Below are 46,041 nucleotides of genomic sequence, written 5' to 3'. Positions count from 1 at the left end.
CGGCGCGCTCCCTGCCGGCGCGCTCCCTGATTGACGGACGCCGGGTTTGTCCGGAAAGTCGCCGTTGAGCGGAAGCAGGCCGAGCGCGGACAGGGCTCGGGGCCAGGATGAAGGCCGCGGTTGAACCGCAGGACGGGAAGGACGAACCGGCATGCTCCATCATGCGGCGGCGGCCGGGCAACGGCCCCTCGGGCCCGAACGGGCGGAGGGCGCGCCCGCGCATCCGCGAACCTTCCGCCGATGCACCGCGCCCTGCGGCGCTGCGCCGAACCCGGGCTCGCCGCGCCGCGCCGGCCCGCGGCCGGGAGCCTGATCGCCAGCAACGCCGTGCGGAAGAGGAGAGCGCCGCCATGGCCGTGAGCCAGACCGAGGGTGAATACCTGACGCTGCACGAATACGTCAGGGCCGCGCGCGAGAAGCTCGACGGCAACATGTGGGACTACGTGGTCGGCGGCACCGCCACGGAAACCACGCTGCTGCGCAACCGCCTCGGCCTCGACAAGCTGGCGCTGCGGCCGCGCGTGCTGCGCGACATGTCCTCCATCGATCCCTCGCACCACCTGCTCGGCAGGCCGGCGCGCCTGCCGCTGCTGCTCGCCCCGGTGGGCGGGCTGGAATCGCTCCGCCCCGGCGGTGGCCAGATGGTGGCCCGCGCGGCCGGCGAGTTCGGGGTGCCGTTCATGCTCAGCTCGGTCGCCGACAGCGACATGCGCGCGGTCGCCGACGCGGCCTCCGGCACCAGGATCTTCCAGCTCTACGCGCGCGGCGACGCGGACTGGGTGGACGAACAGGTCCGCCGGGCCATGGATTGCGGCTACGACGCCTTCTGCGTCACCGTGGACAGCGCGGTCTACAGCCGCCGCGAGCGCGACATCGCCAAGCGCTTCGCCAAGCCCTGGCGCGCCAAGGGCGGCCTGGACACGATGCGCTACCAGGCCGCCTTCAACTGGAACGACGTCCGCCGCATCCGCGACCGCTTCGACGTGCCGCTGATCCTGAAGGGCATCGGCACGGCCGAGGATGCGGCGCTCTGCGTCGAGGAAGGCGTGCAGGTGGTCTATGTGTCCAACCACGGCGGGCGGCAGCTCGACCATGGGCTGGGCGCCATCGAGGTGCTGCCGGAGGTGGTGGAAGCGGTGCGCGGCCGGGCCACCGTCGTCATCGACGGCGGCTTCAGCCGCGGCACCGACATCGTCAAGGCGCTGGCCCTCGGGGCGGACATGGTGGGCATCGGCCGGGCCTATTGCTATGGCCTGGCGGCCGCCGGCGCGGCCGGCATCACCGGTGTGCTGGAGCTGCTGGAGGCCGAGATCACCGAGTGCCTGGGCCTGCTGGGCGCGCGGACGGTGAAGGAGCTCAACCGCAGCCATGTCTGCAGGGCCGATCCGGTCTATCCGGCGCGCACGCACAGTGCCTTCCCGCTGATGAGCCCCTTTGTTGACGAATACTGATCCACAGCCTTCCGCTTGGCGGGGAGTCGCTCCATGAACTGCACCGGCCGCCGCGCCGCCTTCCGCGCCATCCTGTCGGGCGGCCGCTGCGTGCATCCCGCCTCGGTCTATGATCCGCTTTCCGCCCGCATGGCGGAGGAGCTGGGCTGCGAGCTCGGCATGTTCGCGGGCTCGGTGGCCGCCCTCGTGGTGCTCGGCGCGCCGGACATCGTGCTGCTGACGCTTTCCGAGTTCGCCCAGCAGGCGCACCGCATCTGCCGCGCCGGCACCCTGCCGCTGCTGGTGGATGCCGACCACGGCTACGGCAACGCCTTGAACGTGCGGCGCACGGTGGAGGAGCTGGAGACCGCCGGCATCGCCGCGCTGACCATCGAGGACACGCTGCTGCCGCAGCCCTTCGGCGCGGCGGAAACCCGGCTGATCCCCGTCGAGGAAGGCGTGGGCAAGCTGCGCGCCGCGCTGGATGCGCGCCAGGACCCCGGGCTGGCGGTGATCGGCCGCACCAGCGCGGTTTCCGTCACCGGGCTGGACGACGCCATCGCGCGCCTCGATGCCTACCAGCGGACCGGCATCGACGCGATGTTCCTCACCGGCATCGGCACGCGGGCGCAGCTCGATGCCGTCAGTGCCGCGGCCCGGGTTCCGCTGGTTCTCGGCGGCCTGCCGGCGGAGCTGGCGGATGCCGGATACCTCGCCGCGCGCGGCGTGCGCATCGCGCTGCGCGGCCACCAGCCCGTGATGGCGGCGATCCAGGCGGCCTGGGAGACGATGCGGCGGCTCCAGGAAGGCGCCACGCCGCAGTCGCTGGCCGGAACGCTCGCGCCGGAGGACCTGCTGGACCGGCTGACGGGGAAGCCGCGCATCCGGCAGATGCAGCAGGCCTTCCTGGGCCTGCCGCGCTAGAGCATCTTTCNCAGGCCTTCCTGGGCCTGCCGCGCTAGAGCATCTTTCCCCGTCCCGATGATGCCATCGGAACGGGATCTGCTCCGGCGCGGCAGGGGGACGCCCTCGCCTCAGGCCGCCGGGCGGGAGAAGCGGGCCTCCAGGAAGTCGAGAAACACGCGCACGCGCTGGCTGACATGCCGCTTGCTCTGGTGCACGGCGTAGATGCTTTCCTCCATCCCGCTCTCATGCTCGGGAAAGAGGCGGACCAGCCGCCCGGCGGCCAGGTCGCCGGCGATCTGGAACTCCGCCAGCCGGGCGATGCCGACGCCGGCGAGCGCCAGGGCCATCAGCATCTGCCCCTGGTTCGCGGTCACGCTGCCGCTGGCGCGGATGCGGTGCACCGAATGCTCGCTGTCGCGAAAGGTCCAGGTGCTCCAGGGCATGCGCTTGTTGAAGTTGAGGCACTCGTGCTCGGCAAGCTCCGCCGGGGTGGACGGCAGGCCGCGCTCGGCGAGATAGGCGGGCGCGGCGCAGATGATCCAGCGCATCACCGTGATGCGGCGCGCGATCAGCGAGGAATCCGGCAGCTCGCCGATGTAGATGGCGACGTCCACGCCGCCCTCCAGCAGGTTGCCGGCCTCGTTGCCCAGAATGAACTCCAGCCGCAGCCCGGGGTGCTGGCGGCGGAAGGCCGGCACCAGCGGCGCCAGCTCGTGGATGGCGAAGGTGGGCATGGAGCGCACCCGCAGCACGTCCCGCAGGGCGACGCCGCCGAAGGCCGCCGCCTCGGCCTCCTCCACCGCCCCGATGGCCTGGCGGGCGGCGGGGTAGAAGGCCTCGCCCTCCGGCGTCATCGTCAGGCTGCGGAGCGAGCGGTTGAACAGCGCCACGCCGAGCCGGTTCTCCAGCCGCGCGATCATCTTGCTCACCGCCGAGGGGCTGAGCGAAAGGCTGCGCCCGGCCGCGGAGAAGCTGCCATCCTCCACGGCGCGCACGAAAACGAGCATTTCCCCCAGCCGGTCCATGCGCGCACCTGTGACATGCGTTCACACCAGCTTGGCATCTTTGGAAATTGAACCGGCCAGGGCAAGCCCATAGCCTTCCCGAAACATCGGCCAACGCCCGGAAAACGGGCCGCGCATGGCGCCCTGCGTCCATGGAAGCGAAACGGGAAGAGGGAGAACGGCCTGCCATGACCGCCAGCACGCGCACGAAGGTCCATGAATCCGCGCCGCCCGAGGGCGCGGAACTCGATGCCCTGGTCATCGGAGCGGGCTTCGCCGGCCTCTACCAGCTCCTGTGCCTGCGCGACCGGCTCGGCCTTTCGGTGCGGGTGCTGGAGGCGGGCGACGATGTCGGCGGCACCTGGTACTGGAACCGCTATCCCGGCGCACGCTGCGATTCGGAGAGCTACTACTACAGCTACTCCTTTTCGGAGGCGCTGCAGCAGGAGTGGAACTGGACCGAGCGCTACCCGCAGCACGGCGAGATCCGGCGCTATCTCGGCCATGTCGCCGACCGGTTCGACCTGCGGCGCGACATCCGGTTCAACACGCGCGTCGCGGCGGCCGAATACGATGAGGCGAACAATCGCTGGCATGTCACGACCGAAGGCGGCGAGCGGCTCTCGGCGCGCTTCCTGATCACGGCGGTGGGCTGCCTCTCGGCGGCCAATTTCCCCAGGATCCCGGGCCTGGAGGCGTTTCGCGGCCGCTGGTACCATACCGGCCGCTGGCCGCAGGAGGATGTGGACTTCACCGGGCAGCGCGTGGGCCTGATCGGCACCGGCTCCACCGGCATCCAGGCCACACCGGTGATCGCCGAGAAGGCAGCGCACCTGACGGTGTTCCAGCGCACCGCCAACTACAGCATCCCCGCGCGCAACGGCCCGATGAGCGCGGAGGAGCTGAAGGCGATCAAGGCCGACTATGCCGCCATCCGCGAGAAGGGGCGGACCTCCATCAACGGCCATCCCTTTGACGTTTCCGAGCATTCCGCCCTCGACGTGACGCCGGAGGAGCGGCTCGCCCGCTACGAGGCCGCATGGGAGCGGGGCGGGCTGCGCTTCCGCGCCGCCTTCCGCGACCTGCTGACCGACAAGGCGGCCAACGACACGGCCTCCGACTTCATCCGCGCCAAGATCCGCAGCATCGTCAAGGACCCGGAAATCGCGGAGCGGCTGACGCCGAAGGACCACCCCTTCGCCACCAAGCGCCCGCCGATCGACACGGAATATTTCGAGACCTTCAACCGCGGCAACGTCACGCTGGTGGACATCAAGGCCTCGCCCATCGTCGGCATCACGCCCGACGGCATCCGCACGAGCGACGCCGACTATCCGCTGGACATCATCGTCTTCGCCACGGGGTTCGACGCGATGACCGGCCCGTTGCTGGCCATGGACATCCGCGGCAGGGAGGGGCAGCGGCTGCAGGAAAGCTGGGCGGCGGGGCCGCGCAGCTATCTCGGCCTGCAGGTGGCGGGCTTCCCCAACCTGTTCACCATCACCGGCCCCGGCAGCCCATCCGTGCTGACCAACATGCCCGTCGCCATCGAGCAGCATGTGGAATGGATCACGGAGTGCATCCGCACCATGCGCGACGAGGGCCTGACGCGGATCGAGGCGGATCCGGCGGCGGCGGAGCGCTGGGTGGCGCATGTGAACGACGCGGCCAACGCCACCCTGCTGCCGCTGGCGAACTCGTCCTGGTACCTGGGCGCCAACGTTCCGGGCAAGCCGCGCGTCTTCATGCCCTATGCCGGCGGCATGGCCAACTACGCGCGGATCTGCCGGGAGGTGGCGGAGAAGGGCTACGAGGGCTTCCGGCGCAGCGCCTGAGGCGCGCCGGCCCTCGGCCCGATCCGGCGCGCCCCATCCCGCGCGTCTCATCCTGCGCGTCTCATCCTGCGCGTCCGGCGCGGCCGCCGGGCGCCTTCCTGCCGACGAGGGGAGGCCCTCCTTGCCCGCGCTTCATCCGCATGTGCTGGCCCTGCTGCGACAGGCGCAGGAGGCCGGCGGCAAGCCTTTTGAGACCATGACCCCCGCGCAGGCCCGCGAGGCCCACGCCGCGCGCGCCCGCGCCCTGCAGACGCCGGGCGACCCGCTGCCCGAGGTCCGGCCGCTGCAGGCGCCCGGGCCGGCCGGCCCCGTGCCGCTGCGCCTCTACCGCGGCGCCGGGGCGCCCGCCGCGGGGCTGCCCTGCCTGCTCTTCCTGCATGGCGGCGGCTGGGTGCTCGGCAGCCTGGAGACGCATGACTGGGTCTGCCGCCGGCTGGCGCGGCTGCTGGGCGCCTGCGTCGTCGCGGTGGATTACCGCCTGGCGCCGGAGCACCGCTTCCCCGCCGCGCTGGAGGACTGCGTGGCGGCGCTGCGCTGGCTGCGGGCGGAAGCCCCGGCGCTCGGCATCGACGCCGCGCGCCTGGCGGTGGGCGGCGACAGCGCCGGCGGCAACCTCGCCGCCGTTCTGGCGCTGATGGCGCGCGACGGCACGGTGCCGCCGCTGGCCTTCCAGATGCTGCTCTATCCCGCCGTGGACCTCGCCATGACCGGGGAAAGCTACGAGCGCATCACCCAGGGCCTGCCGCTGACGGCGGCGACCATGCGCTGGTTCATCGACCACTACCTGCCGGCGCCCATGGACCGCACGGCCTGGCAGGCCTCGCCGCTGCGGGCGCGGAGCCTGGCGGGCAGCGCGCCCGCCTTGGTGCTGACCTGCGGCCATGATCCGCTGTGCAGCGAGGGCCAGCTCTATGCCGCCCGGCTGGAGCGCGAGAACGTCCGTGTCGCGGCGCTGCACCTGGCGGACCAGTTCCACGGCATCCTGACCATGGACAAGGCCATCGGCCCGGTGGCCGGCGTGCTGGCGCTGGCCGCGGAAACGCTGCGCGGCGTCTGGTAGCGGCCACGCCGCCGCGCCCCGAGCCTGCCCGCCCTGTCCGCCGCCGCGCCGGACAGCAGGGGTTTCTATTTGTTCGATCCAAGTAAATCGGCGGGCTTCATTTCTTTTCTCTGCCTGAATTGCTCATTGACTTGCTGTCATGAACTTGCCCAACTCGGAACAATGGCCCTGGGAAACAGGGTTGCGCCGGCGCAGGCGGCACGCCCTCGCGCCCGAAGGGGAGGAAGAACACATGACCAGGCACACACAGGCCGGCCCGGCCGCCACGCTCGGGCGCCGCACCCTGCTTGGCGCCGCCGCGGCGGGGGCGGCCATGCTGGCCCGGCCGCATGTCGCGGGCGCCCAGGCCAAGGTGATCCGCGTCGGCATGCCGACCATCCTGTCGGGCCGCGTCGCCATCCTCGGCACCTCCAGCCGCACCGCCGTGCAATACGCCTTCAGCCGCATCAACGAGGCGGGCGGGCTGGGCGGGCGCAGCCTGGAGCTGGTGGAGCGCGATTCCAAGGGCCGGCCCGACGAGGCCGCCAAGGTCACGCGCGACCTGATCAACAACGATGGCTGCGAGCTCATCATCGACGGCGAGGCCTCCTCCGGCGGCTTCGCCGTGCACGAGGTGATCCGCGACCTGCCGGTGCTCTGCATCCACACGAACTCGGAAACCTCCTCGCTGACGGCGGACCCGAAGCTGCATGTGAAGACCGCCTTCCGCTGCGCCCGGCAGGGCATCCACGACGCGGTGGCCGGCGGCGTCTATGCCTCCGCCATCTCCAAGCAGCGCGGCCTGAAGCGCTGGATGACCTGCTCGCCCGACTATGCCTACGGGCGCGACAACACCGCCGAGTTCCTCGAATTCATCAAGAAGTTCGATCCTTCCATCGAGGTGGTGGACCAGGTCTGGCCGCGCCTCTTCGCGCCCGACTACACCGAGAACATCACCAAGGCGCTGCAGGTGCGGCCGCAGGCCATGTACTCGGCCCTCTGGGGGGGCGACCTCGTCAGCTTCATCGAGCAGAGCAACCTCTACCGCATCTTCGGCAACATCACGCTGTTCTCCTCCTCGCTGGGCGACCCGCCGGTGCTGACGGCGATCAAGCAGCTGCCGCCCGGCCTGCACACCGCCTACCGCTACAACCGCAACTATCCGGACAAGCCCTCCAACACCGCCTTCGCCGACGGCTTCGCCAGCCTGGCGAAGCACGAGCCCACCAACTGGGCCTGGCAGAACTACGTCGCCGCCCAGTTCATCGCCGAGGCGCTGAAGCGCACCAACGGGCGCACCGAGGGCGCGGCGCTGGCGGCCGAGCTGAAGGGCATGGCGCTCGACTCCCCGCTGGCGGTCGGCGACAAGCTGACCCTGCGCGACACCGACCATACGCTGATCGGCTATCCCACCGCCTGGGGCCGCACCGTGCCCAAGGCCCCCTTCGTGGAGGGCTTCGTGCCGGTGGAGTGGAGCCAGGTGCTGGAAATGGAGGCGGAGTGGAAGCAGCGGAAGGGCTACGCCTGAGCCGCGCGCCGCAACGGGAGATCCGCCATGAACCTCGACGTCCTCGCCGGCTGCTTCGCAAGCGCCTCCTGCGCCGTCACCCAGGTTTCCACCGGGCTGATCGTGGGCATGCTGCTGTTTCTCGTCGCCTCCGGGCTGTCGCTCATCTTCGGCGTGCTGGGGGTGGTCAACTTCGCCCATGGCGCCTTCTACATGCTGGGCGCCTATTTCGCCTTCCTGTGCTTCGAGCGGACGGGCAGCTTCGTGGCGGCGCTGGTGGCCGGGGCGGTGGGCGCCGGCATCGTCGGGGTGCTGTTCGAACGCTTCTTCATGAGCAAGGTCTACGGCCGGGACCTGCTGATGCAGCTCCTGGTCTGCTACGCCGCCATCCTGATCTTCGATGACCTTGTGAAGATCCTGTTCGGCGCCGAGTACAAGCTGATGGGCATGCCCGAGAGCTTCGCCACGGCACCGGTGGAGATCGCGGGAGGGTTCATCCCGAGCTACTACATCTTCATGCTCGGCATGTCGCTCGGCATCGGCCTGCTGCTCTGGCTCGGCATCAACCGCACGCGGCTCGGCAAGGTCATCCGCGCGCTCGCCATCAACCCGCAGATGGTCGGCGCGCTCGGCATCAACACACGGCTGCTCTACGCGGGCGTGTTCGGCCTGGGCTGCGCGCTGGCGGGCACCGCCGGCGCGCTGGCCGCGCCGGTGCGCTCGCTGACGCCCGGCATGGGCCTCTCGGTGCTGATCGAGAGCTTCATCGTCACCGTGATCGGCGGCATGGGCTCCATTCCCGGCGCGCTGGCGGCGGCGCTGCTGATCGGGCTGACGCGCGCCTTCGGCGCCATCGGCTTTCCGCTGTTCGTGGACGGGCTGATGTTCGCGCTGATGGGGCTGGTGCTGATCCTGCGGCCCACCGGCCTGTTCGGCGCGAGGGCGGCCTGAGATGCGCAACGGACTGATGCGCACCGGATTGATGCGCGCCGGCCTGATGCGCGACCTGCTGGTCGCCATGCTGGGCCTGCTGGTGCTGCTGGCGCTGCCCCTGGTGTTCCCGCACCCCTCCCTGCGGGACTTCCTGATCTACGTCATCGCCTACGGACTGCTGGCGATGTCGCTGAACCTGCTGGTCGGGCTGACCGGCCTCGTCTCCTTCGGCCACGCCGCCTATTTCGCCTCCGGCGCCTATGTGTTCGGACTGCTGATGCAGTCGGGCGCGGTGTCGGTCCCGCTCGCCATGCTGGCGGCGGTGGGCGGCACGGCGCTGCTGGCGCTGGTGATCGGCGCCATCTGCGTGCGGCTGAAGGAAATCTATTTCTCCTTCATCACGCTGGCCTTCCAGATGTTCATCCACAGCATCATCCTGACCTGGGTGGACCTCACCGGCGGCGACCAGGGCCTGCGCGGCGGCATCCCGCGCCCGCCCTTCCTGGGCATCGACCTCGGCGAGGCGCACACGCTCTATGCCTTCGCGGCCGTGATCTTCGTCCTTTGCCTGCTGGCCATGCGGCAGGTCTGGCAATCGCCCTTCGGCTACACGCTGCGCATGATCCGCGACAACCCCGCGCGCGCCAACTTCCTCGGCGTGGACGTGGTGCGCATGAAGCTCGGCATCTTCGTGCTGGCCGGGGGCGTGGCCAGCATGGCCGGCATCATCATGGCGCTCTTCGTTTCCGGCGCCTTTCCCGAGTTCGGCTTCTGGACCACCTCCGGCGAGGCCATCTTCATGATCATGCTGGGCGGCACGCAGGTGTTCCTGGGCCCCGTCCTCGGCGCCTTCCTGCTGCAACTGCTGAACCACTACGTCACCATCTACACGCACCATCACGGGCTGGTGCTGGGCGTCGTCATCCTGCTCATCGTGCTGGGGCTGCGGCGCGGCGTCGCCGACTTCGCCGCGAACTGGCTGGCCGAGCGCCGCGCCGCCGCGCCGCCGGCGCCGGCCGCGCCGGAACCGGCCAAGACCAAGGCGGCGGGGTGAGCCGATGCTGCAGGTCGAGCATCTCTGCAAGTCCTTCGGCGGCGTGGCGGCCACGCGGGACGTCTCCCTCGCCTTCCCCGCCGGCTCGCTGACGGCGATCATCGGCCCGAACGGCGCGGGCAAGACCACCTTCTTCAACCTGATCTCCGGCCACCTGCGGCCGGATTCGGGCCGCGTCCTCTTCGAGGGGCGGGACCTGGTGGGCCTTTCCAGCCTGGAGATCGCGCGCCGCGGCATGGCGCGCGCCTTCCAGGTCGCATCCCTCTTTCCCACGCTGACGGTGCGGGAGGCGATGACCGCCGCCGTCGCCGCGCATCAGCGCCGCTCCTGGTCGCTGCTGCGGCGCTTCCCGCTGGAGGGCAGCCGCGCCAGGGCCGGGGAGTTGCTCGAACTGCTGGGCCTCGCCGGCAAGGCCGGCGTCGTGTCCAGCAGCCTCTCGCACGGCGACCAGAAGCTGCTCGACATCGGCCTGGCCCTGGCGATGGAGCCGAAGGTGCTGCTGCTGGACGAGCCCACCGCCGGCATGGGGCCGGACGAGCGCTGGCGCATGATCGAGAAGGTGCACCAGCTCTGGCAGGCGAAGCGCCTCACCATGATCTTCATCGAGCACGACATGGACATTGTCTTCAAGTACGCCCAGGTCGTGCAGGTGCTGAAATACGGCGCGGTGCTGGCGCAGGGCCGGCCGGAGGAGATCCGGCGAAACCAGGATGTGATCGACGCCTATCTCGGCACCGACCACCACCTGGCCCTCGCGGGGGAGGCATGAGCATGGCCGCGCCCATCCTGGAGGTCCGCGCCGCGGACGTCTTCTACGGCGCCAGCCAGATCCTGTTCGGCATCGACCTGGCGGTGGAGCGCGGGCAGACCATGGCGCTGCTCGGCCGCAACGGCGCCGGCAAGAGCACCACCTTCAAGGCGATCGCCGGCATCGCCCCGCCACGGCGCGGACAGATCGCGCTGTCCGGCACCACCGTCTCCGGCAAGCCGCCCTATCTCGTCGCCCGCGCCGGGATCGGCTACGTGCCCGAGGACCGGCAGGTCTTTCCCGAGCACACGGTGGAGGACAACCTCATCGTCGGCGCCAAGCCCGGGCCCCGCGGCGACCGCCACTGGACGACCGCGCGCATCTACGAGGTCTTTCCCATCCTCGCGGGCATGCGGCACCGCATCGCCGGCCGCCTCTCGGGCGGCGAGCAGCAGATGCTGACCATCGCCCGCACGCTGATGGGCAATCCCGACATCCTGCTGCTGGACGAGCCCAGCGAGGGGCTGGCACCGATCATCGTGCGCGCCATCGGCGATCTCATCCGCACCCTGCGCGAGATGGGGGTGACCATCCTGCTGGCCGAGCAAAACATGCATTTCTGCATGGGCATCGCCACCCATGCGACGGTGATCGACAAGGGGCAGGTCGTCTACAGCGACACCATCGCGGCGCTGCGCGGCAACGAGGCCGTGATGCAGCGCTACCTGGCCGTCTGAGGGAGAAATCGCAATGGCACGGGACGAAGGGCGCGGCCGCATCGCGCTGGTGACGGGCGGGGCCAGCGGCATCGGGCTCGCCACGGCCGGGGTGCTGGCGGAGCGCGGCTGGCGCGTGGTGATCGCCGACATCAACGAGGCCCCGGCCCGCGCGGCGGCCACCACACTCGGCGCCGAGGCCCTCGCCCTCGATGTCACGGACGAGCAGGCGACCGAGGCGGCCTTCGACGACATCGAGGCCCGGCTCGGCCCGGTGGAGGCGCTGGTGGCGAATGCCGGGCTGATCCAGCCGGGCGCCCCGCCGGAGCGGCTGCCGCTGCAGGAGTTCGACCGCGTGATCGCCGTCAACCTGCGCGGCGCCTACATCTCCTGCGTGGCGGCCGGAAGGCGCATGGCGCCGCGCGGCAGGGGCGGCATCGTCGTCACCGGCTCTGTCACCGCCTCGCGCACGGCGCCGCTGCACGCCTATGCGCCCTCCAAGGCGGCCGTGGTGCACATGGCGGCCTGCCTGGCCGCGGAATGGGGGCGCTCGGGCGTGCGGGTCAACGCGGTCTCGCCGGGCTACGTGGCCACGCCGCCCCTGCGGGCCGCGATGGAACGCGGGCTGCGCGATCCGCGCCTGCTGACCAAGGCGGCGCCGCTCGGCCGGCTGGTGGAGCCGGAGGAGATCGGCGCCGGCGTGGCCTTCCTGCTTTCGGACCACGCCTCCGCCATCACCGGCATCAACCTGCCGATCGACGCGGGATGGCTGGCCGGCGCGCACCTCACCACCTATGGCGGGATGCCGCCGGCGCGCTAATGCGGTTTCCGGTCGCGAAATTCCTACGATCATTCGGGTGTCGAAGGAATTTCGCGATCAGGACACTCGCTGCCCGGCATGGTTCAGGAGGCGGGAACGCCGGCCTCCTGCGCCATCCGCAGCATGTCGTGCCGCGCCTTCTGCATGTCGGCCAGGGTGCCGAAGGCGTTCATGTAGTGCCCCTTGAAGCCCTTGCGCTCCAGCAGGGCGAACATGGCGCCGAAGTCGAAGTTCCCCTGGCCGGGCAGCAGGTGCTGCTCATGCCCGTTGCGGAAGCAGTCGGCCAGCCGCACCTCGGCGACACGCTCCAGCGGGATGGCCTCCACGAAGCCCTCCACGCCATCCGGCATCAGGTGCGCGTGGTTGGCGGTGAAGGAAAGGGCGAAGGCCGGCGAGTGGATGCGCTCGTAGTAATAGCGCCATTCCTCAACCGTATGCGCGAGGTAGTGGACCTCGGCATCGGCCGGCTCCTTGTTCAGGTTCTCCAGCAGCAGCAGCGCGCCGTGCTTCTCCGCATGCTCGACCACGCGCTGCAGCCGCGCCAATCCGGCCTCCATGCGCGGCTTCACGTCGGCCGTGAAGTGGTAGCCCGCATGCACCACGATCCACTCGGCCCCGAGCTTCGGCGCCAACTCGATATAGGCGCGCATATAGGCGTCCACCGCATCCGAAAGGAAGGGCGAGTATTCCGCGACGTTGACGGCGGAAAGCGTGTGCAGGCCGAGCGTCACGCCCCGCCGCTCCGCCTGCGCGCGGATTGCCGCCGCGCGGGCGTCGTCGAAGCTGTCCACCTTGTTCGGTCCGGTGTCGAGCTGGATGTCGATGTAGCGGACACGGTTCTCCGCCGCCCAGTCGATCGCGTCCTCCAGCCGCATGCGCCGGCCGATATCGACGCCGATCCTGTCAATCGTCAGCATGGTGGTCTCCTCCCTCCGGCATTGTTTCGCCTGCCGCCGCCGCGCTGCCGTGCGCGATGGCCGCGAGGTAGCGCGCCCGTCCCGCGCGCGTATGCGCTTCGGCCTGGTGCCGCGCCAACTCGGCCTGCCCGGATAAGATCGCTTCCAGCAGCCGGTGGTGCTCGCTGTTCGCTGCCCGCATGTTGCCCGCCGCGTCGAAGGAGCGGCGGCGCAGCAGCAGCAGCCGGCGCGTGTGCTCAAGATAGACGTCGCGCAGCGGCCGGTTGCCACAGAACTCGACGACCCGCTGGTGGAACAGCACATTGGCGGCGAAGAACGCCTCGCGCCCGCCCGCCGCGGCGGCCTCGTCCATCCGCGCCACGCTGGCCTGCAGCTCCGCGGCCTGGACCGGAGCGATCCTGCGCGCCAGCAGCGCCGCGGCATGCCCGAACAGCACGGCGTTCATCTCGTAGGTCTGCAGGACCTCGTCGATGTCGAGGCTGCGCACAAAGGCGCCGCGGTTGAGGATGACGGTGACAAGCCCGGTGCGCTCCAGCGCGCGCGCCGCCTCCCGCACCGGCCCGCGGCTGACGCCGAGTTGCGCCGCCAGTTCCATCTCGTTCAGCCGCGCGCCGGGCTTCAGCACGCCGCCCTCGATCATCTGCTCCAGCGCCGCCTGCACGCTCCGGCCGAGCGACTCCCGTCCGGCGAGGCGCTGGCGCAGCTCCGCGATGGCGCCCGCCACGGTGGATGCGCCTTCCGGCCGAGAGCTGCTCTGGCGCCGCTGCATGATCCGGCCATCTCCGTATGGCGAGGTGTTTATTGTTTACATTCCCTATCGCGGGTGACAAGGTCATTACGAGGAGAGAAGCGATCCGCTGCGTGAATGGCGCGAAACAGGCGCTCACGCGAAACCCGAGGACGTGCTGCACACCCGGAGTTCCGGGCGGGCGTGATATCTCCTGACGCGTGTCTCCGCCTTTCGCACCGCAGCAGGAAACGGCCCGTCATGGACATTCCCGCTTCTTCCGACGCCGGCACGAAAATCCTGACGCGCAAGCAGGACGGAATCGGCTGGCTGACGATCAACCAGCCGGAAAAGCGCAACGCCATCTCGCTGGCGATGTGGGATGCCATCGCCGCCGCGGCGGAGGATTTCGCCGCCGACGACGCGGTGCGCGTCGTGGTGATGCATGGCGCGGGCGGCAAGGCCTTCGCCTCCGGCGCCGACATCAGCGAGTTCGACCGTGTGCGCGCCGACGCCGCCGCGCAGGAGGCCTATGGCCGGCGCAGCAGCGCGGCGCGGCACAAGCTCGAGACCCTGCGCAAGCCGTTGATCGCGATGATCCAGGGTTTCTGCATCGGCGGCGGCTATGCCGTGGCGTTGATGGCCGACCTGCGCATCGCCTCCGATGACAGCCGCTTCGGCATTCCAGCAGCGCGGCTCGGCATCGCCTATGGCCGGGAAAGCCTGGCGCGCCTGGTGGCGCTGACGGGACCGGCGCTGGCGAAGGAGATCCTGTTCACCGGGCGCCAGTTCGACGCCGCCGAGGCGCTGGCCTGCCGGCTGGTGAACCGCCTGGTGCCGGCCGCGCGGCTTGAGGAGGAGGTCACCGCGCTCGCGCTGCAGATCGCGCGGAACGCCCCGCTTTCGGTGGAGGCTTCCAAGGTCGCCATCGATCAGATCGCCGGCGATCCGGCGGCGCGGGACCCGGCGCTGGTGGAGCGGCTGAACCGAGCCTGTTTCGACAGCGCCGACTATGCCGAGGGCCGCCGCGCCTTCCAGGAGAAGCGGCCCCCGGTTTTCACCGGACGCTGAGGCGGCCGCACGGGGCAAGCGCGGCCGGGAGAGCCGCCACCCTGCATCGCAAAGGGAGAAGACCGACATGCTGGATTTCAACAGGCGCCTGTTCCTCGGGCTCGCCGCCGGCGGGGCCGCCGCCGCGCGCTTCGGCGCCGCCCGCGCGGCCGAGCTGCGGCCGCACGAGAAGGAGCTCTACGAGGCGGCCAAGAAGGAGGGGCAGCTCACCTGGTATACCGGCCAGTACCAGGCGGAGCCCTCGGAGGCGATCGGGCGCGGCTTCACCACGCGCTTCCCCGGCGTCGAGGTGAACGTGGTGCGCAGCACCTCCCAGGTGGCCTTCCAGCGCCTCTCGCAGGACATGCGGGCCGGCGTCGCGCAGTGCGACGTGTTCAGCTCCACCGATCACAGCCACCTCGCCTTCCTCAAGCAGAACGAGCGGCTGATGCCCTACAAGCCGCAGAACGCGGCCGGGCTGATCAAGGCGGCGCAGCAGGCGGCGGACCCGGACGGCTACTTCCAGGTCACCTATCTCGGCCTCTTCCTGATGGGGCGGCGCAGCGACCAGGTCTCGGAGGCCGATGCGCCGAAGAGCTGGAAGGAGCTGCTGGACCCGAAATGGCGCGGCAAGGTCGCCGTCGGCCATCCCGGCTACAGCGGCGCCATCACCTCCTGGTGCCTGGCCATGCGCAAGCTCTACGGCTGGGACTACTTCAAGGCGCTGGAGAAGAACCAGCCGCAGATCGGCCGCTCCAGCGCCGACCCGGTGACCATGCTGAACGCGGGCGAGCGGCAGATCGGCGCCGCCATCCCCTCCGCCACCACCCTGCTCTCGATCTCCCGCGGTAACCCGATCACGATGATCTACCCGACCGACGGCACGCTGATGGTGCCGGCGCCGAGCGGCGCGCTGAAGAACGGGCCGCACCCGAACGCGGCGAAGCTGTTCATGGAGTACATGACCAGCCCGGCCTACTACGAGGCCACGCGGCCCTTCTTCAGCGAGTCCCTGCGCCCCGAGGTGCCGCCGCCGCCCGGCTCCCGCCCGCTCGACGAGGTGACGATGATCACCGCCGACCCGGACGAGCTGGAGCGCGACGGCCAGGAGGTGAAGGAGCTCTGGCGCGACACCTTCGGCGTATGACCGAACCCCTTCGCCGCGAGGGAGCCACGCCCGGATGACCGAATCCGCCGCGATCCTGTCGAAATCCGATACCGAGGCGGCGCGGCGGCCGGGGCTGCTGCGCCGCCTGCGCTATCTCGAACCTTCCAACCTGCTCTGGGTGCTGCTGATCGGCGCGCTGCTCTTCCTCGTCGCCATCCCGATCGGCAAGCTGCTGGTCGTGAGCTTCGAGAAGCAGGGCAGCGGCGCCTTCACCCTGGCCAACTACGCCACGGCCTATGGGCGGGCACGCTACCTGGAGGCGCTCGGCAATTCGCTGATGCTGGGCGCGCTCTCCGCGCTGCTGTCGGTGGTCTTCGCGGTGCCGCTGGCCTGGGCGGTCTCGCGCACCGACATGCCGGGCAAGGGCCTCACCTGGGCCATGGTGATGGGCGCCTTCATCATGCCCCCCTATCTCGGCGCCGTCGGCTGGATCCTGCTGGCGGGGCCGAACTCGGGCTTCGTCAACCAGGCCTGGACCTGGCTGACCGGGCTGCAGGCGCCGCTGGTCAACGTCTACAGCTTCTTCGGCCTGGCGCTGGTCATCTCGCTGCACTCCTTCCCGCTGATCTTCATCTTCGTGAAGTCGGCGCTGGACCTGATCTCGTCCGAGATGGAGGATGCCGCCAACATCCTCGGCGCCGGCACCTGGACCACCACGCGCAAGGTGACGCTGCCGCTGGTCTGGCCCGCCGTGCTGGGCGGCATCATCGTGGTCTTCCTGGAGACGGTCGCGCTGTTCGGCACGCCGGCCATCATCGGCATCCCGGCGCGCATCAACGTCGTCACCACGCAGCTCTGGCAGTTCTTCGAGTATCCGGTGCGGGTCGAGGTGGCGGCGGCCTATGCCATGCCGCTGCTGCTGATCACCATCGGCATGATCGCGGTGCAGAAGCTGCTGCTGGCGCGCAAGGGCTTCGTCTCGCAGACCGGCAAGGGCGGCGAGCGGCGGCCGATCCGGCTCGGCCGCTGGCGCTGGGCGGTGTGGGGCTATTGCGGCTTCGTCGGCCTGCTGGCGGTGCTGATGCCGCTCGCCGTGCTGCTGCAGGCCTCCTTCGCCAAGGCCTGGGGGCGCGGCCTGGCCTGGGACAACCTGACGCTCGGCAACTACGGCTACCTGCTGTTCCGGCACGAGATGGCGCTGCCCTCGATCTGGAACACGCTGTGGTTCTCCGCCGCCTCGGCGACCGCGGCGGTGGTGATCGCCGTGCTGGTGGCCTACATCGTGGCGCGCCGGCTGGTGCCCTTCGGCTCGGTGCTGGCCTTCCTGGCGATGGCGCCCTTCGTCATCCCCGGCATCGTCATGGCCATCGGCTTCTACGCCGCCTACGCGGCGCCGCCGATCGCGCTCTACGGCACGGCGCTGATCATCATCCTCGCCTTCACCGCGCGCTTCCTGCCGATCGCCTTCGCCAATTCCGCCGCCGCCGTGCGCGCCGTGCACCCGGAGATGGAGGAGGCGGCGCGCATCCTGGGCGGCGGGCGGCTGCTGACGGTGCGCCGCATCACCGCGCCGCTGATCATCCGCAGCCTGATCGGCGGCTGGCTGATCGTCTTCATCGTCGCCTCGCGCGAGCTGTCGGCGGCGGTCTTTCTCGTCGGGCCGCGCACGCGCACCATGTCGGTGCTGCTCTACGACCTCAGCGAGGCCGGCAACTTCGAGGTGCTGGCCGCCTTCGGCGGGCTGCTGCTGCTCATCACCCTGGTCCTGGTCGCCATCGGCATGAAGCTGGCCGGCCGCGACTTCATGCTGCGGAGGAGTTGAGACCGATGCCCCGTCTGACGCTGAAGGGCCTCAGCAAGGCCTACGGGACGCTCCGGGTGGTGGACAATGTGGACCTCTCCCTGCAGGAGGGCGAGTTCGTCTGCCTGCTCGGCCCGTCCGGCTGCGGCAAGACCACCACGCTGCGCATGATCGCCGGCTTCATCGAGCCGACCTCCGGCAGCATCACCATGGATGGCGAGGTGCTTTCCGCGCCCGGCGCGGTGCTGCCGCCGGAGCGCCGCCGCATGTCGATGATCTTCCAGAGCTACGCCATCTGGCCGAACATGACGGTGGCCGAGAATGTCGGCTTCGGGCTGAAGCTGCAGAAGCTGCCCTCGGCCGAGGTCCGCGCGCGCACCCGGCAGATCCTGGAGGTGGTGCAGATGGGCCACCTCGCGGACCGCTACCCCGCCGAGCTTTCCGGCGGGCAGCAGCAGCGCGTGGCGCTGGCGCGCGCCATCGTCGTCAAGCCCTCCGTGCTGCTGCTGGACGAGCCGCTCTCCAACCTCGACGCCAACCTGCGCGAGGAGATGCGCTTCGAGATCCGCCGCCTGCATGACGAGTTCCGCATCACCACCGTCTATGTCACGCACGACCAGTCGGAGGCGATGGCGACGGCCGACCGCATCGCGGTGATGAATGCCGGGCGCATCGAGCAGGTGGACGCGCCGCACCTGATCTACACCCAGCCGCGCACCCGCTTCGTCGCCGCCTTCATCGGCCGCACCAACCTGCTGGAGGGCCGGCTCGCCGATGGCGAGATCGGGCTGGACGGCTTCTCGCTGCGCGCCGCCCAGCTCGGCCAGAAGGTGCCCGACGCCGCGCGGCCGATCCTGCTCTCGGTGCGGCCGCAGGCCATGTCGCTCTCCCGCAGCCAGCCGCAGACGCGGGAGGGCCGCCCCGTGCTGGCGGCCATCGTGGCGCAGCGCACCTATCTCGGGGAATCCTGGGACTACGTGGTGCGCCCGCAGGAGGGCGGGCTGCAGCTGCGCGTCACCGCGCCGCCGCTGCAGGTGCACGAGGTGGGCGAGAAGGTCTGGCTGGAGCTGGACCCGCAGCAGATCGCCGTGGTGAGCTGAGGCACGCCGCCTCGCCGCGCATCCCTCAGGGCGCGGCGGCGAGGCGGCAGATGCCGAGGCTGACGCGCAGCGAGTCGATGAAGGCGCTCACCGGCAGGAATTCGAAGCGCGAATGGAAGTTGTGCGCGCCGGTGAAGTAGTTCGGCGTCGGCAGGCCGCGCGCGGAGAGCGCCGAGCCGTCGGTGCCGCCGCGCATCGCGATCTCCCGCGGCGCGATGCCGCGCTCCGCCATGGCGCGGAAGATGAGGTCCACGCAGCGGCGGTCGTTGCCGAGCGCGGCGTCGATGTTGCCGTAGGTGTCCTCGATCCGGCATTCGATGCGCGCGCGCGGATGGCGCGCCTGGAGCTGCTCCGCCGCCTCCGCCAGCAGGCGCTTGCGCTCGGCGAAGCCCCGCGCGTCGAAGTCGCGGATGGAGGCGGTCAGGCGCGCGGCGCTCTGGTCGCCGCTGATGCCGTTGAACCACCAGTAGCCTTCCCGCCCCTCGGTGTGCTCGGGCCGCTGCAAGGGGTCGAGCTGCGCGACCAGCTCCATGGCGAGCAGGATGGGGTTGACCAGCACGCCCTTGGCCGACATCGGGTGCGCCGGCACGCCGGTGATCTCGATCCGCGCGCTGGCGGCGTTGAAGGTCTCGTACACCACCTCGCCGCGCGCGCAGGAATCGATGGTGTAGGCGAAATCGGCCGGGAAGCGGGCGAGGTCGAGCGCCTTGGCGCCGCGCAGGCCGATCTCCTCGTCCGGCACGAAGGCGACGGCGATGTCGCCATGCGGCACCTCGCCCGCGCGCAGCGCCTCCAGCATCGTCATGATGGTGGCGATGGCCGCCTTGTTGTCGGCGCCGAGCACGCTGGTGCCGTCGCCGAACAGGATCTCCTCGCCGCGATAGGGCAGGATCTCCGGGTGCTCGGCGACGCGCAGCCAGATGTCGCGCGCGGGGTTGAGCAGCAGGTCCTCGCCCTCGAAGCGCAGCATCTGCGGCCGGATCTCGGGGGAAAGGCCGACATCCACGGTGTCGAGATGCGCGACGAAGCCGATGCGGGGCGCCCCCGGCACCGTGCCGGGCAGCCGCGCCGTGACGATGGCGTTGTCGTCGAGATGGACCTTGGCGAGGCCGAGCCCGGCCAGCTCCTCCGCCAGCAGTTCGGCCAGCCGGCGCTGCCCGGGCGAGCTGGGCAGGCCCGTGGCGCGCGCGTCGCTCTGGCTGGGGATGGCAAGGTAGCGGAAGAAGCGGTCAACCAGCTTGCGGGCAACGGGATCGGTCATGGCCTGCATGATCGGCTCCCCTGCCCCGCCCGTAAAGCCTTCGGGCCGCTTCAGGGGCGCAGCACCACCCGCCCGACGGCCTGCCGGTCGCGCACCAGCGCCATGGCCTCGCGGAAGCGCTCCAGCGGCAGCGCCGCATGCACTTCCGGGTGCAGCTTTCCCTCCTGCCACCAGTCCAGCAACTGCTGCCAGAGGGCGCGCACGCGCGGCGCATGGGCGCGGCGGTTGTCGCCCGGCGACCAGCCGAGATAGGTGCCCCAGTTCAGCCCGGCCACGCCGATGTTCTTCAGCAGCAGCAGGTTGGCCGGGAGGCTCGGGATGGTGCCGGCGGCATAGCCGAGGGTCAGCAGCGTGCCCCCCTCCCCCAGGCAGCGCAGCCCCTCGTCGAAGGCCTCGCCGCCCAGCGTGTCCAGCACCAGGGCGACCCCGGCGCCGCCGGTGATGCCGGCCACGGCGGCCCGGAAGGGCTCCGCGCTGTCCAGCACCGCCGCGGCGCCGCGTGCCCGCAGGCGGTCGTGCTTGGCCGCCCCGGCGCGGGCGATGACGCGGGCGCCGGCGGCCTGCGCCACCTCCAGCGCCGCCAGCCCGACGCCGCCCCCCGCCCCCTGCACCAGAACCCACTGGCCGGGCTCCAGCCGGCCGCGCCAGAGCAGCGCGGCGGCGGCGGTCGGGTAGCTGATGGGCAGCGCCACGGCGGCCTCGGCGGGAAGCCCCCCGGGAAGCCCCGCAGGCAACCCCAAGGGCAGCGGCATGACGTGGATGTCGTCGGCCACCGCCTGCTCCGCCATGCCGCCCCAGTCGAGTGCTGCGAAGACGCGGGTGCCGGGCGGCGGCGCCTCGGCGTCGGGCGCCGCCTCCAGCACGGTGCCGACCACCTCGGTGCCCGGCGCGAAGGGCAGCGGCGGCCGGCGCTGATACTTGCCGGCGACGACAAGCTGCGCCGCGAAGGAAACGCCCACCGCCTCCACCCGCAGCCGTACGCCACGCGGGCGCAGCGGCGGCGGCGGGACCTCCTTCACCTCCAGCGCGTCGAAGTCGCGCCAGCCCTCGCAAACCAGGGCGCGCATCAGCCTGGCTCGATCCCGGCCTCGCGCACCAGCCCGCCCCAGCGCTCGTACTCGGCGCGGGCGAAGTCGGCGAAGTGCTCGGGCGTGTCGGCCACCGGCTCGGCGCCGAGCGATTCCAGCCGCGCCTTGCCCTCCGGCGAGGCGACCACGCCCGCCACGGCGCGCTGCAGCCGCGTCACCAGCTCCGCCGGCATCCTGGCCGGGGCCCAGACGCCGTACCAGGTGGCGATCTCGTAATTCGGCACGCCGGCCTCGGCCACGGTCGGCAGTTCGGGGAAGGCGGCGACGCGCCCGGCGGTGGTGACGGCAAGGGCGCGCAGCTGCCCCTCGCGCACCGCCCCGGCGCTGCTCGGCATGGAATCGAACATCAGCTGGATGTTGCCGGCCAGCAGATCCTGCAGCGCCGGGCCGGAGCCGCGATAGGGCACATGCGTCATCTGCGTGCCGGTGAGCTGCTTGAACAGCTCGCCCGCCAGGTGCGGCGCGGCGCCGATGCCGGAGGAGCCATAGGCCGCCTTGCCGCCCTGCGCCTTCAGCCAGGCGACCAGCTCGGGCACCGAGCGCACGGGAAGGCTGGGGTTCACCACCAGCATCAACGGCACGCGGGCGATGTTGGTCACCGGGGCGAAGTCGGCCAGGGTGTCGAAGGGCATCTGCCGGTTCAGGTGCGGGATGATGACGTGGATGGAGGCGTTGACCAGGATGGTGCCGCCATCCGGCGCGGCGCGCGCCACCTCGCCGCTGCCGACCACCCCCGAGGCGCCGCTGCGGTTGTCCACCACGACGCTCGGCAGGCCCTCGGCGGGCAGTCCCTGCGCCACCACGCGGCCGAGGATGTCGGTCGGGCCGCCCGGCGGATAGGGCACGACCATGCGCAGCGTGCGGGTTGGCCAGGAGGCCTCGGCGCGAGCGGTGCCCGCGGCAAGAAGGCCGAGGCTGCCGGCGAGCGAAAGCGCGCTGCGGCGCGAGAGGCTGGCCATCGGATGCTTCCTTCCTTGTTCGTGCTTTTTCGCGAATGATGCACGCATAGAACACGAGGAAACGCAATGTCGGAGGAAATGCGGCCCTATCGCGGGCTGCGGGTACTGGATGTGAGCCAGGGGATCGCCGGCCCCTATTGCGGCATGCTGCTGGCCGCCGCGGGCGCCGAGGTGGTGAAGCTGGAGCCGCCGGAGGGCGACTGGTCGCGCGGCCTCTCCACCCGCGCCAACGGGCAATCGGTGATGCATGTCACCTTCAACCGGGGCAAGCGCAGCATCGTGCTGGACCTGAAGCAGGCCGAAGGCCGCGCGGCGGCGCAGGCCCTGGCGGCGCGGGCGGATGTGCTGATCGAGGCCTTCCGCCCCGGCGTCGCCGCGCGGCTCGGGCTCGGTCCGGAGGTCACGCCGGAACATGCCGTCTGCCTCTCCATCTCCGGCTTCGGACAGCAAGGGCCCTATGCCGCGCAGCCCTGCACGGATTCCGTGGCGCAGGGCTTCTCCGGGCTGGTGGCGCTCAACCCCGGTGCGGACGGCGCCCCGCACAAGGTCGGCGCCTTGGTCGCCGATGTGGTGACCGGACTGTCCGCCTTCGCGGCCGTGCAGGCGGCGCTGGCCGAACTGGGGATGGACCGGGCCCGCGGGGCGGCCCCGCGTCGCCGGGTGCTGGACGTCTCGCTGATGGCGGGCATGGCCGGCCTGCTGGCCATGCCGCTCGCCGAAGCGGGCCTCCTTGGCCGCGCACCGGCCGCGCTGAACATTCCCGCCGGCAGCTATCAGGCCGCGGACGGACGCTGGGTCATGGTGGCGCTGGTGCGGGAAGCCGAGTTCGTCGCGCTCTGCGGCGTGCTGGGCTTGCCGGAACTGCCGCAGGACCCGCGCTTCGCCAGCTTCGCCACCCGCTCGGAGCACCGCGAGGCGCTGCTGCCGCTGATCCGGGCCGCCTTCGCCACCCGGGCGGCGGAGGACTGGCTGGCCCGGCTTGGGGAGGCCCGGCTGCTGGCCTCGCGGGTCAACACGCCGCTCGATTGGCTGGCCGACCCGCATGTGCAGGCGGTGGACGCCGCCGCGGTGCTGCACCAGCCTGACCTGGGCGAGCTGCCGATGGCCGCCCTGCCCGGCCTGGGCCACTGGCTGCACCCCGCGCCGGCCCTTGGGGCGCACACGGCCGAGGTGCTGCGGGAACTGGCCGCGGCCTGAAGGGCTCGCTCAGGGCGCCTTCTTTTTCCGGCTTCCGGCGAGAAAGCGCGAGTACAGCGTCTCCATCTGCTCCAGCAGGAAGGCGTCGAAGCCGGGAGCGGCGCGGCGGTCGATGGTCAGGGTGGTGGCGCGGCCGCTGGAGGCGACCTTGATCACCTGCGCGCCGCTGGAATGCGTCCAGGCGCGCAGGGGCTCCCGCTCGCGGCGCGCGCCCTCCCCTTCCCCGGCGGCGCCCCGTGCCGCCTTTGGCGCCTCGAACCAGGCCAGCGCCTGCTCGAAGCGGTCATCCGACTCACCGACCTGGAAGGCCGCGCTGGCAAGCCGCTTGTCCAACTCCTGCAGCGGCTGCTTCTGGAAAGCGGCAGCCAGCTCCACCCAGCGGTCCCGCCCCGTGCGCGGCGCCGGCCCGATCGCCTCGACGACGCTGGCCGGGATCCGCTCGACGACGGTGATCAGGCGCGAGACGGTGGTCTTGTCGGCGCTGAGGGCCAGCATGATGGTTTCGCGGTCATAGCCGTTCGCCTCCAGCCGGTGGGCGAAGCGCGCCCGCTCGATGAAGGAGAGGTTGGCCCGCGCGCTGTTCTCCTGCCCCTGCGCCAGGACGAGGTCGCGGTCGGAGAGCGGCCGGACCACGGCCCGCACCGGCCTGCCCAGCTCCGCCGCCGCCCGCAGCCGGCGATGGCCGAAGGCGACCTGGAACCGTCCGGGCATGCCGGGATGCGGACGCACGAGGATCGGCGAATCCTGCACGCCCTGCGCGATGCTGTCCCGCAGGGCGTGGTATGCCTCGTCGTCCTGCGCCATCCGGTCGGCGATGAAGGAGGCGTCGATGCTGGCGGTGTCCAGCTCGACGATCACCTGCCCGGCAATGAGACGCGCTTCCAGCTCCTTCGCGGCATTCGCCTTGTTCGCAAGGTCGTCGATGCTCCGCGTGACCGCGCCGACCGCGCCACGCCCCGCAAAGGGTAGGCCCGGCCCCCGGTTCGCGGGCGGACGGGGAGCTTCCGAGTTGACGGCCGTCAACTTCGGCTCCGTCAGCCCGGTGAGCAGGTTCTTCCGTGCCATCAGCCCCTCCCCCACGCCGCATGGATCAACTGCTCGATCTCGCCGTTCACCGCGTCCAGGCACTCCATCGCGCGGTCGTAGGTGGCCGGCGTGAAGAGCCGCCGTTCCACCTCATAGAGCGTCTGCTTGGTGATTCCCGCGTCCGAGATCGCCACGCTTTTCAGCATCGGGTGGGTCAGCACATGCGGGCCGAAGAGCGAGCGCATGAAGCCCACCATCTGCGTCTGCGGCCCGTCGCTTGGCTCATAGCGGGTGACGAGGTAGCGCAGCCAGTCATAGCGCAGGTTGCTGCCGGCCGCCTTCAGATGGCCGAGCACATCGCCCAGCATCAGCAGGAACTGGCACATGGACATCACGTCCAGCATCTGCGGATGCACAGGGATCAGCACCGCCGTCGCCGAGCAAAGCGCCGCCATGGTGAGGTAGCCGAGTTGCGGCGGGCAATCGATGACGACGACGTCGTAGTCCTCCGCCGTGGCGGCCAGGGCGCCGTCGAGGCGCGCGAAGAAGTCCCGCCCCGTGGCGCCGCCTTCATGCGTGGCCAGCACGCGGGGCGTGTCGTACTCGAACTCCATCAGCTCGATGCTGGCGGGGACGATGTCGAGGCCGGGGAAGTTGGTGCGGCGGATCAGCTCCGGCAGCGGGCGAGCCTCCTCGTCGTAGCGCAATGCCGCGTAGAGCGTCTCGTTCGGGCCGAGGTCGAACTCCGGCTGGAAGCCATGCAGGGCGGAAAGGCTGGCCTGCGGGTCGAGGTCCACCGCCAGCACGCGATGGCCGGTCAGCGCCAGGTGCTGGGCGAGATGTGCCGTCGTGGTGGTCTTGCCGCTGCCGCCCTTGAAGTTGACGACGGCGACGACCTGAATGTGCTCGCGTCCTCGGCGGTGCGGCACATAGCGCCGGCTGGCGCGGCCATTCTCCTCCAGGTAGGCACGCAGCTCCTGGATCTGCTCGGCGGTGTAGGACCGGCGCCCCGTGCTGGTCACGCTCGGGGCCGGCCCCTTCCCCTCCAGCGACAGGTTGCGCAGATAGCCGCTCTTGACGCCAAGCAGCTTGGCCACCTCCGCCGCCTGAAAGGAGCGCAGCGGCTTCTGCGCCGCGGGCGGGAACAGCTCAAGCCGGTGCGCCTGAAGCTTTTCCGAGAGCTCCTGTGCCTGGGCGCTGATGATGGTGTCGATTTCGGGAACCGCCTTGCGGCTTCCGGCCAAGCTATCCATGGATTCCACTCGCAGATGCGGCTGCAGGAGCATTTTGCGGCCAATATCGCATCTCAGCCGCCCGCTTGGAAGCCGCCATGGTGAAGCCTTCCGGGTTGACGGCCGTCAACTGCCGTGACCGGCCTTGCGCCGCGGCCTCCCGCAAGCCGTGCAGGCTGCGCTCCAGGAACAATTCGCCCTGGCCGGCCCGGCGCAGCATGCCGCGCAGGTAGCCTCCTGGCCCGCTGCTGTGGAAGTGTCCGGCCGGTTTGGTGGAGATGATGGCGATAGCGATGGCTGCGGCCGGCCGCCCCAAAACGCGGCAGGCCTCCCCGTAGAGCGGGCGCGGAATGCCGAGGTGCTGTGCCAGCACCGAAGCGGCATCGGCGACCTCGGCCCAGCCCGGCCGCCCGATGGCGAGGCAGGTTTCCAGCTTCGGCGCCAGGCGCGCCAGCTCCGCCGGCGAGACCCGCATCGCGCCTTCAGCCTCGATGCCGCCGGGGGTGGGGGAGGGGTCAGGCGGCAGCCCTGCCGCTTCCCGAGCCACTACCGTAGACCCTTCGGGTTCCGTGGGTTTGTTTGTAGGTATTAAGGGCCTGACTCCCAGGTCAGCCAAGCCTGACATATCCGCGTCTTTCACCGCCTGTTCCAGCCGTTCCCTGAGTTCGGCCGCGGCGGCCTGCAGCGCTTCCACCATCACCGCGAGCTGTGCCGGATCCTCCACCCGGCGGAGCGCATGGGCGCGATGCTGCCGTTCCGCCGCGCGCTCCTCCACCAGGGAGGCGGCCAGGCCGCGCTCCCGCGCCAGGGCACCCAGCTGCGCCAGGAACTGCCGCGCGACGCCCGCTTGCCGGCGCAGCTCGCGACAGCGCCGGCGGGTGCGCTCGCCTTCCTCCGCCGCCCGCACGAACTCGGCATGGCGCGCCGCCATCGGGCGCAGGCTGAGCCCCCAGGCCCAGACGATGCGCCCCTCCTGCCGGAAGCCGCGCCGCTTGCGGTCGGTGCCGTCCCGGGCGGCGATCAGCCGCGCTTCGATGGCGGCGGCGATCAGGCGGCTGACATGCCGCTCGCTGCAATCGAGCGCCGTTGCCAGCTCCTCGTTGCTCGGCCACACCAGGGGCTCCGCGCCTGGCGCCCAGTCCTGCGGCTGGGTCCAGCGGAACAGCGCCTCCATCAGGGGCAGCAGGCGGCGATGGCCGAGATAGGGGGCGGCGCGGCGCATGGCCGCGAGCAGCTGGTTGGGGTGCTTGACGCCGGGGGGGAGCCCGAGCGCCTGCTCGGCCAGTCGCGCCGCGACGAGATGGTTGGCGGTCAGCTTGCGCAGGCCAGAGCCCGCCCGACGCGGAGATGCGTGAGCTTCCACGGTGCCCAATTCCTTCGGTAAGGGATGGACCGAGGCGGGCACACGTCCTCGTCAGCGCCGAAACCGCGTTTCGCGCTTGACCAGACCCGTGGCATGGACCTAAAGGAATGACTGTCCAGGACATTCCCTAGGCCTTCACGGCCGACTCGGTATGTTCAGCAAGCCCCGCTTTGCCGAGCGGGGTTTTGCGTGTTCAGGGTTCCCCGGTGATGGGCGCCTCCTCCGCTTCCGCTTCCGGTGCTGGCTCGCCGCCGCCTGCCACCAGGGAGCGGCGGGGAAGGGGGGGGCGTGCCCGCGCGGTGAAGGTCACCACCGTGCCTTCGTAGCCCGGCCGGCCGCGGCGCTGCGCCTCCGCGGGTGCCCGGTGCAGGCCGATGTCGAACTCGATCAGCCGCTGGCTCTGCTCCAGCTCGGTCAGGAACTGGCCGAAATGCCGCAGCAGGCCGCGCGTTCCGACGCGGGCGTGCAGGTCCTCGATTCCGATGGACCAGCCCGCCTCGTCCACGTCCTCCGACTTGGCGATCTCGTAGAGGCGGCGCTCCAGGGGGGCCAGGTCGAAATACTCATCGGCGAAGGTGAGCAGCCGGGTGTCGCTGAGGATGCCGCGGTAGAGCCAGGCGCAGAGCGTGACGGAAACGCTGACCAGCTCCTTCTCCTTCCGGGCGTTGCGCCGGTAGCGGGTGTTCACGGCGTCGATCCAGGAGAAGACGCCGTCGGTGCCTTCGCCGGCCATCTCGATGTTGGTGCGGACCTGGGTGCCCTGCAGCCGCTGCAGCATCTGCAGCAGCCGGTCATAGGCCTTGCCCGCGGTGTCCCGCCCTGCCACGCGGAAGAAGTCGTGCGCGGTGAAGGTGAACTCGCGGTCGGGCTTGGGATCGTCCGGCCGCAGCTCGCCGCGGCGCAGCTTCTCCGCCATCAGCGAGGCGATGTAGAGGATCAGGTCCTTGTCGTAGATGGTGGCGATGCCGGCGGGGCCGGGCGCCACCTCGATCCGCACCTGCCCGTCGTCGTAGCGCAGCACCTCCCGCGAGGGGGCGGTCTTGCCCAGATGGAAGAACGGATAGGCCATGACGCTGCGCTGCCCGCGCACCTTGCCGCGCAAGGGGCTGTCGAACAGGTCGGGCGTCAGCGCGCGGTTGCGGCGGGCGCGCGCGGCCGCGGCGGCCCTGCCCTGCGCCGGCAGGGCAGGGGCATCCTCGGGAGGCATCCGGGCCTCCTGCCGCGGGATCGGTTGGCGTGCCATCGCTCGCTGAAAGGCCGTGTTCGCAGGTTCCTGCCGTCAGCATGCACAAGCCCGGCGGGATCGCGAGAGGCAAGGTTCGGGGTTTCACCTCCGAAAGGGGAGGAAAGATTCGGGGTTTCGCCTCCGAAAACCCTTTCTGGCAGCGAATCCGACGCCTGGCGGCGCTTGCAAGCGCATCTGCATCTTCCGTCCGACATGCCCGCTTTCGGGCTAACGGTTCCGAAAATCCCTCCGAATCGGCCACCCGGCCGACTCGCGGCAGGGTAGCGCCCGGGTAGGGGAGGTCAGACGGCACCCTTAGGTGCGATTTTGCCGCGGGTGGGCTGCCAGCACCGCCTCTGCAAGGCTGCAGAGCGCAATCACGCAGCCAGAGCGGGCCGGCGCTCGTCGTGGAAGGGGAGGAGAAGATATCCGGGGCGGCGAGTTCGGGGTTTCGCCTCCGATAATCCCCTTCCACGGGGGCGGTGGGCGATGATGCCGGAGGGCTAACCCGCATCGCCTCTGTATGTCAATATATTCCTAGGATGTGGCACCAGCGGCGCCGCCTCCGCCGCCTTGAAGCATGGTCCGGCACGGCGTATATACGGATGAAGTATACAAAGGGGTGGCGCGATGACCAGAACCTCGCTCTTCCTGAGCAACCGGACCCAGGCCGTGCGGCTGCCGAAGGATGTCGCCTTTCCGCCGGGGGTCCGCGAGGTGGCCATCATCCGCGACGGCGCGCGGGTGATCATCGCGCCCGCGGACGCCCTGTGGGACGACTTCTTCGCAGCGCCCGGCGCCGATCTCGGCGAGCGGGCGCGGCCGGCGCATCAGGAGCGGGAGGCCTTCTGATGCTGCGCAACATGCTGGATACCAACCTTTGTATCCGGCTGCTGCGCGACCGGCCGCAGGGCCTGCGGTCACGCTTCAACGCGGAGGCCGAGACGCTCTGCATCACCACCATCACCCTGACGGAGCTGCTCCACGGCGCCGCCCGCTCGGCGCGGCCGGCCGAGAACCGCCGGCAGGTGGAGGGTTTCGCCCGTCGCCTCGCCGTTCTGCCCTTCGACGACGAGGCGGCGGCGCATGCCGCCGACATCTACGCCGATCTCGGCCGCCGCGGTCTCCTCATCGGCCCCTACGACATCCTGATCGCCGGGCATGCCCGCAGCCGGGGGCTGGTGGTCATCACCGGCAATCTCGGGGAGTTCCGGCGCGTGGAGGGCTTGCGCTCGGAAGACTGGCTGGCGACGCACCAGGCGCCGCCGCCTCAGGCGTTCCCGTTGAGATAATCCATCGCGGCCAGCACCCCGCCCGGCTGGAAGGGAATGCCGGCCGCCTTCAGCCCCATCTCAACGCCGCCCAGCGTGCCGACGAGCTGCAGGTCGCCGAAATCGCCGAGATGGCCGATGCGGAACACCCGGTCGTTGAGCTGGCCCAGGCCGTTGCCGAGGCTCATGTTGAACTTCTCCAGGATGGTGGCGCGCAAGGCGTTGGCGCTATGCCCCTCCGGCAGCCGCACGGCCGTCAGCGAGGAGGAATGATGCCGGGGATCGGCGCATTGCGTCTCGAAGCCCCAGTGGCGCACGGCGCGGCGGGTCGCCTCGGCATGGCGGTCGTGGCGGGCGAAGACGTTGTCCAGCCCCTCCTCCAGCAGCATGTCCACCGCGGTGTCGAGCGCGTAGAGCAGGTTGGTGGCCGGGGTGTAGGGGAAATACCCCGTGGCGTTGGCGGCGAGCATCGGCTTCCAGTCCCAGAAGCTGCGCGGCATCCGCGCCGTCTCGCTGGCCTTCAGCGCCTTCTCGGAAACCGCGTTGAAGCTGAGGCCGGGGGGCAGCATCAGCCCCTTCTGGCTGCCCGCGACGGTGACGTCCACGCCCCACTCGTCATGCCGGTAGTCGATGCTGCCGAGGGACGAGATGGTGTCCACCAGCAGCAGCGCGGGATGGCCGGCGGCGTCCATCGCCCGGCGCACCTCGTCGATCCGGCTGGCGCAGCCGGTGCTCGTCTCATTGTGCACGACGCAGACGGCCTTGATCTCGTGGCCCTTGTCCTCGCGCAGCTTCGCCTCGATGGCGGCCACGTCGGCGCCGCGGCGCCAGTCCGTGCGGATGTAGTCGGGCTGGAGCTGCAGCCGCGTCGCCATCTCGTGCCAGAGATGGGCGAACCAGCCGGTCTCGCACATCAGCACGCGGTCGCCGGGGGAGAGGGTGTTCGCCAGCGCCGCCTCCCAGGCGCCGGTGCCCGAGGCCGGGTAGATCACCACCGGGCCCTCGGTCTTGAAGACGGCCCGCACCTTGTCGAGCAGCGCCTTGCCCATGCGGCCGAAATCCGGCCCGCGATGGTCCATGGTGGGGTTGTCCATCGCCCGCAGCACGCGGTCCGGCACGTTGGTCGGCCCCGGGATCTGCAGGAAATGGCGGCCGGCGGCCGGCTTGGACTGGAAATAGGCCATGGACGGGTTTCCTCTTCGCCCGGCCTGTCTGGCGGGCAGCGGGCCACTCTGCCAATGATGCAGGCCGATGGGCAAGGCTGGGCGGCGCCGGACGGCCGCCGTGGGGGCGAGGGGAGAGCCGCATGAACGTCATCACGGGCCGCGCGCGGGCAGGGGAGAGCCGCCTGGCGGACCGCCTGCGCCGCGAGACCGCCGGCGAGGTGCTCTTCTCCGCCGGCGACCGTGGCCGCTACGCGACCGATGCCAGCATCTACCAGATGGAGCCGCTCGGCGTGCTGGTGCCGCGCACGGCCGAGGACGTGCTGGCCGCCATGGCGATCGGCCGGGAGGAGGGGGTGCCGGTGCTGCCGCGCGGCGGCGGCACCAGCCAGTGCGGGCAGAGCGTGAACCGCGCGCTGGTGCTGGACTGCACCAAGCACCTGCGCCGCGTGCTTTCGGTGGAAGGCGACACCGCCCGCGTCGAGCCCGGCATCACCCTGGGCGCGCTGAACGAGGCGCTGAAGCGGAAAGGGCTGTTCTACCCGGTCGATCCCTCCACCTGGGCGCGCTGCACCATCGGCGGCATGGCCGGCAACAACTCCTGCGGCTCCAAATCCATCCGCTACGGGCTGATGGCCGACAACGTGCGCGCCATCGACGCCATCCTGGCGGACGGCACGCGCTTCACCTTCGGCGACCTGCCCGACAATCTCGGCCCCGGCGTGCCGCCCGCCGTCGCCGACCTGATCGCGCGGCTGCGCGCCATCGGCGCGCGCGAGGCGGCGGAGATCGCCGCCCGCTTCCCGCACCAGCTCCGCCGCGTCGGCGGCTACAACCTCGATGCGCTGACCCCGGCGGCGCGCGCGGAGGGCCGCGCCAGCCTGGCGCGCCTGCTGGTCGGCAGCGAGGGCACGCTGGCCTTCTCGGCGGCGCTCGATCTCCGGCTCTGGCCGATCAAGCCGCGCAAGGTGCTGGGCATCTGCCAGTTCCCGAGCTTCCGCCGCGCCATGGAGGCCTCGAAGCACCTGGTCACGCTCGACCCCGAGGCGGTGGAACTGGTGGACCGCACCATGATCGAGCTCGGCCGCTCCATCCCGATCTACCGCAGCACCATCGAGCGCATCCTGATCGGCGAGCCGGACAGCCTGCTCATCGTCGAGTTCCACGGGCATGAGGACGCGCCGCTGCTGGCCGCACTGGACCGGCTGGAGGAGATGATGGGCGACCTCGGCCTGCCCGGGCAGGTGGTGCGCGTCACCGATGCCGGCTTCCAGGCGCAGGTCGCGGAGGTGCGCGAGGCCGGGCTGAACATCATGATGAGCATGAAGGGCGACGGCAAGCCCGTCTCCTTCATCGAGGACACCGCCGTCGCGCTCGACGACCTCGCCGACTACACCGAGCGCCTGAACGCGGTCTTCGAGCGGCACGGCACCAAGGGCACCTGGTACGCCCATGCCTCGGTGGGCTGCCTGCATGTGCGCCCGGTGCTGAACATGAAGTCCGGCGAGGACGTCGCGAAGATGCGCGCCATCGCCGAGGAATGCTTCGCGCTCGTGCGGGAGTACAAGGGCAGCCATTCCGGCGAGCATGGCGACGGCATCGTCCGCTCCGAGTTCCACGCGGAGATGTTCGGGGAGCGGATCGTGCGCGCCTTCGAGCAGGTGAAGGAGACCTTCGACCCCGCGACGGAGACCCTGCCGCACGGCCTGCTGAACCCGAACCGCGTCGTGCATCCGCCGCGCATGGATGACCGCTCCCTGCTGCGCTACCACGAGGGCTATGCGGCGGACGACCGCGTCGCGCCGGCGCTGGACTGGTCGGCCTGGCCGGGGCCGCAGGGCGGCCTGCTCGGCGCGGTCGAGATGTGCAACAACAACGGCACCTGCCGGAAGTTCGACGCCGGCACCATGTGCCCGAGCTACCGCGCCACGCGCGACGAGCGGCACCTGACGCGCGGCCGGGCCAACACGCTGCGCCTCGCGCTGACCGGGCAGATCGAGGGCGGCCTCGCCTCGGACGAGGTGGCGCAGACGCTCTCGCTCTGCGTCGCCTGCAAGGGCTGCAAGCGCGAATGCCCGACCGGCGTGGACATGGCCAGGATGAAGATCGAGGCCGCCCATGCCCGCAACCGCGCGCGCGGCGTGTCGCGCAAGGACCGCCTGATCGCCACCTTGCCGCGTTGGGCGCCCTGGGCGTCGCGCGTGGCGCCGCTGGCGAACCTGCGCGACATCGTCCCCGGCCTGGCCGCCGCCAGCGAGCGCGCGCTCGGGCTGGCCGCGCAGCGCAGCCTGCCGCGCTTCCGGCGCGACGCCTTCCGGGACGCCGAGCTGCGCGCGCCGGACGGCCGCGCGAACGAGGTCATCCTGCTGCCGGACCTGTTCAACCGCTATTTCGAGCCGGAGAACCTGCGCGCCGCCATCCGCGTGCTGCGCGCCGCCGGCGCCGACCCCGCCGTGGCGCGTCCACCGCGCGGCGGGCACCCGCTCGACGACGGCCGCACCTGGCTCGCTGCCGGCATGGTGGAGGAGGCCCGCGCCGAAGCACGCCGCACGCTGGCGGCGCTGGCTGCCTGGGAGAGCCCGGTGCTGGGCCTGGAGCCTTCCTCGCTGATGACGCTGCGGGACGAGTTCCTCGCCCTGCTGCCGGGCGAGGCGACGGAGCGGCTCGCCGCGCGGGCGCTGCTGGTGTCGGAGTGGCTGGCGAAGGCGAAGCCGCCGCTGCGGCTGAAGCCGCTCGCGGGCGAGGCGCATATCCATGGCCACTGCCACCAGAAGGCCTTCAACGCCTTCACGCCGGCCGTGGCCATGCTGAAGGCGATCCCCGGGCTGACGGTGACGCCCATCACTTCCTCCTGCTGCGGCATGGCCGGTGCCTTCGGCTACGAGGCGAAGAACCTGCCCGTCTCCGTGGCCATGGCCGAGCTTTCCTTGCTGCCGCATATCCGCCGGACGGCGCCGGAGGCGATCATCGTCGCGGACGGCACCTCCTGCCGTCATCAGATCCAGGACCTGGCGAGGCGTGACGCGATGCACTCGATCCGGTTGCTGGACAGGGCGCTCGCCTGACCGGCCCTGCTGCCCTTCGGATGCTGAAGGTGCCGCTTCGCTCAGCCTCCCGCGGGATGCCCGGACCCGCCGGCCGGCGGGCGGGGAGGGGATGCGGCACCTGCGAAGGAACGGTTGATCGAACCGCTCGATGCTCCTGATCGGAAAAAACCGTTTCCACCGATTGCGCGCCGCGCCTAGCCTGCCCGTAAAACGTTCAGGAGAGGGCAAGGACCATGGACACGAACGCGAGCGGCCCGCTGGGCTGCCCGATGAAGAAGCCGTCCGCCAAGCGGGCCCTGCTGGGACGCACCAGCCGCGACTGGTGGCCGAACCAGCTCTCGCTCGACATCCTCCATCAGAAGGGTCTCTCGGCGAACCCGATGGGTGATGGCTTCGACTACGCCCGGGAGTTCCAGTCGCTCGACTACGCCGCGGTGAAGCAGGATCTTCACGCGCTGATGACCGACAGCCAGCCCTGGTGGCCGGCGGACTATGGCCATTACGGCCCCTTCTTCATCCGCATGGCCTGGCACAGCGCCGGCACCTACCGCACCGGCGACGGGCGCGGCGGCTCCTCTTCCGGCGGGCAGCGCTTCGCGCCGCTGAACTCCTGGCCCGACAACGCCAACCTCGACAAGGCGCGCCGCCTGCTCTGGCCGATCAAGCAGAAATACGGCCGGAAGCTGTCCTGGGCCGACCTGTTCATCATGGCCGGCAACGTCGCCATCGAGTCCATGGGCGGGCCGATCTTCGGCTTCGGCGGCGGCCGCGCGGACGTCTTCGAGCCGGAGAAGGACATCTACTGGGGCACCGAGGAGGAATGGCTGGGCCAGACCCGCATCGACCCGGCCAAGGAGATGGTGCTGGAGAACCCGCTGGCCGCCATCCAGATGGGCCTCATCTACGTCAACCCCGAAGGCCCGGGCGGCGAGCCCGACCCGGCCGGCTCGGCGCGCGACATCCGCGAGACCTTCGCCCGCATGGGCATGAACGACGAGGAGACCGTCGCGCTGACGGCGGGTGGCCACACCTTCGGCAAGTGCCACGGTGCCGGCGACCCCTCCAAGGTCGGCAAGGAGCCGGAGGGCGCCGACATCGCGCAGATGGGCCTGGGCTGGCAGAGCGGGCATGAGAGCGGCATCGGCGACCACACCATCACCAGCGGGCTGGAAGGCGCCTGGACGCCCAACCCCATCCAGTGGGACGGCGGCTACTTCCACATGCTGCTCGACTACGAGTACGAGCTGGTGAAGAGCCCCGCCGGTGCCAAGCAGTGGCAGCCGGTCAACCAGAAGCCGGAGGACATGGCGCCGGGCGCGCACAGCCCCGACCGCCGCGTGCCGACGATGATGACCACCGCCGACATGGCGATGAAGGTGGACCCGGAATACCGCAAGATCTCGGAGCGCTTCCGCGACAGCCCGGACCAGTTCGCCGACGCCTTCGCCCGCGCCTGGTTCAAGCTGACCCATCGCGACATGGGCCCGAAGGTCCGCTACCTCGGCCCCGACGTGCCGGCGGAGGACCTCATCTGGCAGGATCCGATCCCCCAGGCCGACCACGCGCCGGTGGACGAGGCCGACGTCGCCGCCCTCAAGCAGAAGATCCTCGCCTCCGGCCTCACCATCCCCGAGCTGGTGGGAACCGCCTGGGCCTCGGCCGCCACCTATCGCGGCTCCGACCACCGCGGCGGCGCCAATGGCGCGCGCATCCGCCTCGCGCCGCAGAAGGACTGGGACGTCAACGAGCCCGAGCGGCTCGCCAAGGTGCTCAAGGTCTACGAGGACATCAAGGCGGCCTTCGACGCCGGTGCCGGCGGCGGCAAGAAGGTCTCGATGGCCGACCTGATCGTGCTCGGCGGCACGGCCGCCGTCGAGAAGGCGGCGAAGGATGCCGGCCATGACGTCGCGGTGCCCTTCGCGCCCGGCCGCACCGATGCCTCGGCCGCGCAGACCGACGCCGAGAGCTTTGGTGTGCTGGAGCCCAAGGCGGACGGCTTCCGCAACTACCTTCAGGTTCCCTTCAGCGTGCCCACCGAGGAGCTGCTGGTCGATCGCGCCCAGCTCCTCCGGCTGAGCGCGCCGGAGATGACCGTGCTCGTCGGCGGCCTGCGCGTGCTGGGCGCCAACCATCGCGGGCAGAAGGAGGGCGTGCTGACCGAGCGCCCCGGCCAGCTCACCAACGACTTCTTCGCCAACCTGCTGGACATGGGCACGGCCTGGAAGCTGGTGGACGGGCAGGCGGACGAGGTCTTCGCCGGCACCTGCCGCAGGACCGGCGAGCAGAAGTGGACGGCCACGCGCACCGATCTCGCCTTCGGCTCCAACTCGCAGCTCCGGGCGCTTTCCGAGGTCTACGCGGCGGCCGATGCGGGGCGGAAGTTCGTGGACGACTTCATCGCCGCCTGGACCAAGGTGATGAACGCCGACCGCTTCGACCTGGCCCGGCGTTGATCTGACCCGGCGTTGATCTGACCGGCGGCGGCCCGCTCCGGCGGGCCGCCTCCTGCCGCGGCGTCCCGGCGCGGCGGCATTGGCCGGGACTGTGCGGGAGGGGCGGGCGATGCGTCGGCGCGACGTCGATCAACTGGACCCGGGCCGTGCCTACTGGGTGCCCGCGGTGGTCGCGCCGGAACGCGACTGGCCGGGCGCGCCCGGCTGCCGCAAGGGCGCGCGCTACATGGTCAACTGCGCGACCTTGCAGCCGAGCCGGGACGAGTTCGAGCCCTTCGACAGCCAGCTGAGCTGCCTGCGCTGGATCCTCCGCAACCGGGCGCAGCTCAACCGCCTGCTGCCCGGTGCCACGATCCGCGCCGTTCCGCTGGCGCACTGGCTTCTTGGCCTGGAGTGACCTGGCCGCCGGAGGAGTTTGCGCGGGGGAGGCGTCATTCCGGATGACAGGCATCGGCCGCCGGCATCAGGCGCGGATCTTCACCGCAGGCTTCGCCGGCCGGCGCCCGGTGGTTCCCTGCGCGCCGGACGCGCTGGAGCGCGAAGCGCTGGCGCGGATGGGCCGCAACGCCGCCGCCTATGTGGCGGGCGGCGCCGGGCTGGAGCGCACCATGGCGGCCAACCGCGGCGCCTTCGAGCGCTGCCGCCTGCTTCCCCGCGTGCTGCGCGACGTTTCCGACCGCCGGCTTTCGGTGGAGCTCCTCGGCCGCACGCTGCCTCTTCCCCTGCTGCTGGCGCCGATCGGCGTCCTGGAGATGGCGCATCGCGAGGCCGACCTGGCGGCGGCGCGCGCCGCCGCCGCGGAAAGCCTGCCGTTCATCACCTCCTGCCAGTCCTCCCGCACGATGGAGGCGATCGCCGCGGCCGGCGGCGACGCCCCCCGCTGGTTTCAGCTCTACTGGTCGGCCTGCGACGCGCTGACGGAAAGCTTCGTGCGGCGCGCCGAGGCGGCGGGATACGAGGCGATCGTCGTCACCCTCGACACCACGCAGCTCGGCTGGCGTCCCCGCGACCTCGATCGCGGATACCTCCCCTTTCTCCGCGGGCGCGGCCTGGCGAACTACCTTTCGGACCCCGTCTTCCGCGCGCTGCCCCCGCGGCCGGCCGCGCCGGGCGAGCAGCCCGCGCTCGGGCCGCGCGCGCTGCCCGCGCTGGCCGAGCTGCTGCGCGCCTGGCCGGGCGGCTGGCGGCAGGCGCTCGCCGGGCGCGAGGAAATGGTGCAGGCGGTGCAGCGCTTCATCCGCATCTACTCCCGCCCCGACCTGGCCTGGGAGAACCTCGCCGCGCTGCGCCGGATGACGCGGCTGCCCCTGTTGCTGAAGGGCGTCCTGCACCCCGAGGACGCCCGCCGCGCCGTGGAGGCCGGGATGGACGGCGTCATCGTCTCCAACCACGGCGGCCGGCAGGTGGATGGCGCCGTCGCGGCGCTCGACATGCTGCCGCCCGTCGCCGCGGCCGTGGCGGGGCGCATCCCCGTGCTGTTCGACGGCGGCATCCGAACCGGCGCCGACGTCATCAAGGCGGTCGCGCTGGGTGCGGCCGCCGTGCTGGTCGGACGCCCCTATGTCTATGGCCTGGCGCTGGCGGGCGAGGCGGGCGTGCGGCAGGTCCTCCGGAACCTCGCGGCGGAGCTCGACCTGACCCTCGCCCTCATCGGCTGCCGCGGACTGCAGGAGCTGGATCGCTCCGTCCTGCACCCGGCGCCGGAGGCGTGAGGCCGGAGCGCGGCTCGGGCCCGCCCGCCACCCAGAGCATTTTCCGGTCGCCCTGGCTCACGGAAAGTGCTCTGGCCGTTTGTTTTGACGAGCATCTTCACCCGTCCCGATGATGCCATCGGAACCGGATCTGCTCTAGCCGGGCGGCGGGAAGCCGTAGAGGCGGGAAGGGTTCTCCACCAGCACGCGGCGGCGGGTTGCGGGATCGGCCGCCCAGTCCGCCAGGAGGTCGAGCAGGGTGGCGTCGTCCGGCTTCGCGTCCGTCCGCTGGGTGGGGTGGGGCCAGTCGGTTCCCCAGAGCATGCGCTCCGGCGCGGCGCGGACCAGCGCAGCCGCGACGGCGCCGGCATCCGCGTAGCCGGGGGCGCCGCTCCGGCTGCGGAGATAGGCCCCCGAGAGCTTCACCCAGGTCCTGCCCGCATCCAGCAGCCTGCGCACCGCCTGGAAGGCGGGGGTGGCGGTGCCGCCGGGCTGCGGCACCTGGCCCATGTGGTCCAGCACCAGGGGACAGGGCAGGGAGGCCAGCAGCGGCGCGGCCGCCAGCAGCGTCGGCTCGGACGCGTTCACCTGGCAGTGCCAGCCGAGCGGCGCCACGCGCCGGGCCAGCGGCACCAGATGCTCCGCCCGGAGCACGCCGGGCATGGTCAGGTTGAAGCGGATGCCGCGCACCCCGGCCGCGTCCAGTGCCCGCAGCGTGCCGTCCGGCACGTCCGGCACCACCACCGCCACCATGCGGAAGCGCTCCCGCCCCAGCGCCTCCAGCGCCCGCAGGTGCAGGCTGTTGTCCGTCCCGTAGGCCGAGGGCTGCACCAGCACGCCGCGCGCGAGGCCGAGCCGGGCCTGCAGCAGCCGGTAGTGCTCCACCGAGGCGTCCGGGTGGTGCGGCGTGCCGGCGGCGGAAGGCCAGCGGCCGTCATAGACGTGGAAGTGGCAGTCCGTGGCGCCGGCCGGCACCTCAAGCCGGGGCGGGGCGGTGCCAGCGGACCACGGCACCGGCGCGGGAATGTCCTGCACGTCGCTCAGTCCAGCGTGGCGCCGGAGACGCGCACCAGTTCCTGCCACATCGGCCGTTCCTTCGCCGCGCGGGCGGCGGCCTCCTGCGGCGTGGTGCCGAGCGCCCGCGTGCCGGTCTGCGCGAGGCGCTTCTGCAGCGCCGGGTCCGCCGCCGCCGCCTGCATGGCCTGCGACAGCCGCTCCACCACCGGCGTCGGCGTGCCCGCCGGCACCGTGACGGCGCCCCAGGAGGTGACGACGAAATCCGGTACGCCGGCCTCGGCCATGGTGGGCGTGTCTGGCAGGTCGGGCCAGCGCTCGGCCGAGGTGACGGCGAGCGCCCGCAGCTTGCCGCCGCGCAGGTTGGCCAGCGCGGTCGGCACGTTGTCCACCACGAACTGGATGTCGCCGCGCAGCATGCCGGTCAGCGCCTCCGAGCCGCCCTTGAAGGGCACGTGCAGGCCCTGGATGCCGGTGCGCCGGCACAGCATCTCGCCGGAAAGGTGCACCGTGGTGCCGATGCCGGAACTGCCGAAGGTGACGCCCTGCGGCTGCGTCTTCGCCCAGGCGACGAACTCGCTCAGCGTGCGGGCCGGCACGTGCTTGGCGGGCACGACCACCACCAGCGGCGCCTCCCAGCCCAGCGAGACCGGCAGCAGGTCCTTCTCCGGGTCATAGGGCAGGTCGCGGTAGAGGAATTGGTTGATGGCCAGGCTGTTCACCGCCGAGGCGCCGAGCGTATACCCGTCGGCCTCGGCATGGGCGACCGCCGCCGTGCCGATGGTGCCGCCGCCGCCGGGGCGGTTCTCCACCACGACCGACTGCCCGAGCCGGGCGCCCAGCCCGTCGGCGATCAGCCGCGCCGCGATGTCCACCGCGCCGCCGGGCGGGTAGGGCACGACCAGCCGCAGCGGGCGGTCCGGCCAGGACGCGGCCCGGGCCAGGCGGGGGGCGGCGAGCAGCGTTGCGGCTCCGGCGCTGAGGAGGGTGCGGCGCGGGATCATGCGGAAGGCTCCTGCGGGGCTGGTTGCTGGGAGGTTGGCCGGGGCTGGCCGAGATGCGGCGGCAGGCGATAGGTCTTGATGGCGGTGCCGGCGAAGAGCGCCGCCTTCTCGTCGGCCGAGGCGGCGGCGGCGATGCGCTTGAAGGCGTTCCAGCAGGTGCCGTAGCCGAACATGCCCTTGTCCACGGAGAAGTTGCTCTCGAACATGCAGCGCCGCGCGCCGAAGAGTTCGATGCAGGTCTCGACATAGGGCGCCCAGGCGGCGGCCAGCGTGGCCGAGCCGGGCGGGGTGTCGGCGCGGTGGAAGTCGAAGCCGCTCAGCGCCATGCCAAGGCCGCCGAGCTTGACGCGCAGGTTCGGCAGCGCCGCCAGCCGCCGCATCGCGGCCCGCCAGACACCGAACACCTCCTCCCGCCGGCCGGCGAAGGGGCCGATGCCGATCGGCCCGCCCATATGATCGAGGATCACCGTGAGGTCCGGCAGCGCGCGCGCCAGCGCCTCCACTTCCGCGAGCTGGGTATGGTAGGCCCAGACGTCGAGCGTCAGCCCGTGGCGCGGCAGCAGGGCGGCGCCGCGCAGGAAGGCGGGGTCGGCCAGCAGCCCCTCGCGCGGCTTCACCGGGTTGGTCTGGATGGCGGGATCGGGGTGGAAGGCGGTGTTGTTGCGGATGCCGCGGAAGCGCTCCGGCGCGGCGCGCAGATGCGCCTCCAGCACCGGCGCCACCCGCTCGCCCAGCGTCAGGTCGGCGAAGCCGACGATGCCCTGGCAGGCCCGCAGCTTCCCGTAGAGGCCGCTGGCGCTCTGCGCCGCGACGCCGTTGACGAACTCCGTCTCGCCGACCGGCCGCATCGCCTCCGGCCCCCCGGCGCGGAACATCGCGCGGCAGGTGACGAACACCGTGGCGCGGATGTCGTGCCCGCTGCGCGTGTCGCGCAGCAGGTCGTCGAACAAATAGCGGTCGCCCGGGCGGTCCCACAGGTGGTGGTGCGGGTCCACGATGGGCAGAGCGGGCTCCAGCGGCGGCTCAACGCCGCGCGCCAGCCAGTCCTCGCGCACCGGGATGTGCGGGCTATGGGGTGCGGATGCCATGACGCCTACTCCAGCGTGATCCCGGCCTCCTTCACGAAGCCCTGCCAGCGCCGGCTCTGCGCCTGGAAGAAGGCGGCGAACTGCTGCGGCGTGTTGGGCTCCGTCTGCAGCTCCTGCGCGCGCAGCTTCTCGGCGATCTCGGGCTTCGCCTGGGCGGCGTTCAGCAAAGTGTTCAGCTTGGCGACGATGGCGTCGGGCGTGCCCTTCGGGACAAAGACGCCGTTCCACTCGTAGGTTTCGAAGCCCGGCAGCGTATCCGACAGCGGCGGCAGGTCCGGCAGCGCGGCGAGGCGGCCGCGGCCGGTATGCGCCAGGGCGCGCAGCGTGCCCTCCTTGAGGAAGGCGATGGGGCCGTTGACGTTGCCGAAATACAGGTCCACCTGCCCGGACATCAGGTCGGCATAGATGGGCGCGCCGCCGCGATAGGGCACGTGGTTGACCGGCGCGCCGGATTCCTTCGCGAACAGCTCCAGCGCCAGGTGCTGGATCGAGCCGATGCCGGCCGACGCCCCGTTCAGCCCGCCCGGCGTGGCCTTGGACAGCGCGATCAGCTCGGCCGGCGTGCTGGCCTTCACCTTCGGGTTCACCAGCACGAGCTGCGGCACGGTGATGGAGCGGAACACCGGCACGAAGTCGTGCTGCGCGCTGTAGCTGAGGTTCTTGAACAGCGCGGCCTCCACCGAGAGGCCGGTGGAGCCGTAGAGCACCGTGTAGCCGTCGGGGGTTGCCTGCGCGGCGGCGGCGGCGCCGATCGTGCCGGTGGCCCCGGCGCGGTTCTCGATCACGAAGGGCTGGCCGCTGGCCTCGGCGACGGCGATGAACAGCATGCGGGCCACCACGTCGGCGGTGCCGCCCGGCGGCCAGGGCACGATGACGCGCACCGGGCGGTTCGGCCAGTCGCCCGCCTGCGCCCGGGCGGTCCGGGCGGCGAGCAGCAGGCCCGGGGCTGCCAGCAGGGCGGCGCGGCGCCCCAGTCTCGGCGTATCGGTCATTCCTGGTCCTCCTTCCTGTCGGTCTTGGCGCCGGGCATGCGCCGGCGCGGCGCGCGGAAGGGGAGCCTCCCGCACGATGGTCCTTCGCGATGGGCCGGGGGCCGTGGCCCCCGGCGGTCAGGCGGTGGCGAGCGCGGCGAGGCCGCCTTCGACCACCACGGCGCCGTCCGTGGCCGGGCGGCGGCCGGCGAGCACGGCGATGATGCTCTCCGCCGCGCTGGTCGCCATGGCGACGGCGCCGCGCGGCGTGTTGGCGGCCAGATGCGGCGTCGGCACCAGGTGCGGGTGCCGGCGCAGCGGGCTGTCCCCGGGCAGCGGCTCGGTGCTGAAGACGTCCACGCCTGCCCAGGCGAGCTGGCCGGACTCCAGCGCCGCCACCAGCGCCGCCTCGTCCACGATGCCGCCGCGGGCGGTGTGCACCAGGATGGCGCCCTTCGGCAGCCGCGCGAGCTCGGCGGCGCCGATCATGCCGCGCGTCTCCGGCTCCAGCGGGCAGTGCAGCGACAGCACCTCGGCCTCGGCCAGCAGCGCCTCGAGCGTCGGCACCCGCTCGGCCGGGCCGGGCAGCGGCCCCTCGGGCAGATAGGGGTCGTAGGCCAGCACGCGCATGCCGAAAGCCGCCGCGAAGCGCGCCACCTTGGAGCCGATCGCGCCATGGCCGACGATGCCGAGCGTCATGCCCTCGATGTCGCGCGTCATGCGGGCGGTCTTCTCCCACAGGCCGTCGCGCATCTTCTCGCTGACGTCGGGCAGGTCCTTCAGCAGGGCCAGCATCAGCGCCATCGCGTGCTCGGCGACGGAGCGGGAATTCGCCCCGGCGGCGCGCGTCACCGTGAGGCTGCGCGACCGCGCGGCGGGCACGTCGATGCCGTCGATGCCGGCGCCGTGGCGGGCCACCACGCGCAGGTCCGGCGCGGCGGCATCCATCACGGTGCCGTCGATGCGGCCCTGCCGGTGCAGCAGCGCCACCGGCCGGTGCGCGGCGATGGCCGCCAGCAGCTCCGCCTCGCCGGGATAGCCGGTGGTGCAGACCGGGTTCAGCCCGGCCTGCTCCAGCATGGCCATGGCCTCCGGCGCCAGCCGGGCGGCGGTGATGAGGACGACGGGGCGGGTCATTCCAGCCCCTCGCAGCCGAGCCGGCGCAGCGTCGCGTCCACCCAGGCGGCGTCGTGCGTGCCGGCCTCGATGTTCGCCATCTGCTTGTGCTCGGCCGCCTGCTTGGCCGTGGCGGCGGCGTGGATCGCCTCGACGCTGCCGAAGGGCACGCAGAGCAGCCCGTCATCGTCGCCGAGGATGAGGTCGCCGGGCTCGATCACCATGCCGTCGAGCGCGACCGGCACGTTGATCTCGCCGGGGCCGTCCTTGTAGGGGCCGCGATGGGTGATGCCGGCGGCAAAGACCGGGAAGGATTGCGCGGCGATGGCGGCGCTGTCGCGGATGGCGCCGTTGATCACGATGCCGCCAAGGCCGCGGCGCACCATCTGGGCCAGCATCAGCTCGCCGATCAGCGCGTTGGTGAGGTCGCCGCCGGCATCCACGACGATGACGTCGCCCGGCGCGGCGAGCGCCAGCGCCTTGTGGATCATGAGGTTGTCGCCCGGGCGGGTCTTCACCGTGAAGGCCGGGCCGCGCAGCGGGGCGCCATCGTGCATCGACCGCAGGCGCGGGCCGCCGGCCGTCATTCGCGACATGACGTCGCTGACATTGGCCACCGGCAGGTCGCGGAAGCGCTCCACCCATTCCGCGGACACCCCTTGGGTGCGCGGCAAAATCCTGAAGCCCAGACCCATCGTTTTCCTCCAGCGATCCACCGCCCTGCGGCGGCCTGAACGGCAGACTTGCGGAGCGCGAGAAAAAATGCAACGTCATTTCGAAATTCACGGCCAACCGGCCAAACGCTCTGGGAGGAGCCTGCCCGATGCCGCTTTCCACCCCCGCCACCCCACTGCTGCCGCGCCGCCGCCTGCTGCTCGCCGGCGCGGGCCTGGCCCTGGGCGCCCTGGCGCGCCCGGCCCTGGCGGCCTCGTCCTACCCCTCCCGCCCGGTGCGCATCGTGGTGCCCTGGGCGCCCGGCGGCGCGGTGGACGTGGTGGCCCGGCGCATGGCGCAGAAGCTTTCCGCCCGGCTGGGGCAACCCTTCGTCGTCGAGAACAAGCCGGGCGCCACGGGCACCATCGGCGCGGCCGACGTGGCGCGTTCCGATCCGGACGGGCAGACGCTGCTGGCGATCGACAACACCTACGCAACCCTGCCCTACCTGTTCAACAACCTGCCCTTCGACCATGCCGGGGCCTTCGCGCCGGTCAGCGTCAGCGCCTTCTCGCCGGTGCTGCTGCTGGTCAACGCCAAGTCGCCCTACAAGGACCTGGCCTCGCTGATCGCGGCGGCGAAGCGCGAGCCGAACAAGATCACCTTCGGCTCCGGCGGCGTCGGCAGCTCGCTGCACCTCTCGGCCGAGGCCTTCCAGCAGGCCGCCGGGGTGAAGCTGTTCCACGTGCCCTACAAGGGCGGCGGAGAGGCGGTGACGGCGACCATCTCCGGCGAGGTGGACATGGCCATGCCCTCGCTGGGCTCCGGCCTCGGCGGCATCAAGGGCGGGCTGCTGCGGCCGCTGGCGATCAGCGGCGAGCACCGCGTGGAGGCGCTGCCGGACACGCCCACCTTCGGCGAGGCCGGGCTGAAGGGCTTCAGCATCATCAACTGGTCCGGCCTCGCGGCGCCGCGCGGCACGCCGCAGCCGGTGATCGACCAGCTTTACCAGGCGATGGCGGCTTCCCTGCGCGACGAGGACATGCTGGCCTTCCTCAAGACGCTGGCGGCCGAGCCCGGCGGCATGCCGCCCGCCGAATTCGCGAAGCTGATCCAGCGGGAGAAGGAACTCTGGGCGGAGGTCGCCAAGAGCGCCGGCATCGAGCGGCAGTGAGGGTTCGCCCATGAGCTTCTTCGCCCCGCCGCCGCGCGTCGAGACCACGCTGTTCTCGCGCCTGCCGGACCGCTTCCGCGACCTGCGCCGCACCGCCTGGAGCGACGCCAACCGCGCCGGCAAGCCGGTCGACAGCTTCCTGGAAGGCCCGGTCTTCGACCGCGAGGGCCGGCTCTACGTCACCGACATTCCCTTCGGCCGCATCTTCCGCGTCTCGCCCGCGGGCGAATGGCAGCAGGTCGCCGAGTATGACGGCTGGCCCAACGGCATGAAGATCGCGCCCGACGGCCGCTTCGTCATCACCGACTACAAGCGCGGCCTGATGCTGCTGGACCCGGACACCGGCGCCGTCACGCCGCTGCTGGAGACGGCGCGCTCCGAAAGCTTCAAGGGCGTCAACGACCTCTGCTTCTCGGCGGCCGGCGACATCTTCTTCACCGACCAGGGGCAGACCGGGCTGCAGGACCCCACAGGCCGCGTCTGGCGGCTGGAGCCGGATGGCCGGCTGAGCTGCCTGATCAACACCATCCCGAGCCCCAACGGCATCGTGCTGGCGGCGGATGGAAGCCACCTGCTGGTCGCGGTGACGCGCGCCAACCAGATCTGGCGCCTGCCGCTGCAGGCCGATGGCAGCGTGACCAAGGCCAGCATCTTCTGCCACATGCATGGCGGGCCGAGCGGGCCGGACGGGCTGGCGCTCGACCAGGAGGGCTGCCTGCTGGTCGCGCATGCCGGCTTCGGCACGGTCTGGCGCCTTTCGTCGCGCGCCGAGCCGCTGCTGCGCGTCGCCTCCTGCGCCGGCTGGTCCACCACCAACCTCGCCTTCGGCGGCGCGGACCGGCGCAGCCTGTTCATCACCGAGTCCGAGACCGGCAGCATCCTGCGCGCCGAGCTGCCCGCGCCCGGCCAGATCCTGCCGGCCTGAACGCGACGCGCGCCCCCGCCTCCCCCGGGGGGCGCGCACGCCTGCAACCAAGCGCCCCAAAGAGGGCACGAGAGGAAGGTCCGAACCATGCTGCGACGCCATTTCCTGGGCGCGGCCGCCGCCGCGACGCTGTCTCCACTGGCCATGCCGCGCCTCGCCCAAGGGGCGGAGCGGAGCGTGCTGCGCTTCATCCCCTTCGTGGACCTGTCGCTGCTCGACCCGGTGGCCACCACCGCGACGTCGACGCGCAACCACGCCTTCATGGTGTTCGACACGCTCTACGGCCTGGACGCGCAGTTCGAGCCGCAGCCGCAGATGGTGCAGGGCCACGTGGTCGAGGATGACGGCCGCCGCTGGCGGCTGACGCTGCGCGACGGCCTCAAGTTCCATGACAACGAGCCGGTGCGGGCGCGCGACTGCGTGG

General features: G+C 71.5%; 41 protein-coding genes (1 of these 41 cut by a window edge). 24 read left to right on the top strand and 17 right to left on the bottom strand.

Annotation, left to right across the window (positions count from 1 at the left end):
• Positions 1 to 350: 350 nt before the first annotated feature.
• Both E0493_RS18330 and E0493_RS18325 read left to right on the top strand, forming a co-directional pair.
• Positions 351 to 1,451: an alpha-hydroxy acid oxidase gene (locus tag E0493_RS18330; RefSeq protein WP_160938701.1), complete on the top strand. Its 1,101-nt coding sequence runs from the start codon at positions 351 to 353 to the stop codon at positions 1,449 to 1,451.
• A 33-nt stretch (positions 1,452 to 1,484) separates the two neighbouring features.
• Positions 1,485 to 2,354, top strand: coding sequence for an isocitrate lyase/PEP mutase family protein (locus tag E0493_RS18325; RefSeq protein WP_160938700.1), 870 nt, complete (start codon positions 1,485 to 1,487; stop codon positions 2,352 to 2,354).
• Between the two features lie 110 nt (positions 2,355 to 2,464).
• Here E0493_RS18325 and E0493_RS18320 read toward each other — a convergent pair whose 3' ends face one another.
• Positions 2,465 to 3,361: a LysR family transcriptional regulator gene (locus tag E0493_RS18320; protein WP_160938699.1), complete on the bottom strand. Its 897-nt coding sequence runs from the start codon at positions 3,359 to 3,361 to the stop codon at positions 2,465 to 2,467.
• 167 nt (positions 3,362 to 3,528) lie between these two features.
• Between E0493_RS18320 and E0493_RS18315 the strand changes: the two genes are divergently transcribed.
• The 8 genes from E0493_RS18315 to E0493_RS18280 all read left to right on the top strand — a co-directional run bounded on the left by E0493_RS18315 (position 3,529) and on the right by E0493_RS18280 (position 11,992).
• The gene (locus tag E0493_RS18315; RefSeq protein WP_160938698.1) at positions 3,529 to 5,175 is read left to right on the top strand and encodes a flavin-containing monooxygenase; all 1,647 of its coding nucleotides are present in this window, start codon (positions 3,529 to 3,531) and stop codon (positions 5,173 to 5,175) included.
• Between the two features lie 121 nt (positions 5,176 to 5,296).
• Positions 5,297 to 6,235 carry an alpha/beta hydrolase gene (locus tag E0493_RS18310; RefSeq protein ID WP_160938697.1) on the top strand — a complete coding sequence of 313 codons (939 nt, stop codon included), beginning with the start codon at positions 5,297 to 5,299 and terminating at the stop codon, positions 6,233 to 6,235.
• 232 nt (positions 6,236 to 6,467) lie between these two features.
• Positions 6,468 to 7,742: an ABC transporter substrate-binding protein gene (locus E0493_RS18305; RefSeq protein WP_160938696.1), complete on the top strand. Its 1,275-nt coding sequence runs from the start codon at positions 6,468 to 6,470 to the stop codon at positions 7,740 to 7,742.
• A gap of 27 nt (positions 7,743 to 7,769) precedes the next feature.
• Positions 7,770 to 8,672: a branched-chain amino acid ABC transporter permease gene (locus E0493_RS18300; protein WP_160938695.1), complete on the top strand. Its 903-nt coding sequence runs from the start codon at positions 7,770 to 7,772 to the stop codon at positions 8,670 to 8,672.
• Between the two features lies 1 nt (position 8,673).
• The gene (locus E0493_RS18295) at positions 8,674 to 9,708 is read left to right on the top strand and encodes a branched-chain amino acid ABC transporter permease (RefSeq protein WP_235913866.1); all 1,035 of its coding nucleotides are present in this window, start codon (positions 8,674 to 8,676) and stop codon (positions 9,706 to 9,708) included.
• A gap of 4 nt (positions 9,709 to 9,712) precedes the next feature.
• A complete protein-coding gene (locus E0493_RS18290; protein ID WP_160938694.1) occupies positions 9,713 to 10,477 on the top strand; it encodes an ABC transporter ATP-binding protein in 765 nt (254 codons plus the stop codon).
• Between the two features lie 2 nt (positions 10,478 to 10,479).
• Positions 10,480 to 11,193 carry an ABC transporter ATP-binding protein gene (locus E0493_RS18285; RefSeq protein ID WP_160938693.1) on the top strand — a complete coding sequence of 238 codons (714 nt, stop codon included), beginning with the start codon at positions 10,480 to 10,482 and terminating at the stop codon, positions 11,191 to 11,193.
• A gap of 13 nt (positions 11,194 to 11,206) precedes the next feature.
• Positions 11,207 to 11,992, top strand: coding sequence for an SDR family NAD(P)-dependent oxidoreductase (locus E0493_RS18280; protein ID WP_160938692.1), 786 nt, complete (start codon positions 11,207 to 11,209; stop codon positions 11,990 to 11,992).
• An 83-nt stretch (positions 11,993 to 12,075) separates the two neighbouring features.
• Here the strand turns inward: E0493_RS18280 and E0493_RS18275 are convergent, their stop codons facing one another.
• Positions 12,076 to 12,909, bottom strand: a complete 834-nt coding sequence (locus tag E0493_RS18275; RefSeq protein ID WP_160938691.1) for a sugar phosphate isomerase/epimerase family protein — start codon at positions 12,907 to 12,909, stop codon at positions 12,076 to 12,078.
• Positions 12,896 to 13,678, bottom strand: coding sequence for a GntR family transcriptional regulator (locus E0493_RS18270; protein WP_160938690.1), 783 nt, complete (start codon positions 13,676 to 13,678; stop codon positions 12,896 to 12,898). The genes E0493_RS18275 and E0493_RS18270 overlap by 14 nt, the downstream gene beginning before the upstream one ends.
• A 219-nt stretch (positions 13,679 to 13,897) precedes the next feature.
• Here E0493_RS18270 and E0493_RS18265 point away from each other — a divergent pair, with 219 nt between their 5' ends.
• The 4 genes from E0493_RS18265 (at position 13,898) to E0493_RS18250 (ending at position 18,695) form a co-directional block, all read left to right on the top strand.
• Positions 13,898 to 14,707, top strand: a complete 810-nt coding sequence (locus tag E0493_RS18265) for an enoyl-CoA hydratase (protein WP_160938689.1) — start codon at positions 13,898 to 13,900, stop codon at positions 14,705 to 14,707.
• A 67-nt stretch (positions 14,708 to 14,774) separates the two neighbouring features.
• Positions 14,775 to 15,833, top strand: coding sequence for an ABC transporter substrate-binding protein (locus E0493_RS18260; protein ID WP_160938688.1), 1,059 nt, complete (start codon positions 14,775 to 14,777; stop codon positions 15,831 to 15,833).
• Positions 15,834 to 15,867: 34 nt separating this feature from the next.
• The gene (locus E0493_RS18255; RefSeq protein WP_160938687.1) at positions 15,868 to 17,616 is read left to right on the top strand and encodes an ABC transporter permease; all 1,749 of its coding nucleotides are present in this window, start codon (positions 15,868 to 15,870) and stop codon (positions 17,614 to 17,616) included.
• Between the two features lie 5 nt (positions 17,617 to 17,621).
• A complete protein-coding gene (locus tag E0493_RS18250; protein ID WP_160938686.1) occupies positions 17,622 to 18,695 on the top strand; it encodes an ABC transporter ATP-binding protein in 1,074 nt (357 codons plus the stop codon).
• Positions 18,696 to 18,720: 25 nt separating this feature from the next.
• On the opposite strand, the gene pepT is transcribed toward E0493_RS18250, so the two are convergent.
• From pepT to E0493_RS18235, 3 genes are read right to left on the bottom strand one after another with little or no spacing between them, the layout of a single operon-like run.
• The gene (gene pepT / locus E0493_RS18245; RefSeq protein ID WP_235913865.1) at positions 18,721 to 19,965 is read right to left on the bottom strand and encodes a peptidase T; all 1,245 of its coding nucleotides are present in this window, start codon (positions 19,963 to 19,965) and stop codon (positions 18,721 to 18,723) included.
• A 41-nt stretch (positions 19,966 to 20,006) separates the two neighbouring features.
• Complete coding sequence (locus E0493_RS18240) at positions 20,007 to 21,023, bottom strand: NADPH:quinone oxidoreductase family protein (RefSeq protein ID WP_160938685.1); 1,017 nt, start codon at positions 21,021 to 21,023, stop codon at positions 20,007 to 20,009.
• Entirely contained in the window at positions 21,023 to 22,003 is a 981-nt protein-coding gene (locus tag E0493_RS18235) for a Bug family tripartite tricarboxylate transporter substrate binding protein (RefSeq protein ID WP_160938684.1), read from the bottom strand. Before E0493_RS18235 ends, E0493_RS18240 begins: the two co-directional genes overlap by 1 nt.
• 66 nt (positions 22,004 to 22,069) lie before the next feature.
• Here E0493_RS18235 and E0493_RS18230 point away from each other — a divergent pair, with 66 nt between their 5' ends.
• Entirely contained in the window at positions 22,070 to 23,200 is a 1,131-nt protein-coding gene (locus tag E0493_RS18230) for a CaiB/BaiF CoA transferase family protein (RefSeq protein ID WP_160938683.1), read from the top strand.
• Between the two features lie 9 nt (positions 23,201 to 23,209).
• Here the strand turns inward: E0493_RS18230 and repB are convergent, their stop codons facing one another.
• The 4 genes from repB to E0493_RS18210 form a co-directional block, all read right to left on the bottom strand.
• Entirely contained in the window at positions 23,210 to 24,265 is a 1,056-nt protein-coding gene (gene repB, locus E0493_RS18225; RefSeq protein ID WP_202397207.1) for a plasmid partitioning protein RepB, read from the bottom strand.
• Positions 24,265 to 25,479: a plasmid partitioning protein RepA gene (gene repA, locus E0493_RS18220; protein WP_160938682.1), complete on the bottom strand. Its 1,215-nt coding sequence runs from the start codon at positions 25,477 to 25,479 to the stop codon at positions 24,265 to 24,267. The genes repB and repA overlap by 1 nt, the downstream gene beginning before the upstream one ends.
• On the bottom strand, positions 25,472 to 26,821 hold the full coding sequence (repC, locus tag E0493_RS18215; RefSeq protein ID WP_160938681.1) for a plasmid replication protein RepC: 1,350 nt from the start codon (positions 26,819 to 26,821) through the stop codon (positions 25,472 to 25,474). The genes repA and repC overlap by 8 nt, the downstream gene beginning before the upstream one ends.
• Before the next feature lie 193 nt (positions 26,822 to 27,014).
• Positions 27,015 to 28,028, bottom strand: coding sequence for a replication initiator protein A (locus E0493_RS18210; RefSeq protein ID WP_160938680.1), 1,014 nt, complete (start codon positions 28,026 to 28,028; stop codon positions 27,015 to 27,017).
• Positions 28,029 to 28,676: 648 nt separating this feature from the next.
• On the opposite strand from E0493_RS18210, the gene vapB reads away from it, so the two are divergent.
• Both vapB and vapC read left to right on the top strand, forming a co-directional pair.
• Positions 28,677 to 28,898 (top strand): type II toxin-antitoxin system VapB family antitoxin, encoded by a 222-nt coding sequence (gene vapB / locus E0493_RS18205; protein WP_160938679.1) that lies wholly within the window; start codon positions 28,677 to 28,679, stop codon positions 28,896 to 28,898.
• A complete protein-coding gene (vapC, locus tag E0493_RS18200) occupies positions 28,898 to 29,338 on the top strand; it encodes a tRNA(fMet)-specific endonuclease VapC (protein WP_160938678.1) in 441 nt (146 codons plus the stop codon). Before vapB ends, vapC begins: the two co-directional genes overlap by 1 nt.
• Here vapC and E0493_RS18195 read toward each other — a convergent pair.
• Positions 29,317 to 30,501, bottom strand: coding sequence for a pyridoxal-phosphate-dependent aminotransferase family protein (locus E0493_RS18195; RefSeq protein ID WP_160938677.1), 1,185 nt, complete (start codon positions 30,499 to 30,501; stop codon positions 29,317 to 29,319). The genes vapC and E0493_RS18195 overlap by 22 nt on opposite strands.
• Positions 30,502 to 30,623: 122 nt before the next feature.
• On the opposite strand from E0493_RS18195, the gene E0493_RS18190 reads away from it, so the two are divergent.
• The 4 genes from E0493_RS18190 to E0493_RS18175 all read left to right on the top strand — a co-directional run bounded on the left by E0493_RS18190 (position 30,624) and on the right by E0493_RS18175 (position 37,692).
• Entirely contained in the window at positions 30,624 to 33,545 is a 2,922-nt protein-coding gene (locus tag E0493_RS18190) for an FAD-binding and (Fe-S)-binding domain-containing protein (RefSeq protein ID WP_160938676.1), read from the top strand.
• A gap of 215 nt (positions 33,546 to 33,760) precedes the next feature.
• Entirely contained in the window at positions 33,761 to 35,980 is a 2,220-nt protein-coding gene (gene katG / locus E0493_RS18185; RefSeq protein WP_160938675.1) for a catalase/peroxidase HPI, read from the top strand.
• A 109-nt stretch (positions 35,981 to 36,089) separates the two neighbouring features.
• Positions 36,090 to 36,377 (top strand): hypothetical protein, encoded by a 288-nt coding sequence (locus tag E0493_RS18180; RefSeq protein ID WP_160938674.1) that lies wholly within the window; start codon positions 36,090 to 36,092, stop codon positions 36,375 to 36,377.
• 43 nt (positions 36,378 to 36,420) lie between these two features.
• A complete protein-coding gene (locus E0493_RS18175; RefSeq protein WP_160938673.1) occupies positions 36,421 to 37,692 on the top strand; it encodes an alpha-hydroxy-acid oxidizing protein in 1,272 nt (423 codons plus the stop codon).
• A 135-nt stretch (positions 37,693 to 37,827) separates the two neighbouring features.
• Here the strand turns inward: E0493_RS18175 and E0493_RS18170 are convergent, their stop codons facing one another.
• The 6 genes from E0493_RS18170 to E0493_RS18145 form a co-directional block, all read right to left on the bottom strand.
• Positions 37,828 to 38,706, bottom strand: a complete 879-nt coding sequence (locus tag E0493_RS18170) for an amidohydrolase family protein (RefSeq protein WP_367614542.1) — start codon at positions 38,704 to 38,706, stop codon at positions 37,828 to 37,830.
• 5 nt (positions 38,707 to 38,711) lie between these two features.
• Entirely contained in the window at positions 38,712 to 39,689 is a 978-nt protein-coding gene (locus E0493_RS18165) for a Bug family tripartite tricarboxylate transporter substrate binding protein (protein ID WP_160938671.1), read from the bottom strand.
• The gene (locus tag E0493_RS18160; RefSeq protein WP_160938670.1) at positions 39,686 to 40,777 is read right to left on the bottom strand and encodes an amidohydrolase family protein; all 1,092 of its coding nucleotides are present in this window, start codon (positions 40,775 to 40,777) and stop codon (positions 39,686 to 39,688) included. Before E0493_RS18160 ends, E0493_RS18165 begins: the two co-directional genes overlap by 4 nt.
• Before the next feature lie 5 nt (positions 40,778 to 40,782).
• The gene (locus E0493_RS18155; RefSeq protein ID WP_160938669.1) at positions 40,783 to 41,769 is read right to left on the bottom strand and encodes a tripartite tricarboxylate transporter substrate-binding protein; all 987 of its coding nucleotides are present in this window, start codon (positions 41,767 to 41,769) and stop codon (positions 40,783 to 40,785) included.
• Between the two features lie 117 nt (positions 41,770 to 41,886).
• Positions 41,887 to 42,885: a hydroxyacid dehydrogenase gene (locus E0493_RS18150; RefSeq protein WP_160938668.1), complete on the bottom strand. Its 999-nt coding sequence runs from the start codon at positions 42,883 to 42,885 to the stop codon at positions 41,887 to 41,889.
• A complete protein-coding gene (locus E0493_RS18145) occupies positions 42,882 to 43,559 on the bottom strand; it encodes an RraA family protein (protein ID WP_160938667.1) in 678 nt (225 codons plus the stop codon). Before E0493_RS18145 ends, E0493_RS18150 begins: the two co-directional genes overlap by 4 nt.
• Before the next feature lie 128 nt (positions 43,560 to 43,687).
• On the opposite strand from E0493_RS18145, the gene E0493_RS18140 reads away from it, so the two are divergent.
• The 3 genes from E0493_RS18140 to E0493_RS18130 all read left to right on the top strand — a co-directional run.
• The gene (locus tag E0493_RS18140) at positions 43,688 to 44,692 is read left to right on the top strand and encodes a Bug family tripartite tricarboxylate transporter substrate binding protein (protein WP_160938666.1); all 1,005 of its coding nucleotides are present in this window, start codon (positions 43,688 to 43,690) and stop codon (positions 44,690 to 44,692) included.
• Between the two features lie 10 nt (positions 44,693 to 44,702).
• Positions 44,703 to 45,617, top strand: coding sequence for an SMP-30/gluconolactonase/LRE family protein (locus tag E0493_RS18135; RefSeq protein WP_160938665.1), 915 nt, complete (start codon positions 44,703 to 44,705; stop codon positions 45,615 to 45,617).
• An 87-nt stretch (positions 45,618 to 45,704) separates the two neighbouring features.
• Positions 45,705 to 46,041 carry the 5' portion of an ABC transporter substrate-binding protein gene (locus tag E0493_RS18130; RefSeq protein ID WP_160938664.1) on the top strand. The gene runs 1,250 nt beyond the window's last position, so the window shows 337 of its 1,587 coding nt (coding positions 1-337); it begins with the start codon at positions 45,705 to 45,707; its stop codon lies off the right edge, out of view.

It is taken from the genome of Teichococcus coralli (assembly GCF_009829925.1).
Lineage (GTDB): Bacteria > Pseudomonadota > Alphaproteobacteria > Acetobacterales > Acetobacteraceae > Pseudoroseomonas > Pseudoroseomonas coralli.
This window is presented reverse-complemented; position numbering and strand designations above follow the sequence as displayed.

Coding starts and splice junctions, on each gene's coding strand:
- E0493_RS18285 (WP_160938693.1), top strand. CDS start 10,480: ATGGCCGCGCCCATCCTGGAGGTCCGCGCCGCGGACGTCTTCTACGGC.
- E0493_RS18180 (WP_160938674.1), top strand. CDS start 36,090: ATGCGTCGGCGCGACGTCGATCAACTGGACCCGGGCCGTGCCTACTGG.
- E0493_RS18155 (WP_160938669.1), bottom strand. CDS start 41,769: ATGACCGATACGCCGAGACTGGGGCGCCGCGCCGCCCTGCTGGCAGCC.
- E0493_RS18165 (WP_160938671.1), bottom strand. CDS start 39,689: ATGATCCCGCGCCGCACCCTCCTCAGCGCCGGAGCCGCAACGCTGCTC.
- repB (WP_202397207.1), bottom strand. CDS start 24,265: ATGGCACGGAAGAACCTGCTCACCGGGCTGACGGAGCCGAAGTTGACG.
- E0493_RS18240 (WP_160938685.1), bottom strand. CDS start 21,023: ATGCGCGCCCTGGTTTGCGAGGGCTGGCGCGACTTCGACGCGCTGGAG.
- vapC (WP_160938678.1), top strand. CDS start 28,898: ATGCTGCGCAACATGCTGGATACCAACCTTTGTATCCGGCTGCTGCGC.
- E0493_RS18195 (WP_160938677.1), bottom strand. CDS start 30,501: ATGGCCTATTTCCAGTCCAAGCCGGCCGCCGGCCGCCATTTCCTGCAG.
- E0493_RS18315 (WP_160938698.1), top strand. CDS start 3,529: ATGACCGCCAGCACGCGCACGAAGGTCCATGAATCCGCGCCGCCCGAG.
- E0493_RS18210 (WP_160938680.1), bottom strand. CDS start 28,028: ATGCCTCCCGAGGATGCCCCTGCCCTGCCGGCGCAGGGCAGGGCCGCC.
- E0493_RS18140 (WP_160938666.1), top strand. CDS start 43,688: ATGCCGCTTTCCACCCCCGCCACCCCACTGCTGCCGCGCCGCCGCCTG.
- E0493_RS18145 (WP_160938667.1), bottom strand. CDS start 43,559: ATGGGTCTGGGCTTCAGGATTTTGCCGCGCACCCAAGGGGTGTCCGCG.
- E0493_RS18150 (WP_160938668.1), bottom strand. CDS start 42,885: ATGACCCGCCCCGTCGTCCTCATCACCGCCGCCCGGCTGGCGCCGGAG.
- E0493_RS18255 (WP_160938687.1), top strand. CDS start 15,868: ATGACCGAATCCGCCGCGATCCTGTCGAAATCCGATACCGAGGCGGCG.
- E0493_RS18250 (WP_160938686.1), top strand. CDS start 17,622: ATGCCCCGTCTGACGCTGAAGGGCCTCAGCAAGGCCTACGGGACGCTC.
- pepT (WP_235913865.1), bottom strand. CDS start 19,965: ATGCAGGCCATGACCGATCCCGTTGCCCGCAAGCTGGTTGACCGCTTC.
- E0493_RS18325 (WP_160938700.1), top strand. CDS start 1,485: ATGAACTGCACCGGCCGCCGCGCCGCCTTCCGCGCCATCCTGTCGGGC.
- E0493_RS18295 (WP_235913866.1), top strand. CDS start 8,674: ATGCGCAACGGACTGATGCGCACCGGATTGATGCGCGCCGGCCTGATG.
- E0493_RS18160 (WP_160938670.1), bottom strand. CDS start 40,777: ATGGCATCCGCACCCCATAGCCCGCACATCCCGGTGCGCGAGGACTGG.
- E0493_RS18275 (WP_160938691.1), bottom strand. CDS start 12,909: ATGCTGACGATTGACAGGATCGGCGTCGATATCGGCCGGCGCATGCGG.
- vapB (WP_160938679.1), top strand. CDS start 28,677: ATGACCAGAACCTCGCTCTTCCTGAGCAACCGGACCCAGGCCGTGCGG.
- E0493_RS18305 (WP_160938696.1), top strand. CDS start 6,468: ATGACCAGGCACACACAGGCCGGCCCGGCCGCCACGCTCGGGCGCCGC.
- E0493_RS18260 (WP_160938688.1), top strand. CDS start 14,775: ATGCTGGATTTCAACAGGCGCCTGTTCCTCGGGCTCGCCGCCGGCGGG.
- E0493_RS18190 (WP_160938676.1), top strand. CDS start 30,624: ATGAACGTCATCACGGGCCGCGCGCGGGCAGGGGAGAGCCGCCTGGCG.
- E0493_RS18265 (WP_160938689.1), top strand. CDS start 13,898: ATGGACATTCCCGCTTCTTCCGACGCCGGCACGAAAATCCTGACGCGC.
- E0493_RS18235 (WP_160938684.1), bottom strand. CDS start 22,003: ATGGCCAGCCTCTCGCGCCGCAGCGCGCTTTCGCTCGCCGGCAGCCTC.
- E0493_RS18270 (WP_160938690.1), bottom strand. CDS start 13,678: ATGCAGCGGCGCCAGAGCAGCTCTCGGCCGGAAGGCGCATCCACCGTG.
- E0493_RS18280 (WP_160938692.1), top strand. CDS start 11,207: ATGGCACGGGACGAAGGGCGCGGCCGCATCGCGCTGGTGACGGGCGGG.
- E0493_RS18290 (WP_160938694.1), top strand. CDS start 9,713: ATGCTGCAGGTCGAGCATCTCTGCAAGTCCTTCGGCGGCGTGGCGGCC.
- repA (WP_160938682.1), bottom strand. CDS start 25,479: ATGGATAGCTTGGCCGGAAGCCGCAAGGCGGTTCCCGAAATCGACACC.
- katG (WP_160938675.1), top strand. CDS start 33,761: ATGGACACGAACGCGAGCGGCCCGCTGGGCTGCCCGATGAAGAAGCCG.
- E0493_RS18175 (WP_160938673.1), top strand. CDS start 36,421: ATGACAGGCATCGGCCGCCGGCATCAGGCGCGGATCTTCACCGCAGGC.
- E0493_RS18320 (WP_160938699.1), bottom strand. CDS start 3,361: ATGGACCGGCTGGGGGAAATGCTCGTTTTCGTGCGCGCCGTGGAGGAT.
- E0493_RS18330 (WP_160938701.1), top strand. CDS start 351: ATGGCCGTGAGCCAGACCGAGGGTGAATACCTGACGCTGCACGAATAC.
- E0493_RS18135 (WP_160938665.1), top strand. CDS start 44,703: ATGAGCTTCTTCGCCCCGCCGCCGCGCGTCGAGACCACGCTGTTCTCG.
- E0493_RS18300 (WP_160938695.1), top strand. CDS start 7,770: ATGAACCTCGACGTCCTCGCCGGCTGCTTCGCAAGCGCCTCCTGCGCC.
- E0493_RS18230 (WP_160938683.1), top strand. CDS start 22,070: ATGTCGGAGGAAATGCGGCCCTATCGCGGGCTGCGGGTACTGGATGTG.